Source organism: Falsiroseomonas sp. E2-1-a20 (genome assembly GCF_051433195.1).
Lineage (GTDB): Bacteria > Pseudomonadota > Alphaproteobacteria > Acetobacterales > Acetobacteraceae > Falsiroseomonas.
Map to the genome: position 1 here is coordinate 1 of NZ_JBHMFT010000004.1, position 54,306 is coordinate 54,306.

The following is a 54,306-nucleotide window of genomic DNA, read 5'->3' on the forward strand; positions in this document are numbered from 1 at the left end:
AAGAACCGCATCCTGCTGGAGAACTACTACCTGCCGGGCGCCCTCGAGACGCAGGTCGAGGCCTTCGTCAACCACTACAACCATCAGCGCTACCACGAGAGCCTGCGCAACCTCACCCCGGCCGATGTCTACTTCGGCCGCGGCCAGACCATCCTGCTCGACCGTGAGCGCATCAAGCGGCAAGCCATCCAACAACGCCGCTTGATCCACCAGCAAAACGCCGCCTAACTCCGAAACCCGATGCGCCAGAACCTCCGCTAGCCAGCCGCCTACGCTGTCTCAAAGCATCCGACGACGGACACCCGCCGGAAGGCCGTGGCCAGCGGGGCTCGGCCTACGAGTACAACCTGACCCGGACCCGGCAGGAGGAGAAGCGAGAAGCTGAACAATCCGAGGTCGCCTACAGGCGGTTGACCGAAGGCTGGACCAAGCGAGGCCGGAGGGTGCCCATGGGCGGAGGCGGTGACGTCGCTCATCTGCGGCGCGGCCGAGCGCTCGACCACCTGGGCGGAGTTCGAGATCGCTCTCGCCCTCGACGGTATCGCCATCGTCGACCACCCGACGCCCCGGCGCAGCCGCCTCGCATTTGCCGCTGGTCACGCAGCCGGCGCCCCGTGGGTTCCGGGGCTGCGCGCCGGCTGGCCGGCCTCCCGCGCAGTCGCGCGCTTCGGCTACCACCAACCACGCCCCGAGACGGCCCCGATCGTCGCTGACCTGCTGCTTGCCTGTGGGCTTGTCGCGGCCGACGGGCGGCGGCCCGAGCGCCCGGCTGGTCCGCGACCACTCGGCAGGCCACCGCGTCCCCGACAGCCAGCGGAATTCGCCGAAGTCACCGGGCGGCAGCATCAACCCGCCCCGCTTCGTCCAGCTCCCGCCCGATCCCCGGACAGCCCGTCGCTGGCACGGCTCGGGCTGGCCGCCCGGCGTGAGGCTGTGGATGACGCGGAGATCGCCGCCAGGATGTTCGCGCTCGTCGCGATCGGAGACGCGCTTGAGCGCAACGGCGTCCCGCCCGATGTGCGGCAGGTCTTCGCGCGATGGCGTCGCGCCGCGCAGGCCCGCAGTCGGCGCCGGGTCGCGCGGGCGCAGCATGCTGTCGCGCGAGACCTGGATGGCGGCGGCGATGTGCCGGGGAATGGCGCCGAGCCGATGCGGGGCGGTACCCCTGCTGCCGTGCCGGCGGCGGCTGCCGGTACCGACCCAGTAAGGCGCCGCTCCGCCCGCCGGGGACGACCGGAGCGCCGCCCGACCGGGGCGGGGGTACGGCCCTCGCGCCGCCGCCAAGCGTCATGCGGGGCCGCGTGCGAACACGACTAGGATTCTTGCGGATCTCGTGGGACAGCTCCGGGCATTGACGGAGGTCGGCTCGGACGCGATCGCGTCAGCCCCGGCCCTCGGCAGCCTCGCAGACCTGGCCGCGCTCGCGCTTCGCGCCGGCGATGACGGTGGACGTGCTGCGAATGCCTGGCTCGAGGAGCGGCTACGCCAGCAGCTGGAGGCTGATCCGACGGTTCGCACTGCGGCCGCTGCGTGTTGCGAAATGATGATAGCGTGTCGCGAGGCGGCGGCATCGCTGCGCGTGGTCGCCTTGCCTCACGCGCAGCGCTTTGACGACGGCGAGCGGAACCTGATCGAGGACGCGCTCGCCGCGGCGCGTGTCGCATCGGGCTGGGTGCCCGTCGCGGAGACTGAACACCCGCTGGCGAAGGCTGCACGGTCCATAAGTGAAATACCGCGGCCCAAGACAACGCCGCCGCCGCGCATGGGACGGCGAGGGCGCTGGCGGAGCGGCGGCGCGGCGGGCGGGCGCGAGGCAGGCCTCTCGCGCCCACCGCCGAGGAGGGGCCCTGTCAGGTGACGGGCCCGGCCGCCCCGGGCGGTGGCAAGCCGAAGCCAGTACCGACCAGCAGACAAATGCGGATTGGCATCGCCCGTCTGCCGGACGAAGCCTCGCCTGGTTGCGAGACGCCCTTGGCGGCGTCGACGATGGGGTGTGCCTTGATTAGGGCAGCTGGGCCTGCCCGACCCTCGGGCTGAGGCCCGGTAGTTTTGCGCCGCGCCTTGAGGCGCTCGGCGACGAGCTGGTCGATTGTCTTGCCGTTGAGCACGCGCTGGCGGCCGGTGTTGCAGGCGGCATTGAAGCCGCGGAGCAGCTGCTTAAGCTGGACGTGGGACGAGATGGTGATGCCGAGCACCTCGCTGCTGACCCGATCCTTGAAGCGTTCCACCACTCCAATTGTTTGCGGCGATCGCTGCCGGGCGTGACAGTACTTTGCGCCGAGTTTGGCGCAGGTCCTGGCAAAGCGCGGTGTGAAGCAGCTGCCGAGGTTGAAGAAGTGGCAGAGCCAGACCGCGCGCAGGATCATTGCGGCCGGAAAGCGGTAGCCGTGGCAGGTGGCCGACTGTGGCGTCATACCGCAGCCTCGCTGAACCTGCCCGCTCCGGGCCAGCCGGTGCCCGCTCGGCGATGCCCCGCATCGTTATGAGCAATCCGCTCGGGCAACATGATCTTTTTGGCCGGACCAGGGCCTGATGCTCAGGCCCGCATCATGCTGCCGGTCTGCTGCACCATCCGCTGCAGGCCGGCCTCCGGCGCCACGTCGCCGCGCATCACGCTGGTCAGGATCTCCTGCTGCATGCGGTGGATGCGCGGGCCATTGGCACCGTAATCCTCCCAGGGCAGCGACTTGTCGGCCTGCATCGCGGCGCTGCGGGCATTCGGGTTCTGCTGGTACCAGCCGCCGAGGAATTCCGCACCCTCCGCGCGCCGGTTGGTCGGCAGGTAGCCGGTCATCTCCACCGCCACCTTCTGCGCCTCCGGCCCGGCGCTGTACTTCACGTATTTCCAAGCGGCTTCGCGCTTCGCCGCATCGCGCGTCAGGATCACCGCCGCATTGCCGCCGGTCGGCACCCCGCCATTCGCGGCATCGGTGATCGGGAAGGGCGCGGTGCGCAGCGGGAAGCGGCCACCGACCAGGCCGGTGATGACGCCGAGCCGCGCCGGGCTGTCGAAGATCACGCCGGTGCCGCCGGTGCCGAATTGCTGGCGGTTCTGGTCGGCGCCGATCAAGCCCATGCCGGCCTCCGCCACGAAGCGCCGCGCCAGTGCCATGGCGGCCTGGCCCGCCGGGCCGCCAAAGCCGACGCTGCCATCGGCGTTCAGCATGCGCCCTCCACCCTGCTGCACCAGCGCCTGCCACAGCCAGTCGCTGTCGAAGGAGTTGATGTAGTAGGACACGCCCATCGCTTCCGGCGCCGCCGCCTTGATGCGACCACCGAGCGCCACCACGGCGTTCCAGTCCTTCGGGAAGCTGTCCGGATCGCCCCCGGCGCGGCGCACCAGTTCCGGGTTGTAGTAGGCAATGGGGGAGGAGGCGTTGAACGGCATGCCGTACTGCGTGCCGTCCACCTGGCCCAGCGCCAGCATGCGCGGGCTGAAATTCTCCTGGCTCCAGGCCGCGCCCTCGGACGCGATCATCGGGGCCAGGTCGGCAATCTGGTTGCGCGGTGCCAGGGTACGCGCCAGCTCCGGCAAACGATTGAAGCCAGGGAAGGTCACGTCCGGCAACTGGCTGGTCAGCGCGCCGCGCAGCAGCGCCTGGTGCTGTTCGTCGTAATTCGGCGCCGGCTGGCGGAAGGCGATGCGGATGCCGGGATTGGCGCGGGTGAAGGCCTCCGCGATCGGTGTGAAGAAGCGCGCGAAGGACGGGTTCGCGAACAGCACGTCCAGCGTTACCTGCCCCTGCGCGCGGGCGATGGCGGGTGCCGCGAGCAGTGCGGCGCCGCTGGCGAGAAGGGTCCTGCGTGTTGTCATCTGGTGGGTCCTCTCCGTGGTGGGGGCCGCCTCAGCGCGGCCCGGTCATGGTGATGCCGCGCAGGAAGGCGCGGCGTGCGGCGAAGAAGCCGAGGATGAGCGGCGCGGTGGTGATGGCCGCCGCGGCCATCAGGGCGCCGTAGTTGCCGCCGGTCTCGCTGTCCCGGAACGCCAGGATGGCGAGCGACGGCACGGACCGCTCCGTCGAGGTCACGACGATAAGTGGCCAGTAGAGGTCGTTCCAATGCGCGACGATGGAGAAGATGGAGAAGGCGGCGATGGCCGGCAGCGCAGCCGGTGTCGCCAGCCGCCAGACGATCTCGAACTCGCCCATGCCATCAAGCCGCGCCGCGTCCAGCACCTCATCCGGGTAGCCGCGGAAGAACTGGCGGAACAGGAACATGCCGAAGACCGTCAGGAAGAACGGCACCATCAGCGCGAAGAAGGTGTCCAGCAGCCCGGCCTGGGCGAGGCCAAGATACAGCGGCAGCGCCGGCACCTGGATCGGCACGCACAGCCCGAACAGCACCAGCCCGAACAGCCATTCGCGCCCGCGGAACTTCAGCTTGGCCAGCGCATAGGCCGCGGGAATCGCGAACAGCAATTGCACCACCAGGATGCCGAGGCAGACAACAGCGCCGTTCAGCAGGGCGCGCGGCAGATTGCTCTCCGTCAGCGCCACGCGGTAGTTCTCGAAGCCCGCGAAGCGCGTCGGGATCAGATTGAAGACGGCGCCGAACACCTCCTCCGGCGGGCGGATAGAGGTGAGCAGCATCCACAGGAAGGGTGCCGCCATCAGCACCGCGCCCGCCAGCAGCACGGCGTGCGAGAGCAGCGCGCCGATCATCCCGCGGCGCCTCATGCGTAGTGCACCCTGCGGTCGATGGCGCGGGCCTGGATGATGGACAGGATGATGAGGAACGCGAGCAGCACCACCGTCATCGCGGCCGCGTAGCCGGTGCGGAAATACTGGAAGCCTTCCAGATACAGCACATACAGCAGCGTCTCGGTGGACCCCAGCGGTCCGCCCTTGGTCAGCACCGCCACCGTGTCGAACACCTTGAAGGCGGCGATGGTGCTGGTGATGGTGACGAACATCGTCGTCGGTCCCAGCAGCGGCCAGGTGACGCGCAGGAAGCGGTCCACGCCGCCGCCCGCGCCGTCCAGCGCCGCGGCCTCATACAGGTCGCGCGGAATGGCGGAAAGGCCGGCCAGGAACAGCACCATGTTGAAGCCGACCTGCTGCCACAGGCCGATCATCGCCAGCGTGCCGAGGGCCAGGGATGGATCGTTCAACAGGTCCACGCCCGCCAGCCCCAGCGCGGCGAAGACGGCGCTGACCGGGCCGAGCGAGGGGTGCAGCATGAACTGCCAGACGGTCGCCATCGCCACCAGGGTGGAGGTGACGGGCAGGAAGTAGATCACCTCGTAGAAGCTGCGAGTCCGCACTCGCGCATGCACCAGCAGCGCGATGCCAAGCCCGCCGAACACCGCCCCCGGCAGCACGAAGCCGACATAGAGGAAGGTGTTGCGGAGCGCGCGTTGAAACACCTCGTCCTGCAACAGCGCGGCGTAGTGGCCGAGGCCAACCAGGCGGATGGCCATGGCACCGAGCCGGTAGTCGGTGACGGACAGCGCCAGCAGCACCAAAAGCGGTCCGATCAGCAGCGCCAGCATCAGCGCGAAGGCGGGGGCGGCGAAGGCGGCGCCCGCCAGGGCCTTGGCGCGGTTCATGCGGTGATCCTCGCGCCGAGCCGCGTCACGATGCGCCGGCCATCGGCACCGAACAGGTGCAGGCGAGCCGGATCGATGGCGAGGCTGAACCGCTCCGGCACCGGCGCGGTCGCCGGCACGCGCGCCACCAGCGCGGCGCCGGCTGATGTCACGACGTGCAGCAGCCATTCGGCGCCGAGATTTTCTGCACGGCGGAGCGTGACGGGCAGAGTTCCGGGTGCTTCCGCTGGCGCCGGCTCGAGCGACTCCGGCCTGAGCCCCAGGGTCACCGGGCCGTGCGGGACCGCGCTGTCGGCATGCAGCCGCAGGCTTTCCGCCAGGATGATGCCGTCGGCGCGCGCTTCGGCCTGCAAAAGGTTGATGGGCGGGCTGCCGATGAAGCGGGCGACGGCCATGCTTGCCGGCGTATCATAGAGCGCGGCGGGGGTGCCGAGTTGCAGGATGCGCCCGGTTTCCATCAGCGCGACGCGGTCCGACATGGTCATCGCCTCGACCTGGTCATGTGTGACGTAGACGAAGGTGGCGCCGAGCCGCTTGTGCAGATCCGCCAGCTCGGTCCGCATCTGCACGCGCAGCCGCGCATCCAGGTTGGACAGGGGCTCGTCCATCAGGAAGGCGGCGGGGTCGCGCACCATGGCGCGGCCGAGTGCCACGCGCTGGCGCTGGCCGCCGGAAAGCTGGGCCGGCTTGCGGGCCATCAACGGCAGGATGTCCAACTGCCGTGCCACCGCCTCGACCTCCGCCATGATGCCGCGCCGGATGCGCGGGCGGCGGGGCGACAGCAGGCGCAGCAGCGGCAGGCGCTCGGCCAGCGACAGGCGCCGCATCTCCAGCGGCGTGGCGATGTTCCCGGCCACGGTCATGTGTGGGTACAGCGCGTAGGATTGGAACACCATGGCGACGTCGCGCGCGGCGGGCGGCAGCGCATCCACCGCGCGCCCGCCGATGCGCACCTGCCCTGCATCCTGCGGCTCGAACCCCGCGATGGTGCGCAGCAGCGTGGATTTGCCGCAGCCGGAGGGGCCGACCAGGGTCAGGAACTCGCCGGGCGCGATGTCCAGGTCGATGCTGTCCAGAACCGTGGCCGTGCCATAGCGCTTGACGATGCCGCGCAGGGTGATGCCGGCGGGAGGGCGACGTTCAGGCGGCACGGTGCATCCTTTGCTGCGCCGCAGTTACGAAATCTTCCACAGCGGTGGCGAATGATCGTTTCATGACATGCCCAGGAGATGTGCGGCGACCCGCGCCACCGCCGCTTCCGGGCTGTCGCAGCGGACGACGCCCGGAACTTCCGGCGCGCGGCCGAGCGCCAGGACGAGCCGGTTGAACTGCATGGCCAACGCCATCTCGGACAGGGTGCCGTAGGCGCCGCCGACCGCCACCAGCGCCACCGCCGCACGGGCCAGGATGGCGTTGCGGGCCGGGCCGATGCCGGTGGCGAGCGGAATCGCCACATGATCGTTGGCGCCCTGCCATTCCTCATCCGGCAGCAGGCCGAGGGTCAGGCCACCGACGCGCCGTGCACCGCGGCAGGCGGCCTCCATGGCGCCGCCCTTGCCGCCGCACAGCAGCACCAGCCCCGCCTGCGCCAAGCCGTGCCCGACCGCCTCCGCCGCGGCCAATTCTTCCGGCGAGGCTTCGCGCGGGCCGATCACGGCCACCGGTACGCCGCGCAGCAGGCGGGCGGCGGCGAGCGCGGCGAGGGCGCCCTGCGGCGTCACCAGCTCGCCGCCCGGGCGCGGCGCAGCGGCGCGCCAGGCCAGTCGCCAGGGGTCGAAAGCGGCGTCCGGCCGGTGCAGGCTGGGACCGTCCGGCCCCCAATGCAGACGCAGGTCCATCCTTGCCTCCCCTCGCAACCCTCGCGCCGGTGCTTGTTCCGGCGCAAGCGAATAATGTAAGAAAGCTTCCATGGAGCTGCCGCCTGAGCAAGATGCCACCCCCAACCCGCGTCAGCAGGCGATCCTCCGCCAGGTGGCCGAGCAGGGCTTTGCCACGATCGAGGCGCTGGCGCGGCGCTTCGGCATTTCGGCGCAGACGGCACGGCGGGACATCATCCAGTTGTCCCAGGCGGGCCTCCTGCAGCGTTTTCATGGCGGTGCCGGGCCGGTGGGCGCGGTGCGGCTGGGCTATGCGGAGAAGCGCGAACGGCAGCCGGCCGCCAAGGCCCGTATCGGTGCCGCGCTGGTCGCGCTGCTGCCGCCGCGGCAGGCGCTGTTCCTCGATGTCGGCACAACGGTGGAGGCAGCGGCCGTAGCGCTGGCGGGGCGCAGCGGCGACCGCATCTTCACTAACAGCATGGTGGCCGCGCTGGCTTTCGCCCGGGCCGAACACCCGGCCGTGCATGTGCTGCCCGGGCGGCTCGGCGGTGGCGATGGATCGCTGCTGGGTGGCGAAACCGCGGCGGCAGTGGCAAACCTTGCGCTCGATGTCGCGGTGATCGCCTGTTCCGGGTTCGATGCTGCCGGCGCCCCGATGGACTTCGATCCGGAGAAGGTGGCGATCAAGCGTGCCGCCATGGCCGCGGCGCGAAGAACGGTGCTGCTGTGCCATGCTGAGAAGTTCGGCCGCAGCGCGCTGATTCGCGTGGCGCCGGCTCGGGCCGTCTGGACACTGCTTTGCGACGAGGCGCCGCCGGAAAAGCTACGCCAGGCCTTTCTTGATGCTGGGGTCGTGCTGCGCGTGTCGGATTAGCGGGTTTGCCAGCCACGAGGCGTGATTGCGTGGCTTGGATCAAGGCCGCTTCGCAGCGCTGGCTGAAGGTGCGGCCGCGAAATCACCAAGTGTAGCTCAGCGTGCCGAGCACGGGCCGGCCGGTTCCGTAGAAGCATGCCGAGGCGCTGTCGCAGGTGGCGACATAGGTTTCGTCGGTCAGGTTGCTGGCGCTCAGGTTGAAGCGCATCCCGCGCAGCAAAGGGTCCAGTCGTTCCAGATCGAAGCGTATCGCGGCGTCGAGCAGCGTCACGGAAGGCACCAGGCCGGCATTCGCGTTGCCCACCGGCGTGTTGCCGACATGGCGCTCGCCCGCGCCGATGCCGATGCCGCGCAGCGCGCCCTCGCGGAAGCTGTAGTCGCCATAGACGCTCGCCGTGTGCGCCGGCACGCCGTTCGGCCGGTTGCCGGCGGTGCCATCATTGGCCTGGGTGATTTCCGCATAGAGGTAGGTGTAGGAGCCGAGCACCCATCAAGGCCGCTGGTGCTTCGGCAAGACCCCGATGCAGACCTTCCTGGACAGCCGCGCTCTCGCGCGCGCAAACAGCACATTGGCGAGGTCGCGTGACCCGCGGCGCCTGACAGCTTCGACCTGGCGGACACCCGCCACGCCAGATCGGCGACTGTCAGATCAAGTGCAGACTTCTACACCTCGATCAGGATCGGTCATTTTGCGAAAGCCTCTCATCACGGACGGTTGCCAGGTCTTGCGGCTGTTTCGAGTTCCTTCCCGGCAAGGGTCAATCGGTAGCGCCGATGAAGTCTGACCTTTGCACCGTGGTCTTTGGCCGCGGAGGCGGCCTCATTCCGGAGGCCTGCGGCCTCCCGGATGTACAGACGACCCTGCGGGCAATTGGGCCGGTGTCCCCGACATTCGAGAGCAGAAGGTCGGGAGATCCCCCTCCGACTCCGCTGACCTGGACCCCCTCCCACCGCTCTCCGACGCAGGCCTCGCCCCCGAAGCGCTGACGCTTTTGGAGGGGGGTGCAGCCCACGAATAAGCGGTCGTTGGAATGCGGGCATGCGGGCAGCCCGCGTGGTTGTGCCAAAAGCACCCATGCGCCTCAATGGCAACGCGCAGCTCGGGCAGTGCAAAGTCAGGCGTGCCAGGAAGGGCGGCCTGCGTCGTCACCGGACCGCCATACACCCGCCGCTCCGCGGCAAGCACAAGCCTCTCCGGACATGTGTCGTGCACAGGCATGCGCGCCATGCTCGTCATGGTCGTTCTCCAGGTCTGAATTTTTCAGGGGAATGTCGCGGCGGATCTGCGGATTCGCATCGCCGGATATCTGCACGTAAGGTGCAGACCATGCCCGACCCCGTCAAGCCCGACCTTGCATTCACACCCGCCACCCTGCGCGCCGGCCGTGCCATGCTCGGCTGGACACAGCCCCGCCTCGCGGAGGAGGCGGGCGTGTCGGTGCGCACGGTCAAGGCCGTGGAGACAACGACCTCGCCAGGGGACGACACCGAGACCCTGCGCTGCAGGCCAGCAACAGCCGACCGGCTGCGCCGGGCGCTGGGGCGTGCCGGCATCGGCATTGCCCGGCATGGCAAGGTGCTCGCGGTGACGCTCGACACCGACGCGCGGCGGCTGCGCCGCCGCTGAGGAGAAGACAGGGGAAGAGTTCAGGAAGTCCTCCGTGCGTCGGCACGCCGGGGGGCGGCGGCTGGCGGCCGCCCCCGCGCCGTGCCCGACGCACGGAGAAAAGGGGAAGAGAAGCAGGGATAGGGCAGCGGCCGCCCATCCCGCAGCACAGAGGACGCGATGCGCGCCGCACCCCACATCACCAGCACCAGCACCAGCACCAGCGCCAGCACCAGCACCAGCACCAGCGCCAGCACCAGCACCAGCACCAGCACCAGCACCAGCACCAGCACCAGCACCAGCACCGATGCCCGGCTGAACACCACACGACCTGCCGTGCAAACCCGTCAGGTCACCGGAAGCATTCCATCACGGCCGGGTGTTCTCACCACGGTGGCCTGCACCAACAATGACGCCAGGATGCCACTTGGCGGGAGGGCGCGCGATGTCGTGGCGCGTTGGTGCAGCGCCCTTCCTGCGCGCGACTTCCTCGTCGCCGTCCGCAGCAACAGTGACGGCCGCTGCGTGCAGGCACGCATCAGCAGAGGAGATCTGCTCGCCGCGCTCGGCTGGCTGCGCCACCGCAATGCGCTAGGCGCGCATGTCGTGGCGCGGCCCTGGGGCACGCGGCACGTCCTGGTCGACGGTCTCACGCCGGGCCGCCTGGAGCGCCTCGCAGCACAACACCAGTCGGCCATCGTCGTCGAGGCGGAGCCAGGCTTGCTGCAGGCGTGGGTCACCGTGGCCGAGGATGATGTCGAGGCGCCCGTCGCGGCGGCGGTGGCGCGGACGCTCGCGCGCGCCTTCGGCGGTCTGATCCCGACGGCGTCCGCGCGGGCGCTGGGCGGGCTACCTGCGTTCACACATCCGGCCATGCAGCGGCATCCGGATGGGCGGCCGCGGTTCCTCCGCATCATCTCCTGCATCCCGCCGCGGGTGGATGGACGTGCGGCGGACCTCCTCGTCCAGGCGAACGCCGAACTCGCGCGGATAGCGGCCCGCCGCGGCGCGGGTGTGGCCAGCACCTCCCCCTATCGTGGCTGCTGGGCACGCCACGATGGATGACCATAGGAAGGGGGGCCGGACGGCCCCGACCGGATCGCGCAGCCTCCGTCTCCCCGCCGCACAACCACCGGCTGGGACGCCGGGCGGTACCGCCGACGTGCTGGCAGCTTGCGGTCAGTCGGACAGCGACGTCCGCCTGCTCGTCGCGAGCAGCCCGTGGCTGGCCCGGTTCGGTCCGAGCCAGCTGCACCACCCGACCCCGGGGCACGTCCTCCCGGGGGCGCTGCCGCCGCTGCCCGGAGCGGTCCACGTTGTCCTCGCCGGGGCCTTTGCCGCCGACGGGGGCGCGCTGCGACGCATCCGCCTCGGCCTGCGCGGCGCGCTCGGCGCGGCCGCCCTCGGCGGCGACCCGGTCGCAGCCGCCCGTGACGCACTCGGTCCCGAGGCCGCCGTCGCCATCGGCTTTCACCGGGCCGCCACGCCCGCCCGCTGAGCGGGCGGGCTCACCACCGACACTTCACCACTAGGTGCCGCACGCAGCAGCAGCGCCTGCGCGCACGTCCTACGACACGGAGACGACCCAACATGAACATCATCACCCCACCGGCCGACGAGCGGGACACCTGGCTCGGGCGCACCCACGGGCTGCGCACCACCGATGCGGCGCGTTTCCACGGCCAGGTCCGCATCCGCATGCGGGAGGACCGTGTGTTTGCCCAGCATCATGACAACGAGTTCAGGGCGCTCGACTGGGAATGCATCTACCGCGACGCGAAGGCGCGCCGGCGCAACCCGGCGGAGGAGGTCGTCGGGTTAGATGTGCCGGGACTGCAGGTCATCGACCCCGGGCTCTGGGAAAAGGTCCAGGCCCGCCTCGATGCAAACCGTGCGCCGCGGGAGGCGGGAGAGACGCTCCCGCGGTTCTGGGAGCGCCGCCGGCCGGAATACCTGCTGAGTGGCAAGGTGGTCTGCGGCATCTGCGGCCGAACCTGCAAGCCAGTCGGCCGGGACTACCTCGCCTGCGCGGCCACGAGATTCGGCGCCTGCACCAACGGCGCCCAGGTCCGCCGCGCGCCTTCGCGGAGGAGGCGAAGGCCGGGACCGCCTCGGCCGAGGCCGCCCGGGGAGAGCAGCGGCGGGAGGTGGCCGGGGTGGAGCGAAAGATCGCCAACCTGCTGAATGCCCTCGAGGAGGGCGCCCGTGGGCAAGGCCTTGGCGAGCGCTACGTCGGGCTGGAGACGCGGCGGGAGGAGATCCGCACCTCCCTCGCCGGGCTGCCACCCGCACCAGCGCGGCTGCCCCCCGACCTCGGGGTGGTCTACCGCGTCCGGCTTTCGGCGCTCCGGGAGGCCCTGGCTTGGGAGGGCGCGCCGGAGGCGCTCGAGGCGGCGCGGACCTTGATCGGGCGGGTGGTCGTCATGGCGCCGGACGGCGAAGGCGGGCCGCCCGGCATCGAGCTGGTGGGGCAGTTCAGCGCAATGCCAGAACTCGCTGGCGCGGTTCTGCCGGGCGGCACCTCACCCGAGGCACGCGCCCCCGGCCGACCGCGCTCCGAGAGTTCGGTCAAAGGGGATCACCGAGGGCGGAGCCCTCCCTGCGAACAACCCGCGCCGACCACGCCCCGCCAAAGGCCCAGGACCATCGCCCTTCCGTTGCGTCCTCCGGTGGACAAGCCCGGGCGGGATGCGCACCGTGGGGGGTGATGGTGACGGTGGGGGGTTTGGCATGGCGGCGTATGATCTGGTGGTGCGGGGTGGCACCGTGGCGACGGCGGCGGAGGTGGTGGAGGCCGATATCGGCATCGTCGGAGGGCAGATCGTGGCCCTCGGGCGCGGCCTGGCGGCGGGGCGGGAGGAGGTGTCGGCCAAGGGGATGGTGGTGACGCCGGGCGGGCTGGATCCGCACTGCCATATCGAGGAGCTGGGCCAGGACGGGTCCGTGCATGAGGAGAGTTTCGCCAGTGGGTCGGCGGCGGCGCTGGCGGGCGGGACGACCTCGTTCATCTGTTTCCTGCCGCAGTGGAAGGGGCACAGCCTCGCGGACAGTGCGCCCGGGTATGAGGCGCGGGCGAGCCAGTCGCGGTGTGATTATTCCTTCCACCAGATCATCACCGACCCGACGCCGGATGTGCTGCAGCGGGAGATTCCGGCGCTGGTGGCGCGCGGCGTGCGCAGCCTGAAGGTGTTCCTCACCTATGATCCGCTGCGGCTGACGGATCGGGAGCTGATCGAGGTGCTGGCGGTGGCGCGGCGGCACCGGGCTTTCGTCACCATCCATTGCGAGAACTACGAGGCGATCGGCTGGCGGATCGAGGCGTTGTTGCGCGCCGGGCTGACCGACCCGTTGCAGCACGCCTGGTCGCGCCCGCCGGTGGTGGAGCGCGAGGCGACGCACCGCGCGATCGCGCTGGCGGAGCTGGTGGACCAGCCGGTGCAGATTTTTCACGTATCCTGCGAGGAGGCGGCGGAGGAGATTGCGCGGGCGCGAGCGCGCGGCGTGAAGGTGTGGGGCGAGACCTGCCCGCAGTATCTCACGCATTCGCACGAGGATTTGCAGGGCCCGGATTTCGCGGGCGCCAAGGCGGTGTGCTCGCCGGCGCTGCGCGAGGCGGGCGAGAACGCGAAAGTGTGGCGGCGCATCCTGGACGGCACGCTGGACGTGGTGTCCTCCGACCATTGCGGCTTTTCCTTCGCGACGGCGAAGCGATCTCCGGGTGGTGGCGGCTATGGCATGGGCAGCGCGGGGTTGCGGCCCGATGGCACGCCGGCCTTCAACGCGATTCCGAACGGCGTGCCGGGCATCGAGACGCGGCTGCCGGTGCTGTTTTCCGAGGGCGTGTCGAAGGGCCGCATCGACCTGCCGCATTTCGTCCGGCTGAGTTCCGCCAATGCGGCGAAGCTGTTCGGGCTGGAGGGTCGCAAGGGCAGCCTGATGCCGGGCGCCGATGCCGATTTGGTGCTGTGGGACCCGGATGCGGAGCGCGTGATCCGCAACACCGACCTGCACCACGCCATCGACTACACGCCGTGGGAAGGTTTTGCCGTAAGGGGCTTTCCGAGCGTCACCATCGCCGGCGGCCAGGTTGCGGTGCGGGATGGGGAGGTGCTGGCGCAGCCGGGCAGCGGGCGGTTCCTGGCGCGTGGCCCCTATGCGGCGGCGCGGCCGACCGGGCGCGTGCCGGACGGCTTCGACGCGGCGGGAGTCGCCTAGCCACATCGGGGTGCGAAACTAGCTTTACGGAATCACAACCAATCTTCGCTAATCCAGGGGGGGCCGGCGCAGGTCGGCCCTTCCGGAGGCGATGCACCTCGTGACCATTCCGTTCTCGCGGCGAGCCCCCACCGCCCTGCTGCTCGCAACCCAGGCGGTGCCTGAACCGGAGTCCGCGCCGAGGCGCAGGCCGGGCCCGCTGACCGGCTTCGTCGCCGGCCTGGCCCTGGCGGCCACCGGGCTGGCGCTGCTGGGGCCGGGGCCGTTCGGCGCCGCCCATGCCAATCTGCCGCCGCCCGGCCTGCCGTCCACCGAACAGCTTGACCCGCTGCTGCGCAACGCCGCCGCGCAAGCCAGCCGGGCGGAAGCCGCGGCGCAGCGTGCGGTCGCGGCGACCGAGCGTGTCGCGACGCTGGTCGCGGAGCGTGGTCCGCCGGGCGAGCGGTTCCTGGTCGCCGCCCTGCTGCTGCGCGCCAGCATCGCCACCCCGCGGCCCTGGCTGCGCGAATACCAGGCGATGGCGGCGCTCGCCCCGCCCGGTGCGCTGCCCCCTTCGCTGGCCGAGGTGCTGGCGAGCCACGCCGCCCGCGGCCTGCCCTCGGAAGCCGAGCTGCGCGAGCGTTTCGCCGCGCTGGCGCCGCAGCTTCTGGCGCGCGCACCGCGGCCGGAGACGATGCTGGACCGGGCCTCGGCCATGGCGGCGGGGCTGCTGGCGAATGTCGGGCTGGCGGGGCCGGCGCCGGCCGGGCTGCTGGAAGGCGCCATGGACGGCATCCTGGAGCATCTGCGCCGTGGCAACCTGGCCGGTGCGGTGGCGGATGCCGGGGCGCTCGATGCCGCGGTGCAGCCCCTGCTGGCCGGCTGGCTGGCGCAGGCGCGCGCCCGGCTCGCGGTGGAACAGGCGGTGCAGGAGACGCTGCTGCGCGCGCTGGGCCCGCCGCGTGACGCCGTGGCGATCGGAGGTCCGGCATGAAGCCCGTGCGCCGCCTGATGGCCGGTCTCGCGCTGGCGGTGACGCTGGTGGCGCCCGCCGTGGCGCAGACCGGACTCGCGATGCGGGACCGGCTGGTGGTGATCAGCTCCGGCTCCGCCACCGCGGTGACGCAGATTCTGGCGAGCGGATTCACCGAGCGCTACGAGGGGGTGACGGCGCCGCTGGTCCGCCTGCTGCCGTCCTCCGCCGCGCTGGAATTGTTCTGCGCGGGCCTGGGCGCGCAGACGCCGGATATCGCCATCGTCGTGCGGCGCATGGCGCGCAGCACGCTGGACACCTGCCAGGCGAATGGCGTGCGGGACGTGGTGGAGCTGCAGCTCGGCCTCGGCGCCGTGGTGCTGGCGGTGCGGCGTGGCGAGCCGACGCCGAACCTGACCACGCGCCAGGTCTGGGAAGCCCTGGCGGCGGAGCGCGTGACGGCGGAGGAGTTCGTGCCGAACCGCACGGCGAACTGGTCCGACCTGGCGCCCGCACTGCCGCAGACCCCGATCCGCCTGCTGATGCCGCCGCGCGGCAACGGGACCACCGGGCTGTTCGAGGACATGGTGCTGGAAGGCGGCTGCCGCGACGTGAAGGCGGTGCGGCTGCTGTTCGAGGCGTCCTACCGCCGCGGCAAATGCATCACGCTGCGCGACGATGGCCGGGTGCGGCTGATGGAGGGCGTGGAGATTCCCGCGGCGCTGCTCGCCAGCCCGCCCGGTACCGTCGGCCTGGTCTCCTACGACCAGTTGCTGGCCAGCGGCGGCAACCTGGTGGCGCTGGCGCTGGATGGCGTGCTGCCGACGCAGGCCTCGATCTTCGCGCAGGACTATGTCGCGACGCGCACCGTCTATCTTTACGCCAAGCGCCAGCACACGCGGCTGCGGGACGGTATCGGCGTGGTGCGCGGCATCCGCGAATTCCTGAACGAGGCGATGGCGGAATCCACCACCGGCCCCGGCGGCGCGCTGTCCGTCACCGGGCTGGTGCCGCTCGGCCCGGCGGAGCGCACGGCGCAGCGACGGATCGCCGACAATTTGACCGCCATGTCCCGATGATGCGCCCGCGGGAGGAGAATGCCGCGATGTCCCGATCCCCTGGCCTGCGACGCCTGCTGCTGGCGGCGCTGCTGGCGCTGCCCTGCGGCGCGCCGCTGGCGCAGACCGCGCCGATGGTGCCGCGCACGGTGGTGACGGCGCCGTTGCAGGACCTGCCGCATTCCGGCGGCTTCGGCGAACGGGCGGGCGAGATGTGGGGGGAGGTGCTGGACCTGTTCGGCTTCGGCACCGGCTCCGGCCACTTCATGCGTCGCCACGGCGCCCTGCAGCGCGGCCGCGCCAGCCAGGACGACTTCACCTGGCTGATGGACATCTCCGGCTACAAGCTGAAGGAGATCGAAAGCTCCGTCGGGCTGATCCCGACCTTCGGCCTCACCTTCGGCCAGGCGCGGGAGCTGACGGAGGCGGATCGGGACTTCGTCGTGCGGATGCTGGACCGGCACGCGGCGCGCAACCCGGGGCCGGTTGCCGTGATGCAGCGGACCATCGTGCGCGGCATCCTCGATGCCAGCGAGATCGGCGGCTTCACCGTGGACAAGGTGGATGTGGATCTGTTCCCGCTGCCGCGTGTGAAGTTCGTGCTGACGCCGACGGATGCGCCGCTCGGCATCGAGGCCAGCCGCATCCTGCGCGCGATCGACCGGCTGAATGCGCGGGTGCAGGGCATGGCCACGCAGCAGCCGCAGGGCATGGACCTGCCGACCACGCCGCAGCCGCCGGCGCTGCGCCCCGCCTCGTTCTGAAGGACTGCACGATGCACGCCACCGACCAGGATGGCCGGTCCCGCTTCGGGGAGCTGGTGAAGTTGCAGATGCAGGGGCGCCGCTTCCTCGACAAGGCGGAGGAGCGCCGGCTGCTGGAGGAAGGGCTGACGCGCTACGGCCTGCGGCTGGAGGAGGCGACGGGGCTGCTGCGCGGCGCCGCCGAGCAGGGCGAGATCGCGCTGGAAGGCGAGATCGGCCGCTCCGCCGGGCTGCTGCTGAAGACGCTTGCGGATCGCCGCAACCGCGTGGCGCGCGCGGATTTCGCCAAGGCCGTCGCCTTCTACCGCGCCCGCGCCGGCGCCGGGCTGACGGAGGCGGAGGCGGCGCGGCGGGTGAAGCGGCAGATGGAGGAACTGGCGCTGGAGCCGAAGCCCTCCGGCGGCCTGATCCGCACGCGGCGCTGGTACCGGTCCATCGGCGCCTGACCGCGCGGCACCAGCCCAGGAGGGGCCGGCTTGGAACTTTCGCTGCCACACCAGATTGCCGCCCTGCCCTTCTGGCTGGGCATCCTGCTGACCACCGGGGTGCCGGTGCTGCTGGCGCTCGGCATCGGCCATGTCGTGCATGCGCTGTTCACGCCGCTGGAACTGGCGGCCAACGTGCCGCTGGGCGTGGTGAAGTACGGCTTCGTGGTGGAGATCTATGCCGTCGTCGCGGCGCTCGCCCTGGTCGGCGCCTGGGACACCTACCAGACGGCGCGCGACACCGTGCAGAAGGAGACCGCCGGGCTCTACATGCTGGCGCTGTCGGTCGACAGCTTCGCCGGGCCGGAGGCGGCGCCGCTGCGGGCGGAGATGCGCACGGCGATCCGCCTGTATGCCGCTGCGGTGGTGGGACAGGACTGGCCGGCGATGCAGGCGGGCCACGGCGCCAGTGGCTCCGAGGCCGCCTTCCAGCGCCTGGCGCGTGCCTTCTTCGATGCGGAAGGTTCGACGCCCGGCCAGCAATCCCTGAAGCAGACCACCGGCGACTGGATGTCCCAGGTGGGGGAGGCGCGGGTGGCGCGGCTCTCCGTCATGTCCCGCACCCTGGCGGGGCTGATCTGGGCGCTGGTGCTGACGGTGTCCGTCGCCACCATCGCCTTCCAGTGGTTCTTCGGCGGCGGCCATGTGGCACTGCACTACGCGATGGGCGCGGTGGTGGCGCTGATCGTGGGCTCGGTGCTGCTGGTGGCGGTGAAGCTGGCGTTTCCCTTCGTCGGCGATCCCGCGCTGCTGACGCCGCGGCCCTTCCTCGCGCTGATGGAGGTGACGTGATGCCTCAGTGGTCCGGCCCGGGCCGCGCGTACCGCCAGCGCTGGAAGCCGAACAGCGCGAGGGCGAAGACCCAGAAATTCAGCAGCGCCAGCATCCAGGCCAGCAGATGCGCGGCGTAGTGCAGCAGCAGCGCCGTGGCTGCGGCGACCAGCAGCAGGGCGATCAGCGCGCGCAGCCCGGCGATGCCGGGCCACCGGTGCAACGCCAGGACGGTCGCGGCGGCCAGCAGCAGCAGGGCCAGCGCCGCGGGCCAGGCGCGCATCCCACCCTCGCGCAGCGCGGCCACGGCGTGGTCCAGCGTGGCGCGCGCGGGCAGGCCGAAATCCCGCAGCAGCGCCGGCAGGCCGATCCGCCACGGACCCTCGGGTGCGAAGATGCGGGAAGGGCGGAAGCTGTCGCCATGCGGCACGGCCAGCAGCAGCGCGAGACCGAGCATGAGGCCGGCGGCCAGGGCCAGCAGCGGCACGGCCTCGGCATCCGGCGGTGCCAGGGTGGCGCAGGCAAGGCGCGCCAGACGTGCGGCGGCCCAGCCCAGCAGGATGGCGACGACTGCCTCCACCCCGCTCCACAGGCCCGTCAGGAGGATGCCGGCATCCATGGACCGAGGCTTAGGCGGATCGCCGGCCTGCGTCCATGGGTTGTGTTGTTGCTCCTGATCTTCGCGCCGATGGCGAAGGCGCAGCCCGTCGCGGTGCGGGCGCCGGATGGCACCTGCACCCTGCGGACGCTGCCGCAGGACCAGGCTGCCGCCTGGGATGCGCGGCTGGAGGAAACCGCGGCCGGGCTGCACGCCCTGTCCGCGCGCCTCCTGGCCGATGCCGCCGCGATGCGCCTGGCCGCGGCGCGGGAGGCGGTGCCGGCCTTCGGCGACTGGGCCTATGACTGGGTGCAGAGCTACATGACCGCGTACCGCGTCCTCGGCCTCGCCGCCCGCGGCCTGGCGGAGGGCGTGGCGGAGGCCGATGCCGCCACCCTGCCGGACCGCATCGCGCTGGCCATGGCGATCCCGGTGCGGGAAGCGTTTCGCCAGCGCGTGCTGGACCCGGCGATCCCGGCGGAGGCGCTGGCGGCGGACCGGTTGCATGTCGCATCGCTGGTCGAGGCCGAATGGCGGCAGGCGGTCGCGGCCCTGGCGCGGGAGGCGGCGCTGTTCCCGCGCGCCGTCACCATCGCCCCCGGCGCCGTCGCCGCCGCGCGCGTCGATTTCGCCGCCGCCGGCCGCCCCCTCGCGCCGTGGCTGGCAGCGGCCGGCCCCGCCGATCCGATGGCGCTGCTGGCGGAGGAAGGCGCGGAAGGCGGCACCGTGTTCCTGCGCGCCATGCGGCCGATGGCGGCACGGCTCGGTGCGCTGGCGCTGCGGGTCAGCGAGGCCGGATCGCTCGTCGCCACCGGCGGCGCCTTCGGCTACGCGCTGGCCGGCTCGCCCGGCGTGGCGCTGGGCCTGGCGGGCGGCGTCGGCCTGTCCTGGGGCGTGGACTGGGCGTTCAACCGGGTGGATTCCGCGCTGAACCGGCAGGCCTTCGAGGCACAGGCGCTGGCCGCGATCGACCGCGCCGAGCATCGCCTGGCGGCGCAGGGCGCGGCGGCGGTGGCGGCGGCGCTCGCGGCAAGGCGGGCGGCGCTGCTGCCGGCCGCGACCGGGTGCGGCTGAGATGAGCGTGCCGCGCTTCGACTGGCGCGGCGTGGTGGCGCGCGGGCTGTTCTGCCTGTTCGTGGTCTTCGCGCTCTACAACCCCTCCGGCTATTCCTACCTGCATTGGCTGGCGCAGGGGTTCGGCTGGTTCTGGCTGAAGCTGGCGGTGGGCACCGTGCTGGCCGTGGTGCTGCTGATGCTGTGGCGCACCACCAGCGGCGTGCTGAAGCGGCCGGGCATTGTGCTGGTGCTGCTGTTCTGCCTCGGCATCGGGATGAGCTGGGCGCACGTCACCGGGCTGCCGGTGCTGGGCGCGGACTCGCTGCTGGTCTGGGCGCTGCTGAGCCTCGCGGTGCTGTTCACCACCGGCCTGTCCTACTCCCACCTCGACCACCGCCTGGGCGGCATCACCCATACCGAGGAGATCAAGTGACCCCCGCCCCGCCAGGCCAGGCCGATGCCTTCGTTGTCAGCTGCATCGACCCGCGGCTGACCGACGACACCACCTTCCTGATGGCGGCCCTCGGCCGCACCGACCGCTATTCGGAAATGCGCATCGCGGGCGCCGCGCTGGCGGCGGTGGACCCGGCGCGGCCGGCCTGGGGCACCGCGCTGTGGGAGAATCTGGCGGCGTCCCGCCAGCTGCACGGCGTGCGCACCGTGGTCTTCGTGAACCACCGGGATTGCGGCGCCCTGCATCTGTGGGCCGGGCGCCGCCTGGCGGACGACCCGGCGGAGGAGTTGCGCCAGCACCATGGCGTGCTGGAAGGCGCCGCCGCCGCCGTGCGCGCGCGGCATCCGGACATGGCGGTGGAGATCCGGCTGATGGAGCTGGACGGCACCGCCACCCTGCTGCCCTGCGCCGCCTGCGCCGCGGCTGGACCCGCCACGGGACTGCTGCGCGCGGAGGCGGTGCCGGACCCGGCGGCGGCGCGCTTCGCGGACCTCGCCCGCCTGCGCATCGGCGATGGCGCGCTGGATGCGGCGGCCGAACGCGCGCTGCTGGTGGAGGGTGTCACCCGGCACGGCCTGACGGCGGAGGCCGCCCGCGCCGCCCTGTCCAGCGCCGCGGCCCAACGCGGCCGGGCCACGGTGGTGGCGGCGGAGCGGGAGGCCCTGGCCTTCCTGCGCAGCCGGGCCGGGCGCGGGGTGCAGGTGGACCAGGCGGATGTGGTGCAGGCCGCGGGCCTGTACCGCGCCCTGGTCGGCGCCAGCCTGCCGCTGGCCGAGGCCAAGCGCCACATCGCCGGGCTGATCGAGCGCGAGGGGCTGGCGCCACGGCCGGAGGGTCTGCTGCGCTCCACCGCCTGGTTCCGGCGCCTCACCACGCCCCTCACCCCCGGGCCGCCCCCGGCGTGATGCCGAAGGCGGCGCGGAAGGCGGCGCCGAAGGCGGGCGCGCTGGCATAGCCCACCGCCGCGGCGGCACGGGCGGGTGTCTCCCCGCCGGCGAGTCGCGCGGCGGCTTCGGCCAGGCGCAATGTCTGGCGCCAGCGGGCGAAGGACAGGCCGGTTTCCGCCCGGAAGCGGCGCTCCAGGGTGCGCGGGCTGGCGCCGGCGAGTGCGGCGAATTCCTCCAGCGTGCGGGTGCTGGAGGGCGCGGCGCGAAGCGCGGCGGTCAGGCGGCGCAGGCGCGGGTCGCGCGGTTCCGGCACGCGGAAGGGCAGCGACGGCGCGCGGGCAATCTCGTCCAGGATCAGCGCGGCCAGGTGGCCGCCGCGCCCGGCCGGGTCCCATTCCAGCGGCTCCGCGCAGGCCGCCAGGATCAGCTCGCGCAGCAGGGCGGACACCGCCAGCACCGTCGTCGCGCCCGGGCCGGCGGCGGCGGCATCGGCGCGCAGGAACAGCGCACGCATTGCCACGCCACCTTCCGTCGCGACCTCATGCGGCGCCCCGGCCGGCATCCACAGCGCGTGCAGCGGCGGCACGATGAAGCCGGCCTCGTCCGTGCTGATGCGCATGACGCCGCGCGTGGCGTACAGAAGCTGGGCGCGGTCATGCGCATGGCGCGGCACCTGCGCGCCATCCGGGTAGTCGCGGGCGAAGGCGGCCAGCGGCCGGTCCACCGCATCCTGCGGCAGGTCGGAGCGGATGGGCGGCGGATTCTGGCGGATTGGCGACATGGTCTGGCAGGACGTCGTTAAGCCGCCAGGATAGCATGGCGGCAGGCAGAGGAAGCAGGGTCATGGATGCGGCAGCCCGGCAGATCTGGTTCGTCAATGCGGCGCATGTCTTCACCCATTACGGGCTGCTGATCCTCGCCACCGCCGTGCTGGCGATGGTGCTGCAGGAACCCGGCCTGTTCGGCACCGACTACGGGCCGATCCTGGCCCTCGGCACCGGCATGTTCGTGCTGTACGGACTCGGCAGCCTGCCGATGGGCTGGCTGGCGGAGCGCTTCGGGCGGCCGGCGATGATGGCGGGCTTCTTCATCGGCAGCGGCGCCGCCCTGGTGCTGACCGGTTTCGCGCCCGGGCCGTATTGGCTGGCGGCGGGGCTGGCGCTGATGGGGGCGTTCAGCGCGATCTATCACCCGATCGGCACGGCGATGCTGGTGGATGCGGCGGGACCCAAGGTGGGCGCGGCGGTGGGCGTCAACGGCGTGTTCGGCAATCTCGGCGTGGCGCTGGCGCCGGTGGTGACGGCCTTCGTCGCCGCCTGGATCGGCTGGCGCTGGGCCTTCGTCATCCCCGGCGTGCTGAGCATCGGCTTTGGCCTGCTGTATCTGCGCGAAGGGCCGGAGGACGTCGCCCGCAACAAGGCGGCGGGCAAGCCGTTCCCGGAGATTCCGCGCGCCGTGGTGCGCCGCGCCGTGGTGGTGCTGCTGTCGCTCGCCGCCGTCTCCGGCTTCATCTTCAACGCCTTCACGCTGCTGCTGCCGAAGCTGATGGCGGAACGCCTGGCGAATTCGCCGGATTTGCTGCCGGTGGTGGGGCTGCTCGCCTTCCTGGTGACGATCTGCGGCGGGATGACGCAGTTCACCGTGGGCCGGCTGATCGACCGGCACACCTTGAAGCGCGTGTTCCTGCCGCTCGCCTGCATCCAGATGCCCGGCTTCCTGCTGCTGTCGACGCTGCAGGGCTGGATGGTGCTGCCGGTGGCGGGGCTGATGGCGGCGGCGATCTTCGGGCAGGTGACGGTGAACGAGACGATGACGGCGCGCTACGTGGCGCCGGCGCTGCGCACGCGGCTGTATTCCATCCGCTTCTTCGTGGGCTTCCTGGGCGCCGCGGCCGCCAGCCCGCTGATCGCCTGGCTGCATGCGACGGCGGGCGGGCTGGGCACGGTGCTGGTGGTGCTGGCGAGCTTCGCCGCCGTCACCTTCGTCTGCGCGCTCGCCTTCCCGGACCGGAAGGAGGAGTTGGCGCCGGAGCTTTGGGCGAAGCCGGTGCCGCCCAAGGGGCAGGCCGTGCCGGCGGAGTAGGCGTGCCGGCCGCGCCTCAGCCGTTCATGTTCCAGATGTCGCGGTGCCATTTCCAGTGCCCGCCATCCTTCTTCCAGATGACGATGTACTTGATCGGGACCGCGCCGCTTTCCGTCCCGACCTCCCCGCGCGCGACCTCGTGGGCGCAGTCGCCATGCACCTCGACCTCGAAGGGTTGCAGGCGGCAATGGGTGATGCGGAGGCTTTCGGCGGCGGATTTCCAGAAAGCCCGGATACCTTCGAGACCGGATATGATGTCGCCGCCGGGTGGAAGTATCGAGGCATCCTGCGTGTAGACACGGGCAAGTGCATCGAAGTTCTTCTTGCCGCAGACTTCTTCATCGAAGATGCGGTTCACTTCGCGCATTGCAGCCAGTGCGTCCTCATCGTGATGCATCGACCCATCCTTCACGTCCGGTTACGAGCGGATACACGCTCGCACGGGGCCGGAAAGCCGGTCAACTTCATTCGGATCGCGACAGGGAAAAGGCGGCAGGGGCTGGCGTCTCCGCTCAGCAATCCTCCGCCAGCAACCCCAGGCGGCGCAGTCTGCGGCAGAACTCCAGGCTTTCCAGGCCCAGCTCGGCGGGCGTCGCACCCTCGGCCAGCTGTTCGACCCAGCCCGCCTCCTGCGACGTCAGCGCCACCGGCATGCCGGCCCAGCGCAGGGAGGCGCCCTCGCCACTCGGTTCCGGCACCAGCGCATGCAGCACGCCGGGCGCGAGCCGCAGCTTCGTCTCCGCCTGCGGATCGCGCGCGAACAACCCGCGCCCCAGCATCGCCGGCTGGTCCGCCGCCAACTGGTCCAGCAGGGCCAGCGCGGTGCGTTCCAGCGCCGCCGGCTCGGCCAGCTTCGCCGCCAGCGGGGCCGCCAGCGCGGCGAGGCTGCCGGGGCCGTCCGCCAGGCGCCAGGTCGGGAAGGCGGCGCGCAGAGCGGGCTCCGATTCCTCCAGCAGGTCCACCGCCATCCGCAGCACCGCGGCGAAGGACGGCTCCATGAAACCCACGGTGACATGCAGCGAGGCTTCGCCATCCTGCGTCGCCGCGTCGTGCAGCACGCCGCGCGGCACGTACAGCGCATCGCCGGGGCGCAGCGTGATGTTCACCGGCTCCGCCACCGGCTCGATCCCGCCGGGCCAGGGGGTGCGGCGCGTCGGGTTGGGGAAGGGCTGGCCGGGCCAGATGCGCCAGGCCTTCTCGCCCTGCACCTGCAGCACCAGCACGTCATGCGTGTCGTAGTGCATCCGGAAGCCCTGTGCGCCGGGCGGCGTCAGGTAGATGTTGGCCTGCACCGCATGCAGCATCACCTGTTCCAGCCCGCGGCAGTACCGCGCCAGCGGCGGATGCAGCTGGTTGAACTGGGAGACGACGAGGGTGGCGCCGGCATCGAAGCTGGCGAACAGCTTCGGCAGGTCCACGCCGCCATCCTCGAAGGCGTAGTCGTCCTCCGGCACCGCCGCGCCGCCCTTGCGGCTGCCATCGGCCATGGAGACGCGCGGGCGCGCCGCCGCGTCACTCGCCAGGAAGGCGTCGAGGTCGGCGATCGACAGCAGGTGCCGGTAGCGGTCCGGGTCCTGCCCGGGGAAATGGCGCCAATCCGTGCCTTCCCGCAGCGCCAGGCCCTCGGCCATCGGCAGGTCGCCGAAGGACAGGCGCCAGGCTTCCTCGGCGAGCGTGGGAGCCGGCGGGGGCGGCTGCGACGACATCAGTAGCCGCGGCGGCCGCGGCCGGGGCTGTCCGACGGGTCGCTGTCGCTCAGGCCGCTGCGCCGGTAGACCGCGCGGCCGCGCCCACGGCCGGGACCGTCGCTCGGGTCACTGTCGGTGATGCCGGTGCCGCGATAGACGCGGCTGCCGCCCCGCCCGCGGCCCGGCGCATCGCCCGGATCGCTGTCGGACACGCCGGAGGCGCGGCGCCCGCCGCGGCCATAGCCCGCCGCATCATTCGGGTCGCTGTCCGAGATGCCGCTGCCGCGATGCCCGCCGCGTCCGTTGCCCGGTGCGTCGGAGGGATCCGAATCGCTGATGCCGGTGCCGCGGCGCACCAGGACGGGCTGCGGCGCATACACCACCGGTCCCTGCTGCGGCACGCAGGCGGCGGCGGGCAGCACGCCCACCATGGCCGCAAGGCGCAACACGAAAAGCCGGCGCCGTGTCGGCGGCTTGGCCTGCGGTTCGTCGGTCACCGGCGGGTTTCCTCTGTTTTCGTTCCGCGCATACTGGCGCGGAAGTTCATCCTGTTACAGAGGCAGGCATGCAGGATTTCTAAATATTTCGGATTCAGTCCAGCAGGAAGGTTTCGCCGAAGCCGGGCACGCGGAACGCCTGCGCCGCCACGCCATGCCGCGCCTTCGCCGCCTCCAGCAGCGCCGCGGGTTCGTCGATCGGCTCGTCGGTCAGGCGGAAGAAGGTGCCGAAATGCATCGCCAGGCTGGCGCGCGCCCCGCAGGCCAGGTGCGCCCGCACCGCTTCCTCCGGGTCCATGTGCTGCGTGCGCATGAACCAGCGCGGCGCATAGGCGCCGATCGGCAGCAGGGCGAGGTCGATCCTCGGAAAGCGCCGGCCAATTTCCTCGAAATGCGGGCACCAGCCGGAATCGCCGGCGAAGTAGACGCAGCCGCCATCCGGCGCCTCGATCACGAAGCCGCCCCACAAGGCGCGGTTGCGGTCGAAGGCCGTGCGGGCGGAGAAATGCTGTGAGGGGACGTAGGTGATGCGCAGCCCGGCGACCTCGACGCTGTCCCACCAGTCGCATTCGCGCGGGTCGCGCAGCCCCGCCCTGGCCAGCAGCCGGCCGGTGCCGAGGCTGGTGACGGCGGGCGGCGCCCAGCGCGCCTGCACCTGGCGCAGCGTCGCCAGGTCGCAATGGTCGTAGTGGTTGTGGCTGACCAGCAGCAGCTCCACCCCCGGCAGCGCCGCCAGGGGCTGCCCCGGCGCCCGCACCCGCTTCGGCCCGGCGAAGTCCAGCGGGCTGGCGCGGGGCGACCAGACCGGGTCGATCAGCACGGCGACGCCGCCCAACTGCACCAGCCAGCTCGCATGGCCGATGAAGGTCGCTGCGATGCGGCCGGCGTCCAGGCGCGGCGGCGGCGGCCGGGGCGGGTCCTCGATCCAGCGCGGCCAGGGCACCGGCTTCCGCGCCCTGTACCAGCGCCAGACATCGGGCAGGCCGTGGTCGGTGGGGTCGTGCAGGTTAACGTAGCGGCCGGCTTCGCGCCGGGAGGCGAAGTTCGTCACGGCCTCTCCCGCACCGTCGCCAGGATCGCCGCGCCAATCGCGAGAAAGACCAGCACCGTCGCCATGCCCAGGCGCTGGCTGCCCGTCGCCGTCGTCACCGCCGCCAGCGCCGCCGGGCCGAGGAAGCCGGTGATGCGGCCGGACAGCGCGAACAGCCCGAAATGCGCCGAGACTTCATCCGGCGGCGCCAGCCGCGCCATGAAGCTGCGGCTGGCCGCCTGCGCCGGGCCGAAGAACAGGCCGAGCGACAGCGCCATGATCCAGAACCACAGCTCCGACGTCGCCAGCAGCAGCCCGGCGCCGAGCACCACCATCGCCAGCAGCGCGCCGAGCACCATGCGGCGCGAGCCGACCCGATCCTCGATCAGCGCGAAGCCGGCGGCGCCGAGGCCGGCGGTGACGTTCATGGCGATGCCGAACAGCAGGATGCGGTCGAGCCCCATGCCGAAGACGCCGGCGGCGTAGATGGCGCCGAAGGCGAACAGCGTGTTCAGCCCATCCGTGTAGAACAGCCGCGCCACCAGGAAGCGCGCCAGTGCCGAATTTTTCGGGAGGGTTCGGATCAGGCCCGCAATCTCCTCCAGCCCGCGCGCGGCGGCCTGGGCCCAGCTCGGACGCGGGCCGGCGGGGTCCGGCAGCGCGACCAGCACGGGCCAGGAGAACACCAGCAGCCAGGCCGCCACCAGCAGTGCCACGGCGCGCACATGCTCGGACGCCGCGCGATCCAGCCCGAACCACGCCGGGTCCGGCTGGATCAGCACCACCAGGGACAGTGCCAGGCAGGCCAGCCCCCCGGCATAGCCGAGCCCCCAGCCGAAGCCGGAGACGCGGCCAAGCCGCCCGGGCGGCGCCACGCCGGGCAGCATCGAGTTGTAGAACACCGTGCCGATTTCGAAGGCGATGGTCGCGAGCCCGACGCAGACCAGCGTGTACAGCGCGTAGTCCGGCGCCGGCAGCGCGAACCAGATCATGCCGGTGGCGATCGCCGTCAGCAGCGTCGCGACGCCGAGCATCAGCCGCCGCCGCCCGCCCGCATCCGCCACCGCGCCCAGCACCGGCGACAGCAGCGCCACGGCGAGACCGGCCGCCGACTGCATCCAGCCCCATTGCGCCTGCCCGCTGACCGGGTCCGCCGCGATGCCCTGCACGAAATAGGCGGCGATGACGAAGGTGGACACGACGGTGGGAAAGCTGCTGTTCGCCCAGTCATACAGCGCCCAGGCCCAGGCCTTCGGCGTCACGCCTGCACCGGGTTCACGAAGCCGAGGCGCATGGCGGTATCCGTCCAGATCGCTTGATAGCCGAACCTATCCCAGTTCCCATTGTTGGAGCCAGAGGTGCTCGGCAGGACGAAGGTCGGCGGAAAGCCGGGCGGCACCAGCGCGTCCGGCAATGCGCCGAAGGGCAGGCCGGGCTGGCGCAGGAACAGGCCAGCGGCCGATTTGCTGGTGAAGGCGAGGGCGCCGGGGGCCTCGCGCAGGATCGCCTCGCGCAGCCGCGCGCGGTCCCGGTCGGTGATGACGATCTGCCGGTCCACCCCCTGCTGGCCCTTGCCGAGGTCGGTCAGCCCGATGCCGCAGCCGGCCAGCAGCCGGAATTCGTGCGGCCGGAACAGCCGCTTCGTGAAGCCGGCGGTGGCCAGCGCCGGCCAGAAGCGGTTGCCGGGCCGGGCGTAGTAGGCGCCGAGCCGCGCCGAGGTCGGCCCCGCCGCCATGCCGCAGAACACCAGCCGCAGGCCGGGCTCCAGCACATCCGGCAGCACATCGCGGCCGGGGTCGGCGTGGACATCTTCGCTCAAGCCAGCGCGGACAGCGCGCGCGCCGCGACGCCGATCGCCACCAGGTCGCCGAGCCGCGCCGCCTCCCGTGCCAGCCGCGCCGCCTCGGCGCCGCGGGCATCCTGCGGTGCGCCGCCGGCCAGCCGGGCACGCGCGAGGCTGGCCTGCACGGCGGCGAGGTCGCCCAGCGCCTCCGCCCGTGCGCGCGCCGCGAAGGGGCCGGCGGTGCGGGCGGCATCGGCGGCGGCGCGCAGGGCGTCGAGGCAGAACTCCTCCCCCACCGCGCGCCAGGCGGCCGCCGCGGCGGTGGGCGTGGCACCGCTTTCGGCCGCCAGCCGCACCACGGCCGGGGCCGCCGCCAGCCGGGCCGCGCCGGCGGCCAGCGCCGCCACCTCCGGAGGCAGGCCGGCCGAGCGCAGCCTGGTCGCCTCCGCATCCGGGGCCGCGGATTCGGCGGCGACCAGGGCGGCGACACCGGGCTCCAGCGCCGCCAGGGCCGCCTCCAGCGGGGCATCGCCGCCGGCCAGCATCAGCTCCCGCGTCGCGGATTCCTGCAGGCGGCGCAGCGCGCGCTGCGCGCCGAGGCGCTGTGCGGCCGGGGCCGGCGCCGCATCCGCCGCCGCCGCCGCCGCATCCAGCCCGAACAGCGCCTGCGCCAGCCAGGCTGCCCGCGCCACCTCCGCGCCGCCGCCGACGGTGCCGGCCAGCCGGCCGAGGGCCGCGATGCCGAGCCGGTTGGCGACGACATTCGCCAGCGCCGTCGCCACCAACTCGCGCCGCAGCCGGTGGCGCGCGATCAGCTCCGGGAAGCGGTCCTGCAGCGCCTGCGGAAAATAGTCGCGCAGCAGCGGCGCCAGCGCCGGCTCGTCGGGCAGGCCGCTCGCCTCGATCGCCTCGGTCAGCCACAGCTTCGCGGGGGCGAGCAGGGAGGCAAGCTCGGGCCGCGTCAGGCCCTGGTCCGCCGCCGCGCGCGCGCGCAGCGCCGCGGCATCCGGCAGGCCGGCCACGGCACGGTCCAGAATGCCCTCCGCCTCCAGCCGCGCCATCAGCGCGGCATGGGCGGACAGGTCCTCGGCCGCGCCCATCGCCTCCAGGCTGATGGCGATGGATTGCGCGTGGTTGTCGGCCAGCACCAGGCGGCCGACTTCCTCCGTCATCTCGCCCAGCAGCACGTCGCGCTGGCGCCGCGTGAGTGCGCCCTCGCGCTCCGCCTCCGCCAGCAGGATCTTGATGTTCACCTCATGGTCGGAGGTGCTGACGCCGGCGGAATTGTCGAGCGCGTCGGTGTTCAGGCGCACGCCATGCTGCGCCGCCTCGATGCGCCCGGCCTGGGTGATGCCGAGATTGGCGCCCTCGCCCAGGATGGTGGCGCGCAGGTCGCGGCCATCGACGCGGATGGCGTCGTTGGCGCGGTCGCCGGCCTCCGCCTGCGTTTCCGTGCTGGCTTTCACATAGGTGCCGATGCCGCCGAAATACAGCAGGTCCACCTTCAGCGTCAGGATCGCGCGCAGGATCACCGCGGGCTCCGCGCGTTCCTCCGCGATGCCGAGCAGGGCGCGTGCTTCCTCGCTCAGCGGCAGCGTCTTGGCGTTGCGCGGCAGCACGGCACCGCCCTTCGACAGCAGGCGCGATTCATAGTCGGCCCAGGACGAGCGCGGCAACGCGAACAACCGTGCGCGCTCGTTGAAGGAGGTTTCGGGATCGGGGTCGGGGTCGATGAAGATGTGCCGGTGGTCGAAGGCCGCGACCAGCTTCGTGCGGCGGGAAATCAGCAACCCGTTGCCGAACACGTCGCCGGACATGTCGCCGATCCCGGCGCAGGTGAATGGGGCGTCCTGCACGCCGGCGCCGCGGATCTCGGCGAAGTGGCGGTCGATCATCACCCAGGCGCCGCGCGCGGTGATGCCCATGCCCTTGTGGTCGTAGCCGGCGGAACCGCCGCTGGCGAAGGCATCGCCGAGCCAGAAGCCGTAGTCTTCGGACAGCCCGTTGGCGATGTCGCTGAAGGTCGCCGTGCCCTTGTCCGCGGCGGCCACGATGTAGGGATCGTCGCCGTCCCGCCGCACGATCGCCGGCGGCGTCACCACCTGGCCGGACTCGGAAAAATTGTCCGTCAGGTCGAGCATGCCCCGCACCAGCGTGCGATAGACGAAAATGCCTTCCGCCATGTAGGCCTCGCGGTCGCTGCTGGGCGGCGGATGCTTCAGCACGAAGCCGCCCTTCGCGCCGGTCGGCACGATGACCACGTTCTTCAGCCGCTGAGCCTTCATCAGGCCGAGCACTTCCGTCCGGAAATCCTCGCGCCGGTCGGACCAGCGGATGCCGCCACGCGCAACGGGGCCGGCGCGCAAATGGCAGCCTTCCATGCGCGGCGAGTGCACGAAGATCTCGCGCCACGGCCGCGGCAGCGGCATGTCGCCGGCGCGAGCGGAGTCCACCTTGAAGGCGAGGTAGGATTTCTGCTCCTGGAAGTTGGTGCGCAGCATCGCATCCAGCAGCAGCCGCAGGCGGGACAGGATGCGGTCCTCGTCGGGGTTGGCGACGTTGTCCAGCGCCGCCTTCCACTCGGCTTCCAGCGCCGCTTCGGTGCGATCGGAGACGGCGGGGTCGAAGCGGCGGCGGAACAGCGCCAGCAGCACGCGCACCGCATCGGGCTGCGCCGCCAGCGCGTCCTGCACGCTGTCCTGCGCGAAGCCGAAGCCGACCTGCTTCAGCCAGCGGAACATCGCGCGCAGCAGCCAGCATTCGCGCCAGTCGAGCCCGGCGCGCAGCACCAGCCGGTTGAAGCCATCCGCCTCCGCCGCACCCTCCAGCAGCGCCGCCAGCGCGCCGAGGATTTCGGGAAAGCGGTCCTCCGCCACGTCGACGCCGGCCTCCAGCTGGAAGACGTGCAGCACGACTTCCGGCGCATCGCCCGGCGTCAGGCGGTAGGGCAGTTCCTCGATGGCGCGCAGGCCGAGGCTTTCGAACAGCGGCAGCGCGTCGGCCAGGGGCAGCGGGCGGCCGGGGCTCGCCAGGCGCAGCGTCAGGCGGCGCGCGCCTTCGCCGGCGGTGCGCATCAGCTTCGCCTGGGCGCGGCCCTGGTCCAGCGCCTGTTCCGCCAGGTGCAGGTCGGCGACGCCCTGGGCCGCGGTTTCCAGGTCGCGATAGACGCGCGGGAAGGCGTCGCGCCAGCGCATCAGGCGGGGCGCGGCGGCGGCGCCGAACTCCTCCGCCAGCGCTTCCTCCAGCCGGTCGGAGAAGCCGCGCGCCGCCTGGGCCATGGCGGCTTCCAGCGCCGCCTCGTCCACGGGCGGCACGCGGCCGGGCTGCGTGCCGATGACGTAGTGCACGCGCGCCAGCGGCGCATCGCCGAGCAGCGTGTACCAGGCGGAAAGCCGGCCCTGGAACGCATCCGCCAACAGGTGGCCGATGCGCTGGCGCAGCGCCGTGTCGAAGGTGTCCCGCGGCAGCCAGGCGATGGCGGCGACGAAGCGCTCGAACGGATCACGCCGCAGCACCAGCGCGGCGCGCGGCCGGATCGCGAGGTCCAGCGCGCGCCGTGCCCCGGCGAGGATTTCCGTCTCCGGCGCCTGGAACAGCTCGTCCCGCGGCCAGGTGTCCAGGATGTTGCGCAGCGCCCGGCCATCATGGCTCTCGGGGTCCAGCCCCGCCATGGCGAGGACCCGGAGAACCTTCTCGCGCAGCAGCGGGATGGCGCGCGGGTTGCGGTTGTAGGCATCGGCCGCGAACAGGCCGAGGAACAGCCGCAGGCCGATGACCTGCCCGCCGGAATCGCGGATGCGCGTCATCACCACGTCGGCGTGCTGCGGCCGGTGCACCGTGGCGCGCATGTTGGCTTTGGCGACCACCACCGCCTCCATCCGCCCCAGCGTCGCGCGCACCGCGCCCGGCACCGCGGCCAGGTCGCGCAGCGCGTCGAACACCGGCACCATGCTGTCGCGCAGCATGCCGAGGTTGTCTTCCTCCGCCACCAGCAGCGCGTTGTCGCCGGACAGCAGCAGGCGGCGATGGCCGAGCAGGACGAAATTGTCCTCCGCCATCCAGTTCAGGAAGTCGGATGCCGCGCCGGCCTCCGCGCCCAGTTCGGATTGCGCCGCGCGCAGCTGTGCCAGCATGGCGCCGAAATCGCCGACGGCGAGGCGGACATCCGCCATGGCGCGGCGCAGCGCCGCCTCCACCGCCGGCCAGTCCGCCGGGCCGGTACCGGCGAGGGGAATGGTGGCGCCGGCGGCGAGCGAGATGCGCATCATGCTCTCGCGCGCCGGCGCGCCCTCCTCGATCGCCAGCAGGCGGCCCTCGGCGTCGCGCCGCACCGGCACCACCGGGTGCAGCAGCTGGCGCACCACGCGGCCGGAGACGGTCAGCGCGGCCATGGCGCTGTCCACCAGGAAGGGCATGTCGTCCGTGACGATCTCCGCGACGGCCACGGCACCGCGGCCGGGACCGGGCGGCAGCAGGCGCAGGCGGGTTTCGCGCGGGCGGCGTTCGGCGGCGAAGGCGAACAGGCTGGCGGCGGCCTCGGCCAGGGCCTCGGGCGGGGTGGCGGCGAGTTCGGCGGTGGGCACGGCGGCGTGCAGGCGGTGCAGCAGGGCGGCGGCCGCGGGGGGCAGGGCGGGCGCCAGCCGGGCCAGGGCCGCTTCCGCCGCCCGCAGGATCTGCGGGCGCACGCCATCCGAAACCTGTTCGGTCACCGCATCCATCATTCGCCGGGTCCTCCTGTGCCGGAAGCTGGCCCTTTGCGGTGGCAGCCGCAAGTTCAGTCCGGCCGGGCCGGTCGCGCGTTTGACCGGTGCAACGCGGCCGCCATCCGGGCTATTCTCCTGAAATGATCGACAGCCTCGCCGCCCTGCTCGCCCCCCTCACGCCGGAGCGCTTCTTCGCGGAGCATCTGGACCGCCAGCCGCTGCACCTCCGCGGCGCGCCGGGCAAATTCGCCGATGTGCTGTCCTGGCGGCAGATCAACCGGCTGCTGGACATGACGCATATCTGGTCCGGCACCTCGCTGAAGCTGGTGATGGACAGCCAGGCGATCCCGCCGGAGCAGTTCTGCACCCGCGCCACCAGCCGCGACGGCGCGCCGGTGCTGCAGCCGGATGCGAAGCTGGTGCAGGGCTGGATCGCCAAGGGTGCCAGCGTGGTGATGAACGACGTGGACAGCCTGACGCCGGGCCTGGCCAGCGTTTCCTCCGCGCTGGAGGATGCCGGCCTCGGCAAGTCGCAGGCCAATGTCTACATCAGCTGGCAGAGCCACAAGGCGTTCCGCACGCATTACGACACGCATGATGTCTGGGCGGTGCAGGTGGAGGGCGAGAAGGACTGGAACATCTGGGAGGGTCGGGCCGACTACCCGATCGCCCACCCCGCCTTTCGCGGCCAGCCGCAGGCGCATCACGACCAGGCCCGCGGCAAGCTGCGGGAGGTGGTGCGGATGCGGCCCGGGGACCTGCTGTACCTGCCGCGCGGCTGGTACCACGATGCCCTGGCCGAAGCCCCCGCCAGCGTCCACATCGCCTATGGCGTGCACGCGCCACTGGGCATGGATTTCCTCAACATCCTGTCCGAGCGCGTGCTCTACGACCCGGAATTCCGCAGGCCGCTGCCGCGCCAGGACGGCTCGAACCCGGCGAAGTTCGCGCTGACCCAGCGCGCCGGGCTGCTCGGGCAGCGGCTGGCGGAGCTGTCCCGCGACCCGAAGGTGATGGAGGCGCTGGCGCAGTTCGTGTCCGGCTACCGCTACGGCCGCGGCGGCTACGACATGCTGGCGGCGCGCGGCATCGCGGCACCCGTGGCAGCCGGTGCAGGCGGCGATGCCCCCGCTTTCCGTGTCCTGGCACCCGGCGCGAAGCCGGTGCGGCGCGGCGCGGAGTGGGTGGTGAAGGCGGCGCAAGGCAGCGTCGTGGTCACCCCGGCGGAAGCCGAGGCCGCCACCTGGCTGCTCGCCCGGCCGGATGTGACGGAGGCGGAACTCGCCGCCGTGGCGCCGGCGGTGGACGCGCCCGCGCTGCTCGGGCGGCTGACGGCGGCCGGCCTGCTGGCGCCGGCGGCATGAGGGCGCTGCTGGCGTTCCTGGCGCTGGTGCTGGCCACGGCCCCTGCCGCGGCGCAGCTTCGGCCGTTCTCCTGCGTCGGGTCGGAGCGGCTGGAGGATGACGTCATCGCCGTGCCCTTCGCCCGCAACAGCGCGACCCTCGGCCCGGCCGGCCGCGCCGCCATCGCGACCGCCGCCGCGCAGGCCCTGGCGGAGCGGGAGCGCAACATCTGCGTCCTCGGCCATGCGGAACGCGCCGCGGGCGCCGAGACCAGCACGCAACTCGCCGCCCGCCGCGCCCGCGCCGTGGCGCTGGCGCTGAGCCAGCAGGGCGTGGAGCGCGACCGGGTGCGCGGGGAGGCGCGGGTCGGCGCCTTCAGCGGATCGCAGGCCGAGCCGGGCGCCCGCGCCGTCACCATCATCCTGATGCCGGCTCAGTAGCCGGCTGGCTGATGCCGGCGCGGTAGTCGAACCGGGGGCGGCTCAGCCCGCCGCGTAGAGGTAGGCCGGCATCGGCTGGGTGTTGTCGCGCACGCCGTTCACGCCGGGCACGTTCTCGGCCAGCACGCGCAGGCCGCGCTGGACTTCGGGGCTGCGGCTGAAGCCGCTGAATTCCACCACGCCGTCCTTCACCTCCACCAGGCTGTAGTAGGTGTCGGCCCAGGGCTGGTGGCGCATGGCGGCCAGCACGGCGGTGCGGATGCGGTCATCCGAGAGCTGCGCCGGTTCCTGCCGTGGTGCCACCAGGGCGCGCAGCAGGTCGGCGCGGGAGACGATGCCGAGCAGGCGGCCATCCTGCGTCACCAGCACGCGGCGGATGTTCTTCTTCTCCATCATCTGCGCCACCTCCGCCGCCTGCGTCGCCGGGCCGGTGGTGACCAGCTCCGTGCTCATCAGGTCGGCCGCCGTCGCGCCATGGGTGCGGGCGAAGCGCAGCGCGTCGCTTTCGGCGCTGTGGAACAGGTTCGCGAGCCAGGAGGAAGGCTCCTCGACCTCCCCGGCCAGGCGGCGGATCAGGTCGGCCTCGGTGACGATGCCGAGCAGCCGGCCCGCCGGGTCCAGCACCGGCACGGCAGAAATGCTGCGTTCGCTCAGCAGCCGCGCCATCGCCAGCACCGGCGTCTCGGGCGGTACCGTCACCATCTCGGTCGTCATCAGGTCGCGGGCGGACAGGCGGGACATGGCCAGGCTCCTCCGGTTTGGTGCAACGTCGTGTCGTTGACCAGCGGGAGGTTAGGCGGCCCGCGCCGGCGCCACCTTGATGCAGGTCAAATCTCTACTCTTTCCCATCCGGCGAGGCACCTGTATGCCTGGGGCCAGAATAACCAAGGGAGACAGGAAACATGTCCTTCAATATCAGCCGTCGTGGGCTGGCAGCCGGCGCCGCGGTGCTTGCATTGCCCGGACTGGCCCGCGCCCAGGCGCAGCAGCAGATGGCGATCGCCACCGGCACGACGGGCGGCGTCTACTACCCGCTCGGCGGCGCGCTCGCGAACTACCTGTCGCGCGACATCCCGGGCATGTCGGCCACGGTCGAGGTCACCGGCGGTTCGGTCGCCAACCTGCAGCTGCTCGGCGCCAACCGCGTTGGCATGGTCATCGCGCAGGTCGACGCCGCGGTGGATGCGGTGCGCGGCAACGATCGCTTCCGCGGTCGCCCGGTGCCGGTCCGCGCCATCGCCGTGCTCTACACCAACCGCATGCAGGTCGTGACCGTGGCCTCCACCGGCATCACCAAGATGGCGGACCTCAAGGGCAAGCGCATTTCCACCGGCGCACCGGGCTCGGCGACCGAAGTCATGGCCCTGCGCCTGATCGAGGGTGCCGGCCTGCACCGCGACAATGATTTCCGCGCGCGGGAGCGCCTGTCTCCGGCCGAGAGCACCAACGCCATCAAGGACGGCAAGCTGGACGCCTACTTCTTCGTCTCCGGCTATCCGACCAGCGCCATCACCGACCTCGGCGCCTCCCCGGGCGTGCAGCTGGTGCTGATCGATCACCATGAGTTCATCCCCGGCATCATCGAGAAGTACGGCCCGGTGTACTTCCCCGAGGAGATCCCGGCCGGCGCCTATCCCGGCCAGACCAGGCCGAACAAGCAGATGTCGGTGGCCAACATCGTCGGCGTCCGCGACGACATGGCGCCAGACCTGGTGACCAAGATCCTCGAGGTGATGTGGGGCAAGCGGGCGGATTGGGCGCAGGTGCATTCCGCCGCGCGCGACTTCAAGCTCGAGGGCCAGAAGACCGCCGCGGCCGGCATTCCGTGGCATCCGGCGGCCGAGGCCTTCTGGAAGGCGCGCGGCGCGACCCTCGCCTGAGGCGCGGCTGACAACCGCACCCTAAGACCGGCGGACCCTGAGCCCGGGGATGGCGCGAGCCATCCCCGGCTTTCCGCATTTCCGACCACCTCCCGTTCGACCGGCGGAGCAGCCCTGACGTGACACAATCCGGCGCGACATCGCACAGCCCATCGCCGCCCGAACTCGCCCCCGGCGTGCTCGACGAAGCCACCGCCGCGCGCCTGCAGGCGCTGATGGAGGAGGAGGAGGGCACCCTCAGCAAATATACCGGCTGGCTCGGCTTCCTCGGCACCGGCCTCGCGCTGTCGATGAGCCTGTTCCACCTGTGGGCGGCGTGGGACATCGTGCCGACGACGACGCTGCGCTTCGTCCATGTCGGCTTCACGCTGCTGCTCGGCTTCCTGATGTTCCCGGCGGCGAAGCGCTTCCGCCACCGGCTGATGCCCTGGGACGCGGCGCTGGCCGCGGCCGGCGTCTATGTCATCTGGTACATGGTCTCCGGCGGCGACGAGCTGCAGGACCGCGCCATCTTCCCCGAGCCGATGGACCTGGTCGTCGGCTGGATGATGATCGGGCTGGTGCTGGAGGCGGCGCGGCGCGCCACCGGGCCGGTGATGCCCTGCGTCGCCATCGGCTTCCTGCTGTACGCCTTCTTCGGCGACTGGCTGCCGGCGCCCTGGCAGCACCAGGGCTATGACAGCATCCGCATCATCCCGCATCTGACCATCGGCCTCGATGGCATCTTCGGCACCGCGATCGACGTCTCCGCCACGCTGATCATCCTGTTCACCATCTACGGCGCCATCCTGCAGGCCAGCGGCGCCGGCAAGTTCTTCGTCGATTTCTCCTTCGCCGCCACCGGCGGCAAGGCGGCGAGCGCGGGGCGCACGGTGGTGCTGTCCTCCTTCCTGCTCGGCGGGCCCTCGGGGTCCGGCGTCGCCACCACCGTCACGCTCGGCACCGTCGCCTGGCCGATGATGAAGAAGGTTGGCTACAAGCCGGACGATGCCGGCGGGCTGCTTGCGGCGGGCGGGCTTGGGGCCATCATCTCGCCCCCCGTGCTGGGGGCGGCGGCCTTCCTGATCGCCGAGTACCTGAACATCGGCTACCTCGACGTGCTGCAGATGGCCGTCATCCCGACCATCCTCTACTACGCCTCGCTGCTGTTCATGGTGGAGCTGGACCAGCGGCGCATCGCGGCCAGCGGCACGCCGATGGCAGATGACGTGATCCAGGTGGAGCCGATCCCGCAGATGCTGCGGAAGTACGGGTTCCACTTCTCCTCCCTGCTCGCGATCATCGTCTTCATGGTGATGGGGTACTCGGCGACGCTGGCGGTGCTCTACGCCATGGTCGTCGCCGTGCTGCTGTCCTTCATCCGCCCGGACCAGGCGCTGTGGCCGCGCAAGCTGATCGAGACGCTGGCCTCCGGCGCCATCCAGGCGGTGGGCATCGCGGCGACCTGCGCCAGCGCCGGCATCATCGTGGGCGTCATCACGCTGACCGGCCTCGGGCTGAAGTTCAGCGACATCGCCATCCAGGCGGCGGGCGGATCGGTGGTGGTGACGGCGATCTACACGGCGCTGATCGTCTGGGTCATCGGCCTCGCGGTGCCGGTGACGGCCAGCTACATCATCTGCGCGGTGGTGGCGGCGCCGGCGCTGATGAAGCTCGGCGTGCCCGACTACGCGGCGCACATGTTCGTCTTCTACTACGCGGTCCTCAGCGAGGTCTCGCCGCCCACCGCGCTGTCGCCCTTCGCGGCGGCAGCCATCACCGGCGCGGGACCGTACCGCACCACGATGAAGGCCTGGAAATACACGCTGCCGGCCTTCGTGCTGCCCTTCATCTTCGTCACCGATCCCACCGGCGTCGGCCTGTTGCTGAACTTCGAGGGCGACATGGGCTGGGTCGACGTGGCGTGGCAATTGCTGGCGGCGGTGATCGGCCTGGCGGCGCTGGCCGCCGCCTGCCAGGGCTTCCTGATCCGCGCGCTGAGCGGCGTGGAGCGGGCGCTGCTGGTGGTGGCGGGCCTGCTCATCATGTTCCCGGCGATGCTGGAGGCGCTGGTACCGGGCGTGGTGCCGTTCCCCTACATGATCGGGCTGCTGATGGCCGCGGTGCTGGTAGGCGTGCAGTGGCGCGGCCGCACCGGCTGAGCCTCGCCGGTTGCGGGCTGGCGCTGCTGCTGGCCGGCTGCGGCGACACGCCGCTGGCGGATGCGCTGCGCGGGCCGGCAGCGCCCATGCCGGGGGCCGTCACCTCGGAGCCTTCCGGGCCGGTCCTGCTGGTGACCGGCGCGCGGCGTCCCTTCCGCTTCATGCTGTTGCAGGACGCCGGCGGACAGCGGCTGTGGCGGGCGGAGGGTGGCGCGGCCCTGTCCACGCAGGGCGCGCGGATCACCGCGACGGCCGGCCTCGGCGCCGGTCCGGCGACGATATTGCTCGCGGCAACCCGGCTGGAAGGAACGGACCCGCTGGACGACCCCCGCGCGCTGCCGGGACGGGAGGCGCGGAGCCTGCGGAGCATCGATCTCCAGGGGGCCACGCGCAGCCCGCAGGACCTGCGCTTCGGCGTGCAACTCGACTGCCGGATGACGGCGGCGGCGGAGGGGGCTTGGCTCCTCCTCACGGAACGCTGCACCGGTGACGGCATCGCTTTCACCAACCGCTTCTGGGCGGAGCCGGCGAGCGGCGCCGTGCGGCGCAGCGAGCAATGGGTGGGCGATGCGACGCTGACGGTGGAAGCCCACGGCCTGTAGCCGCCGCTACCGCCAGCCGACCCCGGTCGCGCGCATCCGCCGCATCACGAACCCCATCCAGGCGAGCTGCACCGCCAGGGCCGGCAGCACCACCAGCGGCTTGGCCCAGGGCGGCAGGCCAAGGAACCACAGCGCCAGCGCCGCGTGGAACAGCGCGAAACCCCAATGCACGGCGGCAACCGCGCGGGTCGGCACGCCGCTGCGCTGCGCCAGTTGGTACAGGTGCGTCCGGTGCCCCTCGGCCAGGCGCTCGCGCATCAGGGCGCGGCGGGCGAGGGTGAAGCCGGCATCGAACAGCAGGCCGAACAGCAGCAGCGGCACGATCAGGAAGGACAGTTCCTGGCTGTCGAAGCGGGACGCCGCGACGGCCAGCACCGCCAGCATGAAGCCGGCGAACTGGCTGCCGACATCGCCCATGAAGATGCGCGCCGGGTGCAGGTTGAAGGGCAGGAAGCCGGCGAAGCCCGCGGCCAGCACCAGCGCCGCGCCGTAGATGAACCAGCCGCCCTGCAACGCGCCGATCAGCGCCAGCGCCAGGCTCGCCACCAGCAGCGTGCCGCCGACCAGCCCATCGAGCCCGTCCATGAAGTTCACCGCATTGGTGCAGCCGACGATCCAGACCAGGGTGATGGCAAGCCCGAGCCATCCCAGCTCGACCTCCCCCACATAGGGCAGGGCGAGCCGCGTCAGGGTGAGGCCGGAGGCCAGCGCCACCAGCGCGGCACCGCATTGCGCCACCAGGCGCAGCTTCGCCGAAAGGTCGCGCACGTCATCGGCCAGCGCCACCGCGGCGATGGCGAGTGCGGCGTAGATGACGCCGAGGAACTGCGCATCCGCCAGGCGCGCGAAGGTGGCGCCCTGGAACATCACCAGCATGCCGGCGATGAAGGCGACGACGACGCCGACGCCACCGCCGCGCGGCGTCGGCCGGCTATGCGCGCTGCGGGCGTTGGGGTGGTCCAGGATCGGGAAGGCGATCATCAGGAACACGGTCGCGGCGGAGAGGCCGGCGAGCGCCCCGGCGAAGACCAGGTGCTGGAGGATGGCGTAGGCTTGCATGGATCAGGGGATGAGCCGCGCGGGCTCCAGGCTGGCATAGACGTCGCCGGAATTGGCTTCGTGCGGCAGATCTGCGATCCAGGCGGCCATGGCGGCGGCGGAGACCGGCGCGGGGTGGGCGAAGGTCATGTCCTCGCCCAGGCAGGCGTTGAAGGCGCGAGTGCCGAGTGCCGAAAGCCGCTCCAGGCAATCCCGTGCCACGTCGCGCTGGATGGTGGTGAACTCGAAGGACAGGGACCGGGGGGCGCGGCTCAGGCCCGACAGCGCCGTGGCCTCGTAGCCCTCCACGTCGATCTTGATGAAGTCCGGGACTCCGTGTTCCGCGGCCAGCGCATCGAGGGTGGTGACGGGCAGGTGCAGCTCGGTGTCCCAGACCTGGTCCTCCCAGCCGGGTGCGCCCGCGGCGGCGGCGACGAAATCCTCCGAGACGCTGGCGACGGTGGGGTTGCGCGAATTGACGCGCAGGGTCGCGGTGCCGGGGGCGTCGCCGACCAGGGCGGAGACGAGGGTGAAGCCGGGGGTGCGGCCGTACATCAGGCGCAGCAGCCGGGCGAGGCGGGGCTGTGGCTCCACCGCCAGCGCGCGGGCGCCAAGCCGAAGGAAACTTGCGCTGCGGTCGCCGACATGGCTGCCGACATCGAAGCCGAGGTCGCCGGGGCCGAGGAAGCGCGCGTGGAAGGCATCCAGCACCGCGGCCCGGCCCGGCGTGTAGTAGGTGCGCAGCGAATGGCGGATGGCGGCGGCGGTCGTCACGCGAACACCACCGCCGCGCCGCCCGCGTGTTCGGGCGGCACCATGACGCCGTCCGGCGCCTCCACCACCGGCAGGCCGGCCAGCACGGCGCGGGCGGCGCGGCCCTGGTCGCTGGTGCGCAGGACCATGCCGGCCAGGAAGGGCAGTGCCGGCGGCGTGACGCCGGGCAGGACCCACGGCAGCGCCGTGGGCGGCAGGATGCGCAGATGCGTCGGCAGCGCCGGGGAGAACGGGCCGGCGCCGCCCGCGACGCCCGGCAGCGTCAGAACGAAGCCGGCAAGCGGGTCCGGGCGCGCCGGCTGGCCGGTGAGGCGGGACAGGCGGGCGGTCGCCTCGGCCGGATTCTCCGCGACGAGGATGGCGGACTCCAGCGCGATGGCGCCGTTGGCATGGCCCATCCAGCGGCGGTCCCAGACCAGTTCCGGCGTCAGGTGCTGCACCAGCTGGATGCGGCCCTCGGGCGCGTCGGGGAAGGGCAGGCGGGCGAAGCGGGCGGTGGGGCCACCAGCTTCCACCGGGCGTTCCAGCCAGGCGATGCCGGGGATATCCAGGCCGCCACGGCGCAGGCGCTCCAGGTTGCCCTCCGCGTCCTGGATGCCGAAGGCGCAGATATGCGCGCCGGTGTAGCGCGCCAGGAAGCGGTCCAGGCCGTTGGCGAACAGCGTCGGGTCCACCAGGCCAAGCAGCTCGATGTAGCCGTGCTCCAGGAAGGCGCAGCGGTTGGCGGTGCCGAAGGGCTCCGTGGCGCTGCCCGGCGTGCGCTTGCCGGATTGCTGCGCCAGCGGCGACAGCGCGAAGCCCATGCGGTCCCAGGCGGCGGTCAGCGCGCCGAGGTCGCTTGTGCAGAGGCCCAGGTGGTCGAGGGTGGTGGCGACGGTCACAGGCCTGGGTTCTCGTATTTCGGCAGCAGCCATTCGGCGGGCTCGGCGGCGGCTTCCCGGTACCAGCGATCCACCAGCGGATGGGCGCGGACGGCGTCGCAATAGGCGCGGCTGGTGGCGGAAATCTCCGGCTGCCAGGTGATGAAGCGCGCGACGACGGGGGCGTACATCGCATCCACCAGGCCGAATGTGTCGCCCATCAGGAAGGGGCCGCCGTGTTGCGCCAGCGCCTCGGCCCAGATCGCCTCGATGCGGGCGATGTCGGCCAGGCACTCCGGGTTGCGGCCATGGCCGGCGAAGTCCCGGCCGAGGTTCATCGGCATGGCCATGCGCAGGGCGCGGAAGCCGGCATGCATTTCGGCCGCGATGCTGCGGGCATGGGCGCGGGCGCTGCGGTTGCGCGGCCAGAGGTCGGCCTTCATTTCCGCGCAGTACTCGGCGATCGACAGGCTTTCCCAGATGCGGGCGCCGCGGTGTTCCAGGTAGGGCACCAGCGCGTTCGGGGAGATGTCCTTGATCGCCTGGGTGTTGCCGCCGCCGGCGAGGGGGATCAGCTCCTCCGTCACGTCGAGGCCGGCGAGATGCACCATCAGCCAGCCGCGCAGGCTCCAGGAGGAGTAGCGCTTGGTCCCGATCACCAGCCTGCCTTCGGCCATCCTGTCCCCCGCACCCTTCATGCCGCGCCGGAAACTGCCATGAACCGGCCGCGGCGTCGAACCCGGCAGGGGCACAGGCGGTTCCTGAGCCCCGGCTCGCCTTCCGGCGGAGCCGGTGCGCGGCTATGGAGAGGGCATGGCGGCATCGGCGCGGGATCGCATTCTCCTCAATCTGGGGCTGGACGGGCTGGTGGCGGCGCTGTCGCTGCCGGTTGCCGTGTGGCTGGCGGCGCCCGGCGCCTGGCCGCCGGGGCTGTGGTGGCTCGGCGCGGCACCCTGGGCGGTGGCGGCGCTGCTGCTGGCCGGGCTGCCGCTGCGGCTGCCGCAGCAGTACTGGCGCTTCGCCTCGTTGCCCGAATTGCTGGCGAGTTCCGCGGCGGCGGCCGGCGGGGCGCTGCTGTTCTCGGCGGGCCTTCGGCTCGGTGGCGCCTGGCATTCGGGGAATATCGGGTTTCCGGTGATCCATGCGCTGGTGCTGGCGGCGCTGCTGGCGGCGCCGCGCATCGCCGCCCGCCTGCAGCATGCCGGCCGCGCCGGGCCGCTGAGCGAAACCCCGGCGCAGCCGGCGCTGCTGGTCGGCGCGGGGGAAGGGGCCGACCTGTTTATCCGCGCGCTCGCCCAGCAACGCAGCCCGGCCTACCGCGTGGTGGGCATCCTGTCGCAGCGCGCCCGGCAATTGGGGCGCCGCATCCATGGCCTGCCGATCCTCGGCACGGTGGAGGATGCGGCCGCCGTGCTGGATGGGCTGCGGGAGGAAGGGCGGCTGCCGGCGCAGATCATCCTGGCGACACCGCAGATGCAGGGCAGCGACCTGCAACGGCTGCTGGATGCGGCGGACCGCCACGGCGTGCCGGTGAAGCGCGCGCCACGGCCGACCGCGCTCGGCCCCGCCAGCCGGCGGCCGGGGGAACGGGCGGAGTCGGAACAGCGCGTGCGGCTGCGACCGGTCGAGATCGAGGACCTGCTGGACCGCCCGCAGGTGCCGCTGGACCGGGAGGGCATGGCGCGCCTGGTGCAGGGCCGGCGCGTGCTGGTGACGGGCGCCGGCGGCACCATCGGCGGGGAGCTGGCGCGGCAGGTGGCGGCGCTGGGGCCGGCGAGCCTGACCCTGCTCGATCACGGCGAATACGTGCTGTACGAGATCGACCTGGAACTGCGCGAGCGCCACCCGGACGTGCCGCGCCGCGCCGTGCTGGCCGATGTGCGCGACGCCGAGCGGATCGGCCGGCTGTTCCGGGAGATAAGGCCGGAGCTGGTGTTCCACGCCGCCGCCCTGAAGCACGTGCCGATGGTGGAGAACGACCCGCTGGAGGGGCTGCTGACCAATGCCGCCGGCACGCGGGTCGTGGCGGATGCGGCGCGGGCGGCAGGGTGTTCGCTGATGGTGTTCATCTCCACCGACAAGGCAGTGAACCCGACCAGCGTCATGGGCGCCTCCAAGCGCGTCGCCGAGATGTACTGCCAGGCGCTGGACCGCATGGCGCGGGCGAGCGGGACGGGGATGCGGCTGGTGACCGTGCGCTTCGGCAACGTGCTGGGCTCCACCGGGTCCGTGGTGCCGCTGTTCCGCCGGCAGCTGGAACGCGGCGGGCCGCTGACGGTGACGCACCCGGATATGCGGCGGTACTTCATGACGGTGCGGGAGGCGGTGGGGCTGGTGCTGCAGGCGAGCGTGGTGGGCGCGACGGACCGCGCCGACCAGCCGAAGGAGCTGCGGGAGGGTGGGATTTTCGTGCTCGACATGGGCGAGCCCGTGAAAATCGTGGACCTGGCGCGGCGCATGATCCGGCTGGCGGGGCTGCGGCCGGAGGAGGATGTGGAGATCCGCTTCACCGGGCTGCGGCCGGGCGAGAAGCTGTTCGAGGAACTGTTCCACGGGCAGGAGCCGCCGCAGCCGACGAATTTTCCTGGATTGCTGGTGGCGGTGCCGCGCACGACGGATGCGGAGGTGATGGGGCGGGCGATCGATGAGATCGCGGCGCTGGCCGGGGCGGGGGATTCGGCGGGCGCCCTGGCGCGGCTGGGCGGGCTGGTGCCGGAGTTCGCCCACGAAAAGGCAGGCGGATAGCCGAAAAAAGGAGGGGCGCGGGGGAGTTCACTCCCCCGTCTTGCTTCCTCGTGATACGCCGCCGCCCATGATCGATTTCCCCGCCGGCTTCAAAGCCCCCTTCGTCCGTCCCTCCGGCCGCATCGCCGATGCGTTGCGCGAGGTCAGCCTCACCCCCGGCCCGTCGCGCCATGCCGAGGGGTCCTGCCTGATCCGCATGGGCCTGACGGAGGTGCTGTGCACCGCCAGCGTCGAGACGCGGGTGCCGCCCTTCCTGCGCAACACCGGCCAGGGCTGGGTCACCGCCGAATACGGCATGCTGCCGCGCGCCACGCACACACGCAGCGACCGGGAGGCCGCGAAGGGCAAGCAATCCGGTCGCACGCAGGAAATCCAGCGCCTGATCGGGCGGTCCTTGCGCGCGGTGACGGACCTCAAGGCGATGGGCGAGATGTCCATCACCGTCGATTGCGACGTGCTGACGGCGGATGGCGGCACGCGCTGCGCCTCCATCACCGGCGCCTGGGTCGCGCTGCATTTGGCGTTCCAGCACTGCGTGAAGATGAACGTGCTGAAGACGGTGCCGCTGCGCGACCAGGTGGCCGCGGTGTCCTGCGGCATCTGGCAGGGCACGCCGGTGCTCGACCTCGACTATGCCGAGGACAGCAAGGCGGAGACGGACGGCAACTTCGTCATGACCGGCACCGGCGGCGTGGTGGAGGTGCAGGCGACGGCGGAGGGTGCGCCGTTCTCCGAGGACGAACTGCTCAGGCTGATGGGACTGGCGCGCGCCGGCACGACGAAGCTGTTCGAGATGCAGAAGGTGGCGATCCGCGGATGACGCATCGGCGGCTCGAGGCGACGCGCATCGTGCTGGCGTCGCACAACGCCGGCAAGGTGCGGGAGAATGCGGCGCTGCTGGCACCGCATGGGATTTCCATCGTCAGCGCCAAGGAACTCGGGCTGCCGGAGCCGGAGGAAACAGAAGAAACCTTCCTCGGCAATGCCGGCCTCAAGGCGCTGGCGGCGGCGCGGGCGAGCGGGCTGGTGGCGCTGGCGGATGACAGCGGGTTTTCCGTCGCCGCGCTGGACGGCGCGCCGGGCGTGCGGACGGCGGATTGGGCGGAGACGCCGGGCGGCCGGGACTACGCGATGGCTATGGCGAAGGTCGAGAAACTGGCGCGGCATGCGGCGGACCGGCGGGCCTGGTTTTCCTGCGCGCTGGTGCTGGCCTGGCCGGATGGTCATGTCGAGGGCTTCCTCGGCGAGGCGCATGGGCAATGGGTCTGGCCGCCGCGTGGCACACAGGGCTTCGGCTACGACCCGATGTTCGTGCCGGAGGGCGCAGGCGAGACCTTCGGCGAGATGGCGGCCGAGGCGAAGCACGCCATCAGCCACCGCGCCGCCGCCTTTCGGAAGCTCGCTGCCGCCTGCCTGCCGCCCGTGGAATGAGGCTCGCGGGCCTGCTGCTGGCGCTTCTGCTGGCGGGCCCCGCCGCGGCGCAACCCGCGGGCCCGTTGACAGCGGTGCCGGGCCAGGACGCAGCCTCGCCCGGCGCGGCCACGGGCGCGGCCGTCTGGCTGCACCCCTACGCCCCCGGTGGACCCGCCCCGCCGCCGCCGGCCTGGATGGACCGGCTGTCGGTGGCGGGCTGGGCGCTGTGGCGGTTCGACCGCACCGGCGGGCGAGACCCGCTGGAGGACGGCGCGCAACGCCTGGCGGAGGGCACCGCCGCGCTGCGGGCACGTGGCTACCGGCGCGTGGTGCTGGTGGGCGAAAGCCGCGGGGCCTTCGTGGCGCTGGTGGCGCTGCGGCAGGCGGGGCTGGCGGATGCCGTGGTGCTGGCCGCGCCCGCGGCGCATGGCACGCGCGCCGAGCGTCGCGCCCAGGCCCTGGCGGATTTCGCCCGGGCGCTGGAGGTGGCGAGCCCGGCGGCGCCCCGGCGCATGGCCCTGCTGCTGTTCCGCGACGATGCCTGGGACCCCGACCCGACGGCGCGCGCCGCGTTGTTCCGCGATGCGGCGGCGCGGCTGGGCGTGGCCGGGCTGGTGGTGGACCGGCCGGAGGCGCCGGTCGGCCATGGCGGTCTGCAGGCGGAGGCGTTCGACGCCCTGTTCGGCGGCTGCCTCGCCCGCTTCCTGGATTTCGCCGCCGCGCCACCCCGCGCCTGCCCCTGATCCCGCGGCGCATCCCGAAGTGTTGCGCAGCCCGCCGGTGCCGGGCGGGGTTCCGCCGGCGTGTTCACCGCGCGCATCCTGGACCGGCGGGCGCAGACCCGCTTGGAGGAGACCAGGATGAATCCGATCCGCCGCGCGGTGCTGCTTTCGGCGCCCGCCCTGCTGCTGTCCGCTCGCGCGCAGGCGCAGGGCGCCGGCTTCCCGAACCGCGCCATCCGCATGATCGTGCCCTACACGCCCGGCGGCGTGTCCGACATCACGGCGCGCCTGATCGCGGAGCCGCTGGCCGCGACCTGGGGCCAGCCGGTGCCGGTGGAGAACCGGGCCGGGGCGGATGGCGTGATCGGCACGGATATCGTCGCCAAGGCGGCGCCGGATGGGCATGTGCTGGGGCTGGTTTCGGTCGGGCATCCGGTAAACGCCGCCTTCTACCGGCTGCCCTTCGACACGATGCGCGACTTCAGCTTCGTCTCGCTCACCACGCGCACGCCACTGGTGCTGTGCGCCGCGCGCGGCTTTGCGGCCAACACGCCGGCGGAGCTGGTAGCGCTGGCCAAGCGACAGCCGGCGGGGCAGCTGACCTTTGCCGGTACGGCGGGCGTGGTCCGGCTGGCACCGGTGATCTTCGCGAAGGAGGCGGGGATCGAGCTGACCTATGTGTCCTACCGCGGCAGCACCCAGGCGCATCCGGACCTGATCTCGGGCCGCGTCGACATCATGTTCGACACGGTGCCGGCGGCGCTGACGCATATCCAGTCCGGCGCGCTGAAGGCGCTGGCCACCACCGGCGCCACGCGCGCGCCGCAACTGCCGGACGTGCCGACGCTGGCGGAAGCGCTGCTGCCGGGGTTCGAGGCCTCGACCTGGGGCATGGTGATCGGCCCGGCCAACATCCCGCCGGCCCTGCTGGCGCGGCTGAACGAAGGCGTGGTCGGGGCGCTGCGGCGGCCGGAGATCGTGGCGCGGCACAACCAGCTCGGCGCCGCCGTCACCACCTCCTCGCCCGAGGACTCGCGGGCGCTGGTGCAGGCGGAGATGGAGAAGTGGGGCGCCGCGGCGCGGGCCGCCGGGGTGACGCCGCAGAATGCGGGGTAGCGGCAGGCCTGCGTGGTGCCGGACATAGAGCATTTTCAAGTCAGGCGGATACGCCTGACGGCTCGGAAAATGCGCCAAATCAACAGCTAGGTCCGTTTCACCTGTGCATGGCGCAGGTGAAACGGCCCTAGCGCCCGGCCATCACGGCCGCCGCCAGCCCCAATCCGGCGGCGGCGGCGGCGCCCAGCACCGTCAGGGTCAGGCTGGTGCCGAAGACGCGCCAGGCGCTGAGCTCCGGCTCCCGCGATATGCCGTGCGCATGTGCCAGGCGGGCCGCCAGCAGCGCGAGGCCGAGGGCGTGGAGCGCCCAGCCGGCCAGACCGTTCACCTCGCACAAGGCCAGCAGGATGAGCGCGAGCGGCACGTGCTCGGCGAAGTTGCCATGGGCGCGCACGGCGCGTTCCACCATCCGGTGCGGCGTGCCGAGGGATGCGCCGTATCTGCGGCGGGCGGCGATGGTGCGCGTGCTCAGCAGGATGAAGCCGAAGGCGAGCAGGCTGGCGTAGATCGCGGTGACGGGCAGCATCAGCCGGCCTCCCGCACATCGGCGCGCAGGCCGCCGGACAGGCGCAGCAGGTTCGCTGGCGTCGTCTCGAACACATGCATGGGCGATCCGGCGGCGGCCCAGATGCGGTCGAACCGGAACAGGTCCTCGTCCAGCACCACCGCCGGCGGCGTCAGATGGGCGAGTGGGGCGACGCCGCCGATGGCGAAGCCCGTCACCTCCCGCACCCAGGCGCCATCCGCGCGTTTCACGTGAAACATCAGCGCCGCCGCGACCTTCGCCATGTCGACGCGGTTGGCGCCGGAGGCAACAACCAGCACCGGCCTCTCAGGCATCATGCTGGCCGATTCACGGCTCCGGGCATCGCCCTCCGCCGGTCGGGCAGCGGCGCGGAACACGATGGACTTGGCGATCTGCGCCACGTCGCAGCCCACCGCCGCCGCGGCCTCCGCCGCGCTGCGCGTGCCGTCCGGAAAGGCGGAGATGGTATCCGCATGCCCGGCCGCCGCCAGCGCCGCGCGCACCCGTTCGACAGACCCGCCCGACATCGCCATATCCCCCGCCGATGGAAACCCTGGCCCTCTACATCCACTGGCCCTTCTGCGCCGCCAAGTGCCCCTATTGCGACTTCAACAGCCATGTGCGGGACAAGGTGGACCAGGCGGCCTTCGCCGTCGCGCTGCGAGCCGAACTGGCGCGGGAGGCAGGCCGCGCCAACCAGGCCGGGCGCCGCACCCTGGCCAGCCTCTTCTTCGGCGGCGGCACGCCCAGCCTGATGGCTCCCTCCACAGCCGCCGCGCTGGTCGAGGACGCGGCGCGGCTGTTCGACCTGGCGCCCGACATCGAGATCACGCTGGAAGCCAACCCGACCAGTGTCGAACTGGCGAAGCTGCGGGATTTCCGCGCCGCCGGCGTGAACCGCGTCTCGCTCGGCGTGCAGGCACTGGATGCGGAGGCGCTGGCCTTCCTTGGTCGCAAGCACGACACCCAGGAGGCCATCACCGCACTGGAACACGCCCGCCAAACCTTCCCGCGCGTGTCCTTCGACCTGATCTACGCCCGGCCGGGCCAGGCCGAGGCGGCCTGGCGGGCGGAGCTGCGCCAGGCGCTGGCGCTGGCGGCGGATCATCTCTCGCTCTACCAGCTTACCATCGAGCCCGGCACGCAGTTCGCCACCCTGTTCGGCCGCGGCGCGTTCCGGCTGCCGGAGGGCGATGACGCGGCGCGGCTCTACACCGCGACCGCCGAGGAAGCCGCCGGCTTCGGCCTGCGGCCCTACGAGATATCGAACTACGCCAGGCCCGGCGCCGAGAGCCGCCACAACCTCGCCTATTGGCGCTACGGCGACTACCTCGGCATCGGCGCCGGCGCCCATCAGCGCCTCACCCTGCCGGACGGAAGGCTGATGGCCGCCCGGCGCCACCGGGCGCCGGAGGAATGGCTTGCCCGCGTGCAGCGCGACGGCCATGCGGTGGTGGAGGAGGAGGCACTGTCGCCGCGTGATCGGGCGCGGGAGGCGCTGCTGATGGGCCTGCGCCTGCATGAGGGCGTCGACCCCGCCCGCATCGCCCGCCGCAGCGGCCTGGCCTTCGAGGACTGTGTCGAACCCGGCGCGCTCGAAAGCCTCGCCGCCGAGGGCCTGCTGGAATGGCGCCCGGACGGCCGGCTCGCCGCCACGCCGGACGGCCTGTTGCGGCTGGACGCGCTGCTGCCGCTGCTGGTCAGATAGCGCCATGACCACCACCGTGTTCCTCGGCGCCTATGGCTACGGCAACCTTGGCGACGAGCTCTGCCTGATCGAGGCGCTAAAGGCCTTCCCGGGCGCGCGGAGCCACGCCTTCTCCGTCGCGCCGGAATGGACGCTGCGCTGCGTGCCGGGCCTCGATGGCTGCTTCGGCGATGCGGCGCAGATGCTGGCGCTGCGGCCGGGGCGCGTGGTGTTCGGCGGCGGCATGTTCGGCGTGCCGGATGCCTTCCGCAACTGGATGCCCTGGCTGGCGCAGGCCGAGGCGCAGGGCGCGGACATCCATTTCCACAATCTCGGCGTCGCCTGGCTGCTGAACGACCTCGGTTGGCTCGATGCCACGGCGCGCGGCGTGATCGAACGCCTCGCCAGCTTTACGGTGCGCGACTACCTGGGCGTGGAGCGCGTGGCCGAGGCAGGGTTCGGCCGGCTGCCGCGCATCTCCTTCTTCCCCGAGGCCGACATCGCGCCCGATTTCAGCCTGGCGGATGCGCTGCTGCCGCGCGGCGTGCCGCTGCTCGGCGTGTCGATCATCCCGATGCCGAACATGCGCGCCTGCCTGGCGCAGGAGGCGGCGCTGGTGCGCGACATGCTGGCGGAGTTCGCCGACCACCAGGTGGTGCCGATCGTCAGCACCGTGCATGTGGACAGCGCGGCGGAGGATGACATGGAAGGCGCGCTGGCCTTCATCCGCGACTTCCTGCCCGGCCACCGCATCGCCGCCCCCGCGCTGCTGGACCGCGGCCACTGGCGCGCCCACCTGACGCCGCGCCGGCTGAAGGGTCTGGTCGCGCGGCTGGACACGCTGGTGACGCAGCGCAAGCACAACCTGGTCCACGCCATCGGCAGCGGGGTGCGCGTCATCGGCCTGCACCCGCTGGAGGACAACAGCCTGCGCCGGACCTTCGTCGGCATGCAGCACCGGCTGCCGCCTGGGTCGCGCTGCCTCGGGCTGCTCACCGCCTGATGCGGACCCTGATCCTGGCGGAGCGCCCGTTCCGCGACCTGCGCTCCCGCGCCCTGCTCGGCGACCTGCCGCGCCTGCTGGCCGGAACGGCCCCGCCGCTGCTGGCCACCAGCGCCCCTGTTGCGCCGCCAGGTTTCGAGGTCGCGGCCCCGGATGCCGATCCCGCGGCGCTCGGCGTCGGCCGCGTGGTGCTGGCCGGTGCCTTCCAGGAACGTGCGGCGCTGGAACAGGCGCTGGCGCTGGCCGCGCGCGCCGTAGCCGCCGGCGCCAGCTTCGAGGTGCTGCGCTTCGGGGTCGAGCGCGGCGCGGCCCGGCGCGATCCGCCGGCGGGCGTCGCGGTGCTGGAGGCGGCCCGGCCGCTGGAGCTGCGCGACCACCACACGGCCAACGCGCTGCTGGTCTGGCGCGTCGCCCGCATGTTCCACATCGACCCGTATCCGGAGCGGCTCGGCCCGCCCGACCCGGCGCTGCTGCCGCTGTTGCCGGGCGGCAGGCTGCTGGGCCTTTCCGTCCTCGGCGGGCCACAGATGCGCGCCGCCTGGACCGCGCGGCAGGCGGAGTTGCGCGCCGTGCTGGCGCCGATGCAGGGCTGGCCGGTGCTGCCGCTGCCGATGGAACCCCCGGACGGCCCGATGGACGACCTCACCGGCAGCCGCGCTTTCCTGGAGGATCTGCTGCCCGGCGCGCCGCTGCTGCTACCTGAACTCGCCGATCCGACCTGGCGCCGCCGCCAGCTCACGCCAGCGCGGATGAAGTCGCTGGTGGCGCGCTGTGCGGCGGTGGTGACGAACCAGGACCTGCCGGCCGCCTATGCGGTGGCTTGTCGCGTGCCGGTCACCGGCCTGGCGCTCGGCACCGATCGGCGCGCGGTGAATGTCCTCACCCAGTTCGCGAACGAGCTGCCGCCCGGCTCCGCGCTGCTGCACAAGCCAACCGGCTGAGTCAGCCAGCCGCCAGTTCCAGCGCCCGCGCATAGACCTGCTTGCGCGGCAGCCCGGTCGCGGCGGCCACCATCGCGGCGGCGTCGCGCAGGCTCTGGCTCGCCATCGCGGCCCGCAGCTGCGTATCGAGATCGGCGGCGGCGGTGGGCTCCTCCGGTGCCGGGCCGACGCAGACGCAGATCTCGCCGCGCGCCGGCTCGGTGGCATAATGCGCGGCCAACGCAGCCAGTGTGCCGCGCCGAACTTCCTCGAACCGCTTGGTCAATTCGCGCGCCACCGCGGCGGGCCGATCGCCGCCCAGCCCCTCCGCCAGCGCTGCCAGCGCTTCCGCCAGCCGGTGCGGCGCCTCGTGCAGCACCAGCGTGGCGGACAGGCCGGCGCGCTCCGCGGCCCGGTGGCGCGCGATGGCCGCCGCGCGCGGGCCATCCTTCGGCGGCAGGAAGCCCAGGAACACGAAGGGGTGAGGCGGCAGGCCGGACAGGGTCAGCGCCACCACCGCCGCATTCGGCCCCGGCACGGCGGTGACGGGCACGCCGGCCTCGATGGCGGCGCGCACCAGCCGGTATCCGGGGTCGGAGACCAGCGGCGTCCCGGCATCGGAGGCCAGCGCCAGCCGCTGCCCCGCCTCGATGCGGGCCAGTACCCGAGGTATCATCTCCGCTTCGTTGTGGTCATGCAGTGGCACCAGCGTCGCGGAGACGCCATAACGCTGCAACATGAGGCCTGTTACCCTGGTATCCTCGCACAGCACGGCATCCACCGCGCCGAGCACCGCGAGAGCCCGGGGCGACAGGTCGCCGAGATTGCCGATCGGTGTCGCCACCAGGGACAGCCCAAGCGGGGCCTCCCGAGGCGCCGCCGCCCGTTCAGGAGGGTCGCCGCTTGCCAATTTCCACGCCCCGCCGGTTGCCCCTCGCCCGGCGCCGCTTCGGAAGCGCCGGTCTCGGGGTTCTGCTGAGCGCCCTTCTGGGCCTTGCAGCCTGCGCGCCGCAAGCCCCGCGGCCCTCCTTCATCGGCGTCGCCCCGCCGATCGGCGGTATGCCGCCGATGATGCCGGGTCCGGTTGGCCCGTTGCGCGCGGCGATGCTGCTGCCACTCACCGGGCCGCAGGCGCCCCTCGGCCAGGCGATGCTGAATGCCGGCTACATGGCGCTGTTCGATGAATCGCAATCCGGCATCGAACTGGCCCCACGCGACACCGGCGGCACCCCCGCCGGGGCGCGGGATGCCGCACGGTCGGCGATTGCCGATGGCGCGCGGGTGCTGATCGGCCCGCTGACCAGCGCGGAGGCCGCCGCCGTGGCCGAACCGGCGCGTGCGGCGGGCGTGCCGGTGCTGGCCTTCACCAACGACTCGCAGCGCGCCGGCGGCGGCGTCTGGGTGCTCGGCATCACGCCGCGCCAGCAGGTGCGCCGCGTGGTCGCGGCGGCGGCGGCGCAGGGCGCGCAGCGCTTCGCGCTCGGCGCGCCGGACAATGATTTCGGCCGGGCGCTGGCGGAGGCGCTGCGCGGTGCGACCGGCGATCTCGGCCTGCCGCCGCCCAGCATCGCGCTGCACCCGGCCAATTCCGATCCGGGCATGGCAGCCTCCGGCGCGCGGATCAGCGGCGGTCGCGCCGATGCGGTGCTGATCGGCGAGGCCGGCGACCGCGCCCGCCGCTTCGCCGCCACCTGGGTGGCGGAAGCGCAAGCAGGCGGGGATCAGGCAAGCGGGCAGGCCCCGCGGCTGCTGGGCACGGCGCTGTGGCTGAACGACACGGCCCTGGGCCGGGAGCCGGCGCTGGAGGGGGCCTGGTTCGCCGGCCCGGATGGCCGCGCCCGCGCCCGCTTCGAGGCCCGCTACCGCGACGCCTTCCGCGAAACCCCGCCGCGCGTCGCCGCCACCGCCTATGACGCCGCGGCCATCGCCACCCGCTCGCTGCGCAGCGGCGCGCTGCCGGGCCAGGTGCCGGGCGGGGAGGACTTCGCCGGCGCCGATGGCCCGCTTCGGCTGCTGCCGGATGGCCAGACCCTGCGCGGCCTCGCGGTCTATGCCGTGTCCCCGGGCAGTGAGCCGCAGGTGATCGAGCAGGCCCCGGCGCCGGGCGCGCCAGGCTCCTGAGCCCGGGCGGGCCAGGGGCGGGTCGGGCGATGCCGGACACGGCGGCTCCGCCTCGTCGCTGGCTGGCGGCCACGGCGCTGGTCGGCGGCGTGCCGGCCTTTGCCCTG

Annotated in this window: 58 protein-coding genes and 1 pseudogene (1 of these 59 only partly in view); 33 read left to right on the forward strand and 26 right to left on the reverse strand. The window is 72.4% G+C overall.

What is annotated here, in order from left to right; genetic code table 11:
- Positions 1-228, forward strand: a 228-nt coding sequence (locus ACFHPP_RS06490) for an integrase core domain-containing protein (protein ID WP_437162451.1), incomplete at its 5' end; no start/stop codon positions are given.
- 77 nt (positions 229-305) lie between these two features.
- Positions 306-455, forward strand: a pseudogene (locus tag ACFHPP_RS06495) (IS110 family transposase); the annotation flags it as partial.
- Positions 456-1,850: 1,395 nt separating this feature from the next.
- Here ACFHPP_RS06495 and ACFHPP_RS06500 read toward each other — a convergent pair.
- The 6 genes from ACFHPP_RS06500 to ACFHPP_RS06525 all read right to left on the reverse strand — a co-directional run bounded on the left by ACFHPP_RS06500 (position 1,851) and on the right by ACFHPP_RS06525 (position 7,386).
- On the reverse strand, positions 1,851-2,414 hold the full coding sequence (locus ACFHPP_RS06500; protein ID WP_437162452.1) for a hypothetical protein: 564 nt from the start codon (positions 2,412-2,414) through the stop codon (positions 1,851-1,853).
- Between the two features lie 122 nt (positions 2,415-2,536).
- Positions 2,537-3,814: an ABC transporter substrate-binding protein gene (locus ACFHPP_RS06505; RefSeq protein ID WP_437162453.1), complete on the reverse strand. Its 1,278-nt coding sequence runs from the start codon at positions 3,812-3,814 to the stop codon at positions 2,537-2,539.
- A 31-nt stretch (positions 3,815-3,845) separates the two neighbouring features.
- Positions 3,846-4,676: a carbohydrate ABC transporter permease gene (locus tag ACFHPP_RS06510; protein ID WP_437162454.1), complete on the reverse strand. Its 831-nt coding sequence runs from the start codon at positions 4,674-4,676 to the stop codon at positions 3,846-3,848.
- The gene (locus ACFHPP_RS06515) at positions 4,673-5,548 is read right to left on the reverse strand and encodes a carbohydrate ABC transporter permease (protein WP_437162455.1); all 876 of its coding nucleotides are present in this window, start codon (positions 5,546-5,548) and stop codon (positions 4,673-4,675) included. Before ACFHPP_RS06515 ends, ACFHPP_RS06510 begins: the two co-directional genes overlap by 4 nt.
- Positions 5,545-6,699 (reverse strand): ABC transporter ATP-binding protein, encoded by a 1,155-nt coding sequence (locus tag ACFHPP_RS06520; RefSeq protein WP_437162456.1) that lies wholly within the window; start codon positions 6,697-6,699, stop codon positions 5,545-5,547. The genes ACFHPP_RS06515 and ACFHPP_RS06520 overlap by 4 nt, the downstream gene beginning before the upstream one ends.
- A gap of 60 nt (positions 6,700-6,759) precedes the next feature.
- Positions 6,760-7,386 carry a TIGR00725 family protein gene (locus tag ACFHPP_RS06525; protein WP_437162457.1) on the reverse strand — a complete coding sequence of 209 codons (627 nt, stop codon included), beginning with the start codon at positions 7,384-7,386 and terminating at the stop codon, positions 6,760-6,762.
- Between the two features lie 70 nt (positions 7,387-7,456).
- On the opposite strand from ACFHPP_RS06525, the gene ACFHPP_RS06530 reads away from it, so the two are divergent.
- Positions 7,457-8,239 carry a DeoR/GlpR family DNA-binding transcription regulator gene (locus tag ACFHPP_RS06530; protein ID WP_437162458.1) on the forward strand — a complete coding sequence of 261 codons (783 nt, stop codon included), beginning with the start codon at positions 7,457-7,459 and terminating at the stop codon, positions 8,237-8,239.
- 82 nt (positions 8,240-8,321) lie between these two features.
- On the opposite strand, the gene ACFHPP_RS06535 is transcribed toward ACFHPP_RS06530, so the two are convergent.
- Together ACFHPP_RS06535 and ACFHPP_RS06540 are read right to left on the reverse strand one after the other, a co-directional pair.
- Complete coding sequence (locus ACFHPP_RS06535; RefSeq protein WP_437162459.1) at positions 8,322-8,726, reverse strand: TonB-dependent receptor domain-containing protein; 405 nt, start codon at positions 8,724-8,726, stop codon at positions 8,322-8,324.
- 333 nt (positions 8,727-9,059) lie between these two features.
- Positions 9,060-9,476 carry a hypothetical protein gene (locus tag ACFHPP_RS06540; protein WP_437162460.1) on the reverse strand — a complete coding sequence of 139 codons (417 nt, stop codon included), beginning with the start codon at positions 9,474-9,476 and terminating at the stop codon, positions 9,060-9,062.
- 90 nt (positions 9,477-9,566) lie between these two features.
- Here ACFHPP_RS06540 and ACFHPP_RS06545 point away from each other — a divergent pair, with 90 nt between their 5' ends.
- Positions 9,567-9,866: a hypothetical protein gene (locus ACFHPP_RS06545; protein WP_437162461.1), complete on the forward strand. Its 300-nt coding sequence runs from the start codon at positions 9,567-9,569 to the stop codon at positions 9,864-9,866.
- Positions 9,867-9,886: 20 nt separating this feature from the next.
- Here ACFHPP_RS06545 and ACFHPP_RS06550 read toward each other — a convergent pair whose 3' ends face one another.
- Positions 9,887-10,168 (reverse strand): hypothetical protein, encoded by a 282-nt coding sequence (locus ACFHPP_RS06550; RefSeq protein WP_437162462.1) that lies wholly within the window; start codon positions 10,166-10,168, stop codon positions 9,887-9,889.
- 97 nt (positions 10,169-10,265) lie between these two features.
- Between ACFHPP_RS06550 and ACFHPP_RS06555 the strand changes: the two genes are divergently transcribed.
- From ACFHPP_RS06555 to ACFHPP_RS06600, 10 genes are all read left to right on the forward strand, one after another.
- Positions 10,266-10,910, forward strand: a complete 645-nt coding sequence (locus tag ACFHPP_RS06555) for a DNA-primase RepB domain-containing protein (protein ID WP_437162463.1) — start codon at positions 10,266-10,268, stop codon at positions 10,908-10,910.
- Between the two features lie 97 nt (positions 10,911-11,007).
- On the forward strand, positions 11,008-11,343 hold the full coding sequence (locus ACFHPP_RS06560) for a hypothetical protein (RefSeq protein WP_437162464.1): 336 nt from the start codon (positions 11,008-11,010) through the stop codon (positions 11,341-11,343).
- 92 nt (positions 11,344-11,435) lie between these two features.
- Positions 11,436-12,029, forward strand: coding sequence for a hypothetical protein (locus ACFHPP_RS06565; RefSeq protein WP_437162465.1), 594 nt, complete (start codon positions 11,436-11,438; stop codon positions 12,027-12,029).
- Positions 12,002-12,553: a hypothetical protein gene (locus tag ACFHPP_RS06570; RefSeq protein WP_437162466.1), complete on the forward strand. Its 552-nt coding sequence runs from the start codon at positions 12,002-12,004 to the stop codon at positions 12,551-12,553. The genes ACFHPP_RS06565 and ACFHPP_RS06570 overlap by 28 nt, the downstream gene beginning before the upstream one ends.
- 22 nt (positions 12,554-12,575) lie before the next feature.
- Positions 12,576-14,060, forward strand: a complete 1,485-nt coding sequence (hydA, locus tag ACFHPP_RS06575) for a dihydropyrimidinase (protein WP_437162467.1) — start codon at positions 12,576-12,578, stop codon at positions 14,058-14,060.
- Between the two features lie 100 nt (positions 14,061-14,160).
- Positions 14,161-15,033 carry a hypothetical protein gene (locus tag ACFHPP_RS06580; RefSeq protein ID WP_437162468.1) on the forward strand — a complete coding sequence of 291 codons (873 nt, stop codon included), beginning with the start codon at positions 14,161-14,163 and terminating at the stop codon, positions 15,031-15,033.
- On the forward strand, positions 15,030-16,091 hold the full coding sequence (locus ACFHPP_RS06585; protein ID WP_437162469.1) for a PstS family phosphate ABC transporter substrate-binding protein: 1,062 nt from the start codon (positions 15,030-15,032) through the stop codon (positions 16,089-16,091). The genes ACFHPP_RS06580 and ACFHPP_RS06585 overlap by 4 nt, the downstream gene beginning before the upstream one ends.
- Before the next feature lie 26 nt (positions 16,092-16,117).
- Positions 16,118-16,834 carry a hypothetical protein gene (locus ACFHPP_RS06590; RefSeq protein ID WP_437162470.1) on the forward strand — a complete coding sequence of 239 codons (717 nt, stop codon included), beginning with the start codon at positions 16,118-16,120 and terminating at the stop codon, positions 16,832-16,834.
- An 11-nt stretch (positions 16,835-16,845) separates the two neighbouring features.
- Complete coding sequence (locus ACFHPP_RS06595) at positions 16,846-17,280, forward strand: hypothetical protein (protein WP_430668603.1); 435 nt, start codon at positions 16,846-16,848, stop codon at positions 17,278-17,280.
- A 30-nt stretch (positions 17,281-17,310) separates the two neighbouring features.
- Positions 17,311-18,111: a hypothetical protein gene (locus ACFHPP_RS06600; protein WP_437162471.1), complete on the forward strand. Its 801-nt coding sequence runs from the start codon at positions 17,311-17,313 to the stop codon at positions 18,109-18,111.
- A gap of 4 nt (positions 18,112-18,115) precedes the next feature.
- Here ACFHPP_RS06600 and ACFHPP_RS06605 read toward each other — a convergent pair whose 3' ends face one another.
- Positions 18,116-18,709 (reverse strand): hypothetical protein, encoded by a 594-nt coding sequence (locus tag ACFHPP_RS06605; RefSeq protein WP_437162472.1) that lies wholly within the window; start codon positions 18,707-18,709, stop codon positions 18,116-18,118.
- A gap of 48 nt (positions 18,710-18,757) precedes the next feature.
- On the opposite strand from ACFHPP_RS06605, the gene ACFHPP_RS06610 reads away from it, so the two are divergent.
- The 3 genes from ACFHPP_RS06610 to ACFHPP_RS06620 are packed head-to-tail and all read left to right on the forward strand — an operon-like array spanning position 18,758 to position 21,103.
- The gene (locus ACFHPP_RS06610) at positions 18,758-19,762 is read left to right on the forward strand and encodes a hypothetical protein (protein WP_437162473.1); all 1,005 of its coding nucleotides are present in this window, start codon (positions 18,758-18,760) and stop codon (positions 19,760-19,762) included.
- A 1-nt stretch (position 19,763) separates the two neighbouring features.
- Positions 19,764-20,177, forward strand: coding sequence for a DUF6524 family protein (locus tag ACFHPP_RS06615; RefSeq protein ID WP_437162474.1), 414 nt, complete (start codon positions 19,764-19,766; stop codon positions 20,175-20,177).
- The gene (locus tag ACFHPP_RS06620) at positions 20,174-21,103 is read left to right on the forward strand and encodes a hypothetical protein (RefSeq protein ID WP_437162475.1); all 930 of its coding nucleotides are present in this window, start codon (positions 20,174-20,176) and stop codon (positions 21,101-21,103) included. Before ACFHPP_RS06615 ends, ACFHPP_RS06620 begins: the two co-directional genes overlap by 4 nt.
- Here ACFHPP_RS06620 and ACFHPP_RS06625 read toward each other — a convergent pair.
- Positions 21,078-21,866 carry a helix-turn-helix domain-containing protein gene (locus ACFHPP_RS06625; RefSeq protein ID WP_437162476.1) on the reverse strand — a complete coding sequence of 263 codons (789 nt, stop codon included), beginning with the start codon at positions 21,864-21,866 and terminating at the stop codon, positions 21,078-21,080. The genes ACFHPP_RS06620 and ACFHPP_RS06625 overlap by 26 nt on opposite strands.
- Positions 21,867-21,928: 62 nt before the next feature.
- Here ACFHPP_RS06625 and ACFHPP_RS06630 point away from each other — a divergent pair, with 62 nt between their 5' ends.
- Positions 21,929-23,167: an MFS transporter gene (locus tag ACFHPP_RS06630; protein ID WP_437162477.1), complete on the forward strand. Its 1,239-nt coding sequence runs from the start codon at positions 21,929-21,931 to the stop codon at positions 23,165-23,167.
- Between the two features lie 16 nt (positions 23,168-23,183).
- On the opposite strand, the gene ACFHPP_RS06635 is transcribed toward ACFHPP_RS06630, so the two are convergent.
- The 7 genes from ACFHPP_RS06635 to ACFHPP_RS06665 form a co-directional block, all read right to left on the reverse strand.
- Complete coding sequence (locus ACFHPP_RS06635; protein ID WP_437162478.1) at positions 23,184-23,564, reverse strand: YybH family protein; 381 nt, start codon at positions 23,562-23,564, stop codon at positions 23,184-23,186.
- 115 nt (positions 23,565-23,679) lie between these two features.
- Entirely contained in the window at positions 23,680-24,873 is a 1,194-nt protein-coding gene (locus ACFHPP_RS06640; RefSeq protein ID WP_437162479.1) for a cupin domain-containing protein, read from the reverse strand.
- A complete protein-coding gene (locus ACFHPP_RS06645) occupies positions 24,873-25,352 on the reverse strand; it encodes a hypothetical protein (protein WP_437162480.1) in 480 nt (159 codons plus the stop codon). Before ACFHPP_RS06645 ends, ACFHPP_RS06640 begins: the two co-directional genes overlap by 1 nt.
- A gap of 94 nt (positions 25,353-25,446) precedes the next feature.
- Complete coding sequence (locus ACFHPP_RS06650; protein WP_437162481.1) at positions 25,447-26,403, reverse strand: MBL fold metallo-hydrolase; 957 nt, start codon at positions 26,401-26,403, stop codon at positions 25,447-25,449.
- Positions 26,400-27,644, reverse strand: coding sequence for an MFS transporter (locus tag ACFHPP_RS06655; RefSeq protein ID WP_437162482.1), 1,245 nt, complete (start codon positions 27,642-27,644; stop codon positions 26,400-26,402). The genes ACFHPP_RS06650 and ACFHPP_RS06655 overlap by 4 nt, the downstream gene beginning before the upstream one ends.
- Positions 27,641-28,201, reverse strand: a complete 561-nt coding sequence (locus tag ACFHPP_RS06660) for a mismatch-specific DNA-glycosylase (protein ID WP_437162483.1) — start codon at positions 28,199-28,201, stop codon at positions 27,641-27,643. Before ACFHPP_RS06660 ends, ACFHPP_RS06655 begins: the two co-directional genes overlap by 4 nt.
- Positions 28,198-32,886, reverse strand: a complete 4,689-nt coding sequence (locus ACFHPP_RS06665; protein ID WP_437162484.1) for an NAD-glutamate dehydrogenase domain-containing protein — start codon at positions 32,884-32,886, stop codon at positions 28,198-28,200. The genes ACFHPP_RS06660 and ACFHPP_RS06665 overlap by 4 nt, the downstream gene beginning before the upstream one ends.
- A gap of 122 nt (positions 32,887-33,008) precedes the next feature.
- Between ACFHPP_RS06665 and ACFHPP_RS06670 the strand changes: the two genes are divergently transcribed.
- Positions 33,009-34,232 carry a cupin domain-containing protein gene (locus tag ACFHPP_RS06670; RefSeq protein WP_437162485.1) on the forward strand — a complete coding sequence of 408 codons (1,224 nt, stop codon included), beginning with the start codon at positions 33,009-33,011 and terminating at the stop codon, positions 34,230-34,232.
- Positions 34,229-34,651, forward strand: coding sequence for an OmpA family protein (locus ACFHPP_RS06675; RefSeq protein ID WP_437162486.1), 423 nt, complete (start codon positions 34,229-34,231; stop codon positions 34,649-34,651). The genes ACFHPP_RS06670 and ACFHPP_RS06675 overlap by 4 nt, the downstream gene beginning before the upstream one ends.
- Before the next feature lie 42 nt (positions 34,652-34,693).
- Here the strand turns inward: ACFHPP_RS06675 and ACFHPP_RS06680 are convergent, their stop codons facing one another.
- Complete coding sequence (locus ACFHPP_RS06680) at positions 34,694-35,392, reverse strand: CBS domain-containing protein (RefSeq protein ID WP_437162487.1); 699 nt, start codon at positions 35,390-35,392, stop codon at positions 34,694-34,696.
- Between the two features lie 161 nt (positions 35,393-35,553).
- Here ACFHPP_RS06680 and ACFHPP_RS06685 point away from each other — a divergent pair, with 161 nt between their 5' ends.
- The 3 genes from ACFHPP_RS06685 (at position 35,554) to ACFHPP_RS06695 (ending at position 39,274) form a co-directional block, all read left to right on the forward strand.
- A complete protein-coding gene (locus tag ACFHPP_RS06685) occupies positions 35,554-36,531 on the forward strand; it encodes a TAXI family TRAP transporter solute-binding subunit (RefSeq protein WP_437162488.1) in 978 nt (325 codons plus the stop codon).
- 119 nt (positions 36,532-36,650) lie between these two features.
- Entirely contained in the window at positions 36,651-38,672 is a 2,022-nt protein-coding gene (locus tag ACFHPP_RS06690; protein ID WP_437162489.1) for a TRAP transporter permease, read from the forward strand.
- Complete coding sequence (locus tag ACFHPP_RS06695) at positions 38,651-39,274, forward strand: YjbF family lipoprotein (protein ID WP_437162490.1); 624 nt, start codon at positions 38,651-38,653, stop codon at positions 39,272-39,274. The genes ACFHPP_RS06690 and ACFHPP_RS06695 overlap by 22 nt, the downstream gene beginning before the upstream one ends.
- 6 nt (positions 39,275-39,280) lie before the next feature.
- Here the strand turns inward: ACFHPP_RS06695 and ACFHPP_RS06700 are convergent, their stop codons facing one another.
- Genes ACFHPP_RS06700 through ACFHPP_RS06715 form a run of 4 tightly spaced genes read right to left on the reverse strand, consistent with a single transcriptional unit; the run spans position 39,281 to position 42,623 of the window.
- Positions 39,281-40,333: a glycosyltransferase family 4 protein gene (locus ACFHPP_RS06700; protein WP_437162491.1), complete on the reverse strand. Its 1,053-nt coding sequence runs from the start codon at positions 40,331-40,333 to the stop codon at positions 39,281-39,283.
- 3 nt (positions 40,334-40,336) lie between these two features.
- Positions 40,337-41,086, reverse strand: a complete 750-nt coding sequence (locus ACFHPP_RS06705) for an FkbM family methyltransferase (protein WP_437162492.1) — start codon at positions 41,084-41,086, stop codon at positions 40,337-40,339.
- The gene (locus tag ACFHPP_RS06710) at positions 41,083-41,967 is read right to left on the reverse strand and encodes a VOC family protein (protein ID WP_437162493.1); all 885 of its coding nucleotides are present in this window, start codon (positions 41,965-41,967) and stop codon (positions 41,083-41,085) included. Before ACFHPP_RS06710 ends, ACFHPP_RS06705 begins: the two co-directional genes overlap by 4 nt.
- On the reverse strand, positions 41,964-42,623 hold the full coding sequence (locus ACFHPP_RS06715; RefSeq protein WP_437162494.1) for a glutathione S-transferase family protein: 660 nt from the start codon (positions 42,621-42,623) through the stop codon (positions 41,964-41,966). The genes ACFHPP_RS06710 and ACFHPP_RS06715 overlap by 4 nt, the downstream gene beginning before the upstream one ends.
- A gap of 136 nt (positions 42,624-42,759) precedes the next feature.
- On the opposite strand from ACFHPP_RS06715, the gene ACFHPP_RS06720 reads away from it, so the two are divergent.
- The 5 genes from ACFHPP_RS06720 (at position 42,760) to ACFHPP_RS06740 (ending at position 47,942) form a co-directional block, all read left to right on the forward strand.
- A complete protein-coding gene (locus ACFHPP_RS06720; RefSeq protein WP_437162495.1) occupies positions 42,760-44,691 on the forward strand; it encodes a polysaccharide biosynthesis protein in 1,932 nt (643 codons plus the stop codon).
- A 67-nt stretch (positions 44,692-44,758) separates the two neighbouring features.
- Positions 44,759-45,511 carry a ribonuclease PH gene (gene rph, locus ACFHPP_RS06725; protein ID WP_437162496.1) on the forward strand — a complete coding sequence of 251 codons (753 nt, stop codon included), beginning with the start codon at positions 44,759-44,761 and terminating at the stop codon, positions 45,509-45,511.
- The gene (gene rdgB, locus ACFHPP_RS06730; RefSeq protein ID WP_437162497.1) at positions 45,508-46,122 is read left to right on the forward strand and encodes an RdgB/HAM1 family non-canonical purine NTP pyrophosphatase; all 615 of its coding nucleotides are present in this window, start codon (positions 45,508-45,510) and stop codon (positions 46,120-46,122) included. Before rph ends, rdgB begins: the two co-directional genes overlap by 4 nt.
- The gene (locus ACFHPP_RS06735) at positions 46,119-46,847 is read left to right on the forward strand and encodes a hypothetical protein (RefSeq protein WP_437162498.1); all 729 of its coding nucleotides are present in this window, start codon (positions 46,119-46,121) and stop codon (positions 46,845-46,847) included. Before rdgB ends, ACFHPP_RS06735 begins: the two co-directional genes overlap by 4 nt.
- A gap of 117 nt (positions 46,848-46,964) precedes the next feature.
- The gene (locus ACFHPP_RS06740; protein WP_437162499.1) at positions 46,965-47,942 is read left to right on the forward strand and encodes a tripartite tricarboxylate transporter substrate-binding protein; all 978 of its coding nucleotides are present in this window, start codon (positions 46,965-46,967) and stop codon (positions 47,940-47,942) included.
- A gap of 127 nt (positions 47,943-48,069) precedes the next feature.
- Here the strand turns inward: ACFHPP_RS06740 and ACFHPP_RS06745 are convergent, their stop codons facing one another.
- Together ACFHPP_RS06745 and ACFHPP_RS06750 are read right to left on the reverse strand one after the other, a co-directional pair.
- Positions 48,070-48,468 (reverse strand): MAPEG family protein, encoded by a 399-nt coding sequence (locus ACFHPP_RS06745; protein ID WP_437162500.1) that lies wholly within the window; start codon positions 48,466-48,468, stop codon positions 48,070-48,072.
- Complete coding sequence (locus tag ACFHPP_RS06750) at positions 48,468-48,995, reverse strand: YbaK/EbsC family protein (protein WP_437162501.1); 528 nt, start codon at positions 48,993-48,995, stop codon at positions 48,468-48,470. The genes ACFHPP_RS06745 and ACFHPP_RS06750 overlap by 1 nt, the downstream gene beginning before the upstream one ends.
- Before the next feature lie 17 nt (positions 48,996-49,012).
- Here ACFHPP_RS06750 and hemW point away from each other — a divergent pair, with 17 nt between their 5' ends.
- From hemW to ACFHPP_RS06765, 3 genes are read left to right on the forward strand one after another with little or no spacing between them, the layout of a single operon-like run.
- The gene (gene hemW, locus ACFHPP_RS06755; protein ID WP_437162502.1) at positions 49,013-50,176 is read left to right on the forward strand and encodes a radical SAM family heme chaperone HemW; all 1,164 of its coding nucleotides are present in this window, start codon (positions 49,013-49,015) and stop codon (positions 50,174-50,176) included.
- 4 nt (positions 50,177-50,180) lie between these two features.
- On the forward strand, positions 50,181-51,158 hold the full coding sequence (locus ACFHPP_RS06760) for a hypothetical protein (protein ID WP_437162503.1): 978 nt from the start codon (positions 50,181-50,183) through the stop codon (positions 51,156-51,158).
- A complete protein-coding gene (locus ACFHPP_RS06765; protein ID WP_437162504.1) occupies positions 51,158-52,099 on the forward strand; it encodes a hypothetical protein in 942 nt (313 codons plus the stop codon). The genes ACFHPP_RS06760 and ACFHPP_RS06765 overlap by 1 nt, the downstream gene beginning before the upstream one ends.
- A 1-nt stretch (position 52,100) precedes the next feature.
- Here ACFHPP_RS06765 and rsmI read toward each other — a convergent pair whose 3' ends face one another.
- Positions 52,101-52,988 carry a 16S rRNA (cytidine(1402)-2'-O)-methyltransferase gene (rsmI, locus tag ACFHPP_RS06770; RefSeq protein ID WP_437162505.1) on the reverse strand — a complete coding sequence of 296 codons (888 nt, stop codon included), beginning with the start codon at positions 52,986-52,988 and terminating at the stop codon, positions 52,101-52,103.
- 158 nt (positions 52,989-53,146) lie between these two features.
- Here rsmI and ACFHPP_RS06775 point away from each other — a divergent pair, with 158 nt between their 5' ends.
- Together ACFHPP_RS06775 and ACFHPP_RS06780 are read left to right on the forward strand one after the other, a co-directional pair.
- Positions 53,147-54,199 (forward strand): penicillin-binding protein activator, encoded by a 1,053-nt coding sequence (locus tag ACFHPP_RS06775; RefSeq protein ID WP_437162506.1) that lies wholly within the window; start codon positions 53,147-53,149, stop codon positions 54,197-54,199.
- A gap of 29 nt (positions 54,200-54,228) precedes the next feature.
- Positions 54,229-54,306, forward strand: partial view of an ATP-binding protein gene (locus ACFHPP_RS06780; protein WP_437162507.1) — the start only. The gene runs 1,320 nt beyond the window's last position; 78 of the gene's 1,398 nt are visible here — the first part of the coding sequence; it begins with the start codon at positions 54,229-54,231; its stop codon lies beyond the right edge, outside the window.

Bases quoted from the DNA above. Each gene is read 5' to 3' on its own strand.
- ACFHPP_RS06500 (WP_437162452.1), bottom strand. From the start codon at position 2,414: ATGACGCCACAGTCGGCCACCTGCCACGGCTACCGCTTTCCGGCCGCA.
- ACFHPP_RS06505 (WP_437162453.1), bottom strand. From the start codon at position 3,814: ATGACAACACGCAGGACCCTTCTCGCCAGCGGCGCCGCACTGCTCGCG.
- ACFHPP_RS06510 (WP_437162454.1), bottom strand. From the start codon at position 4,676: ATGAGGCGCCGCGGGATGATCGGCGCGCTGCTCTCGCACGCCGTGCTG.
- ACFHPP_RS06515 (WP_437162455.1), bottom strand. From the start codon at position 5,548: ATGAACCGCGCCAAGGCCCTGGCGGGCGCCGCCTTCGCCGCCCCCGCC.
- ACFHPP_RS06525 (WP_437162457.1), bottom strand. From the start codon at position 7,386: ATGGACCTGCGTCTGCATTGGGGGCCGGACGGTCCCAGCCTGCACCGG.
- ACFHPP_RS06530 (WP_437162458.1), top strand. From the start codon at position 7,457: ATGGAGCTGCCGCCTGAGCAAGATGCCACCCCCAACCCGCGTCAGCAG.
- ACFHPP_RS06540 (WP_437162460.1), bottom strand. From the start codon at position 9,476: ATGACGAGCATGGCGCGCATGCCTGTGCACGACACATGTCCGGAGAGG.
- ACFHPP_RS06545 (WP_437162461.1), top strand. From the start codon at position 9,567: ATGCCCGACCCCGTCAAGCCCGACCTTGCATTCACACCCGCCACCCTG.
- ACFHPP_RS06555 (WP_437162463.1), top strand. From the start codon at position 10,266: ATGCCACTTGGCGGGAGGGCGCGCGATGTCGTGGCGCGTTGGTGCAGC.
- ACFHPP_RS06565 (WP_437162465.1), top strand. From the start codon at position 11,436: ATGAACATCATCACCCCACCGGCCGACGAGCGGGACACCTGGCTCGGG.
- hydA (WP_437162467.1), top strand. From the start codon at position 12,576: ATGGCGGCGTATGATCTGGTGGTGCGGGGTGGCACCGTGGCGACGGCG.
- ACFHPP_RS06585 (WP_437162469.1), top strand. From the start codon at position 15,030: ATGAAGCCCGTGCGCCGCCTGATGGCCGGTCTCGCGCTGGCGGTGACG.
- ACFHPP_RS06590 (WP_437162470.1), top strand. From the start codon at position 16,118: ATGTCCCGATCCCCTGGCCTGCGACGCCTGCTGCTGGCGGCGCTGCTG.
- ACFHPP_RS06595 (WP_430668603.1), top strand. From the start codon at position 16,846: ATGCACGCCACCGACCAGGATGGCCGGTCCCGCTTCGGGGAGCTGGTG.
- ACFHPP_RS06605 (WP_437162472.1), bottom strand. From the start codon at position 18,709: ATGGATGCCGGCATCCTCCTGACGGGCCTGTGGAGCGGGGTGGAGGCA.
- ACFHPP_RS06615 (WP_437162474.1), top strand. From the start codon at position 19,764: ATGAGCGTGCCGCGCTTCGACTGGCGCGGCGTGGTGGCGCGCGGGCTG.
- ACFHPP_RS06625 (WP_437162476.1), bottom strand. From the start codon at position 21,866: ATGTCGCCAATCCGCCAGAATCCGCCGCCCATCCGCTCCGACCTGCCG.
- ACFHPP_RS06630 (WP_437162477.1), top strand. From the start codon at position 21,929: ATGGATGCGGCAGCCCGGCAGATCTGGTTCGTCAATGCGGCGCATGTC.
- ACFHPP_RS06635 (WP_437162478.1), bottom strand. From the start codon at position 23,564: ATGCATCACGATGAGGACGCACTGGCTGCAATGCGCGAAGTGAACCGC.
- ACFHPP_RS06640 (WP_437162479.1), bottom strand. From the start codon at position 24,873: ATGTCGTCGCAGCCGCCCCCGCCGGCTCCCACGCTCGCCGAGGAAGCC.
- ACFHPP_RS06665 (WP_437162484.1), bottom strand. From the start codon at position 32,886: ATGATGGATGCGGTGACCGAACAGGTTTCGGATGGCGTGCGCCCGCAG.
- ACFHPP_RS06670 (WP_437162485.1), top strand. From the start codon at position 33,009: ATGATCGACAGCCTCGCCGCCCTGCTCGCCCCCCTCACGCCGGAGCGC.
- ACFHPP_RS06675 (WP_437162486.1), top strand. From the start codon at position 34,229: ATGAGGGCGCTGCTGGCGTTCCTGGCGCTGGTGCTGGCCACGGCCCCT.
- ACFHPP_RS06680 (WP_437162487.1), bottom strand. From the start codon at position 35,392: ATGTCCCGCCTGTCCGCCCGCGACCTGATGACGACCGAGATGGTGACG.
- ACFHPP_RS06685 (WP_437162488.1), top strand. From the start codon at position 35,554: ATGTCCTTCAATATCAGCCGTCGTGGGCTGGCAGCCGGCGCCGCGGTG.
- ACFHPP_RS06700 (WP_437162491.1), bottom strand. From the start codon at position 40,333: ATGCAAGCCTACGCCATCCTCCAGCACCTGGTCTTCGCCGGGGCGCTC.
- ACFHPP_RS06715 (WP_437162494.1), bottom strand. From the start codon at position 42,623: ATGGCCGAAGGCAGGCTGGTGATCGGGACCAAGCGCTACTCCTCCTGG.
- ACFHPP_RS06720 (WP_437162495.1), top strand. From the start codon at position 42,760: ATGGCGGCATCGGCGCGGGATCGCATTCTCCTCAATCTGGGGCTGGAC.
- rph (WP_437162496.1), top strand. From the start codon at position 44,759: ATGATCGATTTCCCCGCCGGCTTCAAAGCCCCCTTCGTCCGTCCCTCC.
- rdgB (WP_437162497.1), top strand. From the start codon at position 45,508: ATGACGCATCGGCGGCTCGAGGCGACGCGCATCGTGCTGGCGTCGCAC.
- ACFHPP_RS06735 (WP_437162498.1), top strand. From the start codon at position 46,119: ATGAGGCTCGCGGGCCTGCTGCTGGCGCTTCTGCTGGCGGGCCCCGCC.
- ACFHPP_RS06740 (WP_437162499.1), top strand. From the start codon at position 46,965: ATGAATCCGATCCGCCGCGCGGTGCTGCTTTCGGCGCCCGCCCTGCTG.
- ACFHPP_RS06745 (WP_437162500.1), bottom strand. From the start codon at position 48,468: ATGCTGCCCGTCACCGCGATCTACGCCAGCCTGCTCGCCTTCGGCTTC.
- ACFHPP_RS06750 (WP_437162501.1), bottom strand. From the start codon at position 48,995: ATGTCGGGCGGGTCTGTCGAACGGGTGCGCGCGGCGCTGGCGGCGGCC.
- hemW (WP_437162502.1), top strand. From the start codon at position 49,013: ATGGAAACCCTGGCCCTCTACATCCACTGGCCCTTCTGCGCCGCCAAG.
- ACFHPP_RS06760 (WP_437162503.1), top strand. From the start codon at position 50,181: ATGACCACCACCGTGTTCCTCGGCGCCTATGGCTACGGCAACCTTGGC.
- ACFHPP_RS06765 (WP_437162504.1), top strand. From the start codon at position 51,158: ATGCGGACCCTGATCCTGGCGGAGCGCCCGTTCCGCGACCTGCGCTCC.
- ACFHPP_RS06775 (WP_437162506.1), top strand. From the start codon at position 53,147: ATGATGCCGGGTCCGGTTGGCCCGTTGCGCGCGGCGATGCTGCTGCCA.